We start from the raw sequence: 57,671 nt of genomic DNA, 5'->3' as shown, positions 1-57,671 counted from the left end.
GCACGCACTATTTTTCGTCAGGTTTTGGCTCTGACTTTGGCGCATCATCTTCACCATCGTCTTCTTTTACTGGCGTATTCGCAGTCAGCAGATAAGGTGATTGCTGCCAGCGGCTGCGGCGGCCTTGCAGTAAGGTTCGGGCCAGAATGATCCCCACAGCGAGCGCGACCAGTATCATCAGGCGCAGCAAGTTGGTGGTATTGTCCACTTGCTTGGATTCTGTCGCCAAAACATGGGTATCTAGCGTCATTCGCAAAAATCCACTTGGCCCGCTCTTGCCGGGAATCAGCTCGACAATTTGATGATTGAAATAACTGCCGGGGCGTTTACCATCTAAAGCCAGCCGATCACGGACTTTGACGTTTTCACCGGCAGCGGCCACGAGCGTACCGTCAATCTGATAAACACTGGCGTCCAAGATGCGGCTAGACTGCGTCAACTGCTGAAGTACCGCATCGACTTTTTGGCTATCGATATCATCATCACCGCTGTCCATAATGGGCGATAGGCTGAAAGTGACTTGTTTTGCCAACGTTTTGGCCAGTTCTTCAACTTGTTCCGAACGCGCTAGCTGGTGACTGAGGCTGAAATAGGATGCACCTTGCATAAGCAAAACTAACAATGCCAGACAAATCAGGACAATAGCGGTGCGATGCAGTCGAAATTTTAATTTAGCCTTGGCCATGCAGGTTCCTTGCCGAATTCGGTGACTTTATGTTGCCAGAAGCCAGCGCGATAGGATAGCTTGATGCGTTGTTTTACCCTTCATCTTTCACGATACTATGGGATTGAACGCCCGCCGGCGATAGGTGGGCGGTGTTGGCGCAATTGCTGCCTGACACAAACGCGAAAGCGACAGGGTTTATCTTGCTGAGTCTGGTTTTCTACAGGAGTTTTTCATGTCTAATAGTCTGACCTATTGTGATCTTCCTTCGGAGATCTACCAATGGCCGGGTCTGCCACTTTCACTCAGTGGTGATGAAGTCATGCCGCTGGATTATCGTGCTGGTCACACGGGTTGGCTGTTGTACGGTAGGAAGCTAGATAAAAAGCGTATTACCCATTTTCAACGCCAATTAGGTGCGGCAATGGTGATTGTTTCTGCTTGGTGTGTGGATGATTATCAGGTGATCCGCCTTGCAGGTAGCCTAACACCTCGCATTAAAACGCTGGCGGATGAAAGTGGCCTTGATGTTGCGCCATTGGGTGCCATCCCCCATTTACGTACCCCTGGCTTACTCGTCATGGATATGGATTCAACCGCCATCCAAATCGAATGTATCGATGAAATCGCCAAACTGGCAGGGGTGGGAGAAGAAGTTGCTGCTGTCACTGAACGTGCCATGCAAGGTGAGCTGGATTTCGCCGCTAGTCTGCGCCAGCGAGTCGCGACCCTCAAAGGGGCCGATGCCAATATTCTCAAACAAGTCCGCGACGAGCTGCCTTTAATGCCGGGCCTGACCAGCCTAGTGCGCAAGCTCCAAGCGCTGGATTGGCATGTGGCAATCGCCTCCGGTGGCTTTACCTATTATGCCGAATACCTACGTGACAAATTACGGTTGGTAGAAGTTGCGGCTAATGAGCTTGAGATCAAAGATGGCAAGCTGACAGGCAAAGTACTCGGGCCAATCGTTGATGCGCAATATAAAGCCGACACCCTGCTGAAACTGGCCGAAAAATTGAATATCCCCGTGGCGCAGACCGTCGCAATAGGCGACGGCGCAAATGACCTAAAAATGATGCAAGCCGCAGGGCTAGGTCTGGCATTTCATGCCAAGCCCAAAGTTTACGCTAAAGCGAAAGTGGCGATCAGGCATGGTGACCTAATGAGTGTGCTTTGTATTTTGACAGGGAGTCTTAAGCACGAGGAGCGCTAATCCCTGCGCCCTTGGCGCGACAGCGTTGTTAGCGGCGCTCACTTGCCCGAATCACTGACGAGAGTCAGCTCATCGGGACGCGTTTGCGGGACGTTTTTTATTTGATTGAGGTGAATCGTGGCTAAAGCGCCAAAACGGGCATTTGTCTGTAATGAATGCGGGGCGGATTATCCGCGCTGGCAAGGGCAGTGCAGCGCATGTAATGCTTGGAACACCATTACCGAAATTCGGTTGGCGGCGGCCTCGTCGTCATCCCGTACTGAACGTTTTACCGGCTATGCGGGCGACACAGGGGTCAGTCGAGTCCAAAAACTCTCGGACATTAGCCTCGAAGAAGTGCCGCGCTTCTCAACGGGCTTCCTCGAGTTTGATCGGGTACTGGGCGGTGGTGTCGTGCCGGGCAGCGCCATTCTGATTGGGGGCAATCCGGGCGCGGGGAAAAGTACCCTGCTGCTACAAACCCTCTGCAAACTGTCCGAAAACATGAAAACCCTGTATGTCACCGGCGAAGAGTCGCTGCAACAGGTGGCTATGCGCGCCCATCGCTTGGGGCTACCCACTGCTGGCCTGAATATGCTGTCGGAAACCAGCATCGAACAGATCTGCCTGATTGCTGAGCAAGAACAACCGCGGCTGATGGTGATCGACTCCATTCAGGTCATGCACATGGCCGATATCCAATCATCACCGGGCAGTGTGGCGCAAGTGCGCGAAACCGCGGCTTACCTGACGCGTTTTGCTAAAACACGAGGCGTCGCCATTGTGATGGTCGGCCATGTCACCAAAGATGGCTCGCTGGCGGGGCCAAAAGTATTAGAGCATTGCATCGATTGCTCGGTGATGCTCGATGGTGACGGTGACTCACGATTCCGCACCTTGCGCAGCCATAAAAACCGTTTCGGGGCCGTCAATGAGTTAGGTGTCTTTGCCATGACCGAACAAGGTCTGCGCGAAGTCAGCAATCCATCAGCGATTTTCCTCAGCCGTGGCGATGAAGTCACCGCCGGAAGCTCAGTGATGGTGGTATGGGAAGGCACTCGCCCGCTCTTGGTTGAGATACAAGCGCTGGTGGATCACTCCATGATGTCTAACCCGCGCCGTGTGGCGGTGGGGCTGGAACAAAACCGGTTAGCCATTTTACTGGCGGTTTTGCATCGCCATGGTGGTTTGCAGATGTCGGATCAAGATGTCTTCGTCAATGTGGTCGGCGGTGTGAAAGTGACTGAAACCAGTGCGGATCTGGCCTTGTTGATGTCGCTGGTTTCCAGCCTGCGTGATCGCCCACTGCCACAAGATCTCGTGGTGTTCGGTGAGGTGGGGTTAGCCGGTGAAATCAGGCCGGTGCCCAGTGGTCAGGAACGTATTTCTGAAGCGGCCAAACATGGATTTAAACGCGCCATCGTCCCCCATGCCAATATGCCCAAAAAACCGCTGCCCAATATGCAGGTTTTCGGCGTGAAAAAGCTGGCCGATGCGCTCGCCGTTTTAGAAGATCTGTAACGGCATATTTAGTCGTGTCAATCTCGCAGCATACTGTGTTATTTTTGTTTAGCGCACTAAACAAGGAGGCGGCATGCTGCAGTTTGACTATCTCAAAACCGCAATTAAGCAAAAGGGTTGTACCTTACAGCAGGTCGCTGAAGCCAGCGGCATGACGAAAGGCTATTTAAGCCAGTTGCTCAACGACAAAATTAAAAGCCCCAGTGCGCAAAAGCTTGAAGCTCTGCACCGTTTTCTTGAGCTGGAATTTCCACGCCGCGAGAAAAAAGTCGGCGTAGTGTTTGGTAAATTTTACCCGCTCCACACCGGCCATATCTTTTTAATCCAACGTGCCTGTAGTCAGGTTGACGAGCTGCATGTCATTTTGTGCCACGATGAGCCACGAGATCGCGAGCTATTCGAAAACAGTTCGATGTCACAGCAGCCGACCGTCAGCGACCGCCTACGCTGGTTACTGCAAACCTTTAAGTATCAGAAAAATATCCACATTCATTCCTTTGATGAACATGGGATTGAGCCTTATCCGCACGGTTGGGATGTGTGGAGCCGTGGCGTTAAGAAATTTATGGCGGAAAAGGGCATCATCCCCAGTTTTATTTACTCCAGTGAAAGTCAGGATGCGCCGCGTTACCGTGAGCAGCTCGGCATCGAAACGATTCTGATCGACCCACAGCGCTCATTTATGAATATCAGTGGCCGCCAAATCCGCCGCGACCCTTTCCGCTACTGGGATTATATTCCAACAGAAGTGAAGCCCTTTTTTGTCCGGACGGTGGCGATACTCGGGGGGGAATCCAGCGGTAAATCAACGCTGGTCAATAAGTTAGCCAATATCTTCAATACCACCAGTGCGTGGGAATATGGCCGCGATTATGTTTTCTCTCATCTGGGTGGCGATGAGATGGCACTTCAATATTCAGATTATGACAAGATCGCGCTCGGACAAGCGCAGTACGTAGATTTTGCGGTGAAGTACGCCAATAAAGTGGCGTTTATCGATACCGATTTTGTGACCACGCAGGCGTTCTGCAAAAAATATGAGGGGCGCGAACACCCCTTCGTACAAGCGTTAATTGATGAATATCGCTTTGATCTGGTGATTTTGCTGGAAAACAACACGCCGTGGGTGGCCGATGGTTTACGCAGTCTTGGCAGTGATCGTGACCGTAAATCATTCCAGAACTTATTGGAGCAGATGTTACGCAGCAATAATATTGAATACGTGCATGTTGAGTCAGCCGATTATGACGAACGTTTCTTACGCTGTGTAGAGCTGGTGCAGCAGCTTTTGGCCGCCGACCTGCAACGCCTTGCCCGCCCTTCAGTATTAGTTGAAGCGCGGGAAGAGTCGCGATAGTCAGCAATAACGGTTTTACTCAGTCATCACGGCTTTAGTAAGCAATCACGATTTTGCCCTGCATATGCCCCTCTGCCACTCGTGCATGGGCGGCATGCAGGTTTTCAACGCTCAGGCCGTGCAGGGTTTCGCTTAGCGTGCCTTGCAGTTTGCCCTCATCCACCAACTGGCTCACCTGCTTTAGGATTTCCCCTTGTTGGGCAATATCTGGCGTAGAAAACATGCTACGCGTGAACATAAACTCCCAATGCAAAGCGGCACTTTTCAGTTTTAACTGATTCTGATCCAAAGGTTTTTCATTCTCAACGATGGTGCATATCTGCCCCAGCGGTGCGATCAATTCGCTGATAGCCGGCCAGTGACCGTCTGTATCATTTAGGCAGAGAATGTAATCCACTTTATCGATACCTTCTTTTGCTAACTGTGCTTTCAGGTCGCGGTAATCAACCGTCAGGTCAGCTCCTCGTTCACGGCACCAAGCGGCAGATGCTGGGCGTGATGCGGTCGCAATCACTTTGACTTGGCTGCGTAAGGCGGCCAACGGAATCGCCAGTGATCCCACTCCACCCGCACCACCGATGATAAGCAGACTTTTTTCTGCGCTGGCCTGCTGAATCTTCAAGTGTTCAAACAAGGCTTCCCACGCGGTAATAGCGGTTAAAGGAATAGCGGCAGCCTGCGCCCAATTCATTGAGTGGGGTTTATGGGCTGCAATGCGGGCATCGACTAACTGTTGCTGTGCATTACTGCCAGCGCGAGTGATATCACCCGCGTACCAAACCTCATCACCCGCACGGAAACCGGTGACCTTCTCTCCAACACTGATCACCACCCCTGCGGCGTCCCAACCCAAAACCCGAGGCTGCTGTAGGCCATTCTTTTTTAAGCTGCTGTGTACTTTGGTATCCACCGGATTGATGGAGGCCGCTTTAACTTCAACCAGCAAATCAAATGGGCCGGGTGCGAGTCTATCTAGCGCGATTTCAACAAAGTCGGCAGGTTGTTGCGGGTTCACAGCAATGGCTTTAAAGGTCATTTTTATTGTCCTGTTGAGTGTGTTAAGAGAGTTTAGACCTAACTGATAGCAGTGATAAGATGGACAATCACTAACGCAGTGTTCGTTTGAGATAAACAATCATGTTTAAGCAACTGCAGGATATGGCGCTGTTTGCGCACGTGGCGGAATGCGGCAGTTTTACGCGTGCGGCGGAAAGGGTCGGATTGCCAAAATCGAGTGTTAGTCAGCGCATCAGCCAGTTAGAGCAACGTTTAGGGATTCGGTTGCTTAACCGAACCACTCGCCAGTTGAATCTGACCTTTGCCGGTGAACGGTATTTGTTGCATTGCCAAGAGATGTTGCAAGCGGCAGAGCGTGCGGATCTGGCACTGCAACGCCTGAAGGCGAATCCCAGTGGTCGTTTACGGATTTCGACGCCTGCCGGATTAGGTGCCACTTTGTTGGCGCGGTTGGCGACTGATTTTCAGCAACAATACCCCGATGTGCAGTTGGAAGTCTTGGTGTCAGATACCATGGTGGATTTGGTGGAAGAGGGATTTGATGTGGCCTTGCGAACCGGCAAACCACAGGATTCGTCGCTTATTGGTCGTCGGCTAGGTTACGCCCCTCGCTATCTGCTGGCCTCGCCAGACTATTTGGCGCAGCATCCACCCTTGTTACATCCACAACAATTGGAAGCACACCATTGTATCGCCCATCGTGCTTGGCAGGCGCTAATTTTACGCCGTGAAGATGAGTTTTATCGCTGGCAAGTGCCGGTGCAGCATGTGACGGATAACCTGTTGTATGCTCGAGAATGCGCACTAACAGGGGCGGGAATCACCTTACTGCCGGCATTTCTCAGCCGCGAAGTGGTAGCGAATCGCCAGTTGGTCGAAGTGCTGCCCGAATGGCAGGCTGAAGGGAATGAGCTGTATTTGGTCTACCCTAGCCGCAAACTCAACTCGCCCGCATTGAGTTGTTTCATTGATGTGGTGATTGGGCATCCGGTCTTTGAGGATTACGTGCAAGGGCTGGCAATGTCTTAAGTGCGTGGAGCCGGGATTGCCGACTCCACTTTGGCTTATTGGCCTGAGCAAAACGGTAAAACAGGTTAATCCAGATAGAACACTTCTCGGAGCGTCAGGCTCACTGGGCTGTTATCGGCATGAGTCGGCATGACATCGGCCATATGTTGCCACCAGCGCTGGCAAACGGCAGTGTCAGCCACGGCATTCCAGCGCGCTTCCGATTCAATTTCGACAAAACCAAACAGCAAATGGCGTGTTTCATCGATGAAAATCGAGTAGTGATGAGCACCCTGTGCTTTCAACACGGCTTCTAACTCCGGCCAAATGGGGGTGTGCCGACGCTGATATTCACCATGGGCATCAGGATTGACCTGCATGACAAACGCTTTGCGTATCATGATGTTATTCCCTCAAAGTGCCTGCAAGTAAAGTGCGCGTACTTGTTCACGATCCGCAGCCCTTGGGTTGCAAGGCGCGCAAGGATCGGCGAGTGCTTTATCTAACCAGCCTTCAATATCACTTTCCTCAATACCTAAGGCAGAAAATCCGGCAGGAATACCGACGCGCAACGACAGTTGGCGTATGGCGGCGATAGCCTGATGGCTGGCTTGTTCATCACTCATTGCTTGGGTGTTGACCCCCATTGCCTGCGCGATACGGGCAAAACGGCTGACGGCTTGCGGACGATTATATTCTTCAATCACGGGCAGCAAGATAGCATTGCAGACGCCATGAGGAAGGTTATGTGTCGCGCCCGGCTGATGCGCGAGTGCATGAACCAAGCCTAATCCAGCGCTGTTAAATGCCATCCCTGCCAGATATTGACCACATGCCATCATCTCTCGCGCCTGAAGGTTTTTACCCTCATCGACGGCGACTGGCAGCCATTGGCTAATCAGACGGATAGACTCTAGCGCGCAAGGGTCGGTTAATGTGTGCGCGCCGAGCGAAACATAGGCTTCGATGGCGTGGGTGAGGGCATCCATCCCTGTTGCGGCAGTGACGCTAGCAGGAATGTTAAGCATGACCTCAGGGTCGTCGACGGCAATGTCTGGAATGATATTCGTATCGATAATCACTTCTTTCACTTGCCGCTGACTATCAATGATGACGGCGTTGCTGGTCATTTCCGCTGCCGTGCCGGCTGTGGTATTGATAGCCACCAGTGGGACGCCAGGCTGTTTGACTTTGCCAATACCGGAGTAGGCCGTAGAGGGGCTAGGGTTGGCCGTCAGTATCTTAATGGCCTTAGCTGTATCGATGGGGCTGCCACCGCCAAAGGCGATCAGATAGTCGCACTCATGCTGAGTGAAGGCAGTTAAGCCAGCTTGGACTAAGGATTCTGTTGGATTAGGGAAAACGTCGCCAAACAGCGCATAAGATAACTGGTGCTGGTTCATGGCGGTAAACAAGCTGTCTAGCAAACCGAGTTCGACGAGTTGCCCGTCAGTCACAATCAGCGCCTTTCCCCACTGTTTATCGCGGAGCAATTGCACCATATCGCCAATAGCACCGGTGCCATGCAAACTTATTTTGGGTAGTGCCAACATGAAGCTCATCTTGTATTCCTCAAATAAGGCCTCTGTGATAACCGGCCCCCGTTAACGGAGGCCGGTTTTAAAGGTTAAGCGTCTAGCGCTGCCGCCAGTGGGGTGACATCAAAACGCGCGGCTAGGGCAATGAGTTGCTCACGTGAAATGGTCTGTTTCTTGCCCCCCATGGACAAGACTTTCACCATGATCTCGGCTGACTTCTCGGCGGTATCAATGAGGCCGAAAGCATCATCCAACGTGGGGCCGCTGCCGAAAATACCGTGGAAAGGCCAAAGTACGAGGCTATGGTTGCGCATTTGTTCCGCCGTCTGCGTACCAATCCCATCGGTGCCTGGCACCATCCATGGCACAATGCCAATACCATCAGGGAACACCACTAAGCATTCAGTACTGCCTTCCCATAACAACCGAGTGAAACTGGCATTATCCAGTTTTTGGACATAACTCAGCGCAATCAGATTGGTGGCGTGGCAGTGCATAATGACCCGATTAGTCCCGCCACTGACCTGCATCCGGACGATGTGAGACTGGAAATGCGCCGCTAATTCAGAGGTCGGCAGCCCCCCTTGAGTCAGTCCCCAGTGAATGTGATATGCCATACCATCAGCACTGACTTGCAGTAACACCAGATTTTCGGCTGGGTTTAATTCAACATTGCGGAAAAACTTTCCGGAACCGGTCACTAAAAACCAGCAGTTCGCCAGTTCAAGCGCGGGTTGCGTGAGCTCCACGTGGCGCGGTTGGGGGGAGAAATCACGACGATAAGGCTCAACTTCGGCGTCGAGCAATCGCAAGCTGATATTGCCACCGTTACGTTCATCCCAACCTTTACGCCACATATCACCTGTGGCTTTAATCATTCCCTGAATAAACCAGGAAGACAGAATAGTTTGCATAATAAATCCTTAACGTTGGCTGAGAGTCTGTTGTTCATATTCGCGTACTGCATCGAGCCAGCGGGCATCAACTGGAACATCATTGCGCTGGCAGTAACCTTCCCAAATAGCCTGCCAAGGCAGAGACTTCTGTTCTTCCAGCAGCGCCAGTCGTGCGGTGAAATCTCCGCGTAATTCCAGTTGGCGCAGCATATCGGTAGGTTCGAGTAAGGCGCGTAGTAAGGCTTTTTTCATGTTGCGCGTGCCAATAACCCAAGCAGCAATCCGGTTGATGGAGGCATCAAAGAAATCGAGGCCGATATGGACCCGATCAAACAAATTGTGTCGAATGATCTCACCGGCAATGGCCTGTGTTTCATCATCCAGCAACACCACATGGTCACTGTCCCAACGGACAGGACGGCTGACGTGGAGCAGCAGGCGTGGGACATACAGCATCGCGCTGGATATCTTGTCGGAAATGACTTCAGTGGGATGGAAGTGACCGGCGTCCAAGCACAGTGCAGTTTGGCGGCTGGTGGCATAACCCATATAAAATTCGTTGGAACCGACGGTGTAGCTTTCAGCGCCAATACCAAACAATTTGCTCTCAACAGCATCAATATGGTGAGCGGGGTTTAATGCTTCACTGATGACTTCATCTAACGCAGATAACAAGCGTTGGCGGGGGGCAAGCCGATCAACAGGGGTATCTTTCATGCCATCAGGGATCCAGATGTTCATGACAGAAGGTGTGCCCAACTGTTCGCCAAAATAGGCTGAAACGCGGCGGCTGGCCTGACAATGCTCAATCCAGAACTGGCGGATTTCAGGATTGGCGTGCGACAGGGTAAAGCCATCGGCACTGAGCGGGTGAGAGAAGCAAGAAGGGTTAAAATCCAACCCTAAATGATGCTTCTTCGCCCACTCAACCCAGTGTTTGAAGTGATGCGGCTCGATCTTATTGCGAGCAACAGGCGTGTCGGATTCGAGATAAATAGCATGTAAATTGAGGCGTTTAGGGCCAGGAATTAATGCCAGCGCTTGTTCCAGGTCAGCACGTAACTCACTAGCATTACGCGCTTTACCCGGATAATTTCCTGTTGCTTGAATACCACCGGTTAAAACGCCATCCGGATTCTCAAAACCGGTCACGTCATCGCCTTGCCAGCAATGCATGGAAATGGGCAGCGTATCAAGGCGGGCTAGTGCGGCATCAACATCAACACCGACCGCAGCAAAGCGCTGTTTAGCCAGCATCCAAGCCTGTTCAATAGAATTCGTCATATGCAAAGTTCCTTAGGTAATTGACTCAATGACTGGAATTGCGACCAGTGGGCAGCGAAGTCAGTGTTGTCGTGAGGGGATAGCGCGTGCATTGGGAAGTTTTTTGCTACGATGCGGCGGTAATGTGCGACATCCGCCACCTCGCCTAGCGAGATTAATTGGCTACCAATATTGCCCAGCGTGGAGGCTTCAATAGGCCCCATACTGACGGGTAAGCCACAGGCATCAGCACAGAGCTGATTCAAAAATTGGTTTTGGCATCCGCCACCGACAATATGCAAATGGCTGATGGGGCGCCCGCGAAGTTCTGCCAACTCTTGGGCTACTTGCCGGTACAACATGGCTAGGCTGTCAAAAATGCAGCGAGTCAGTTGAGCGGCCGTGATGGGAACGGGTAACCCGTGTTCGCGGCAGGCATTCTGAATTTCACGGCACATATTGGGCGGATTAATAAAGCGGCTATCATTAGGATTAATCAGCGAGCGACAGGCCGGTTGTTTTGCCGCTTGTTCAATAAGTTCAGGTAAGTCATCAATATGTAACTCGTCTACTGCACGTTGCAGTAACCAGAGGCCCATAATGTTTTTGAGTACGCGATAGCGTGCTTCAGCCCCCCCTTCATTGGTGATATTGCTCGACTGCGCCTGACAGTGGGTGAGTGGCAGACGACTTTCGAACCCCATCAGCGACCAAGTACCGGAACTGAGATAGGCGGCATCTGTATCCATCAGTGGCGCGGCGAGCACTGCACTGGCTGTGTCATGGGTGGCAACAGCAATGACTGGGACTTGCTGGCCGCGATGACTTTGCCAGTAGCCGATGGTGTTGCCAGGCTTGCTGGGTTTGCCAAACCAGTGAGGCGGTATACCGGCATAAGCCAACAAATCGCTATCCCAGTCACCGGTTTCGATGTTCAGAAGTTGGGTGGTGGTGGCATTGGTATATTCCCAGTTAAGCTGTCCGGTCAGGCGATAATGCAAATAGTCTGGGATCAGCAATAGATGGGCGACCTTGGCGAGCAAATGAGGTTGTTGTTCACTGAGTGCGCGTAATTGATACAGCGTGTTGAAGGGGAGAAATTGAATGCCGGTACGGCGATAAATCATATCGCTGCCCAATGTCTGCTGCGCCTGCTCCATCACACCCTGAGTACGGCTATCACGGTATGAAACAGGCAGTCCGACTCTTTCTCCTTGCTTATCGAGCAATACAAAATCAACACCCCAAGTGTCAATTCCAATGCTGTCTAGCCTGATCCCTTCGCTGTCGAGTTGATTTAGGCCACCACGGATAGCTTGTTCAATGGCGTCGATATCCCAGACGTCAGAGCCATCAATAGATTTAATTTGGTTGGTAAAGCGGCAAACCTCCCGCAAGGTCAGTTGTTGCTGACCGGGCAAGTAACTTGCCAGCATCACCCGTCCACTGGAGGCACCAAGGTCGATGGCGACCATGTGCCGTGCAATGGTTGGCTGCGCAACGGTTGACGTTGAAAATGTAGCTGGTATGGACATGATAGGCGACCTGTTGTTTCTCAATGTCCAACAGTGTAGAAATTTGCCTTATCACCGACCTTCTCAACACTGCCAATCGTGATGGCATGTTGGCAAAATGACGAAAGTGAAAGTGAAACAGCTCACAGTTTCGTCTTTACGTGGAACACCTCTCGCCTGTGACCCCGCGCATACTTTTCAACATTGCCGTGCATATCTAAAAAAAACCGCCGCCAAAGTCATTTTTAACGTCAAAAATTGAAGGTTTCCTTTCCTCTGCTGCTTTTACTATCAAGGTCTGAAGCAGGGCGATTTCGCCGTTCCTTTCGAAAGAGGGCAAAAGATGACTGTTTTGCACAGTATTGATTTTTTCGCTTCCAGTTTGGCGCCCATTGCCATTGAAACGCGTGCGCCACAAACGGCTTTCCCAGAACATCATCATGATTTTTATGAAATTGTTATCGTTGAAGAAGGCGCGGGAGTGCACGTTTTTAATGGACAGCCCCATACATTAAGCAGTGGCTGCGTCTGTTTTGTCCGCGATCACGATCGTCATTTGTTCGAATCGACTGATGCACTCTTTCTCACTAACGTATTATTTCGCGCGCCTGATGCCTTTCGTTTTTTATCCGGCGTCGGACATTTTTTGCCCCAAGAGTGTGAGGGTATTTACCCGTCTCATTGGCGGGTTAATGGTCAGACTTTGCAGCAAGTTAGGCACTTAATAGCTTGTTTAGCGCAGGTGCCAAAAAGTGATTTGGTTGAAGATATTGCTCTGCATGAAAGTGTCTTTATGCAACTTTTGGTGAAGCTGTGGCAAGGATGCCGTGCAGAGATCGGCAATGATCAGGAAGGGCGATTATGCCAACTGCTGGACTGGCTACAGAATCATTACAGCGAGGTGATTGAATGGTCGGAATTAGCCGACCGATTTGCATTGCCGTTGCGCACGCTACACCGCCAGTTAAAAAACCAAACTGGGATGACTCCCCAGCGTTATCTGACACGTTTGCGTTTACTGCAAGCCCGCCATCAATTGTGTTACAGCAACAATAACGTGACTGATATTGCATACCAGTGTGGTTTCGGTGACAGCAATCATTTTTCCACCTTGTTTAAGCGAGAATTCTCTCAGTCCCCCCGTGATTTACGTAGCCAGCTTTAGTGACTATGACCGCCTAACAGGCAAGGCGTGAATGGCATCACGGTAAAAATGGGGTATTCCGCCAATAATAAGATGCTCATTAATTAATCGATAACGATAAGGCTGCCGACATGCGAGCACCACTGCTGTTAGAAAGCCGAGACTATTTACCCTCGGAACACATGCCGGTGGCTGTCACCAACCGATACCCGCAGGAAGTTTTCGCAGAGCATACCCATCAATTTTGCGAAATTGTGATTGTTTGGCGGGGCAATGGCCTGCATGTATTGAATGATCACCCTTATCGCATTACCTGTGGTGATGTTTTTTATATTCAAGCGCAAGACCATCATAGCTATGAATCTGTCCATGACTTGGTACTAGACAACATCATTTATTGTCCCGAGCGGCTGCGTCTCAATGCGCAATGGCATAAATTACTGCCTCCTTTTGGCCATGAACAGAACCAAGGTTATTGGCGGCTAACCACCGAAGGGATGGCTCAGGCGCGGCCCATTATTCAGCAATTGGCGCAAGAGTCGCGCAAGACGGATTCATGGTCGATACAATTGACCGAGGCACTGTTACTGCAACTGGCGATCGTATTGAAACGCCATCGCTACCGGGCAGAACAATCGCACCTACTCCCTGATGGTGAGCAACTGGATTTAATTATGTCTGCGTTGCAGCAAAGTTTAGGAGTGCATTTTGATATGGCGGATTTTTGCTTTAAAAACCAGTTGGTTGAACGTTCTCTTAAACAATTATTCCGTCAGCAAACGGGCATGAGTATCAATCATTATCTACGTCAGATTCGATTATGCCATGCGAAGTGTTTATTACGTGGTAGCGAACATCGCATCAGTGATATCGCCGCTCGTTGTGGGTTTGAGGACAGTAATTACTTCTCTGCGGTGTTTACCCGCGAAGCCGGTATGACCCCGCGCGATTACCGTCAGCGCTTTATCCGCACACCGGCTAAGCGTGAGCTTGATAGCGCAGAACAACAGCGTAGTCCCATTATCTAACTCGATGAATGACGATAGTTGTCCTGTGATGATGGGCAGGTTTTGCAACACTGCCCGTGAAAGTATCAGCTTCAAGTCAGCGGGTTACGCTGCCATACCCAATCCGACAATATTGGCAGCCAGAATAATCACTAAACAACCAATACACAGAACGGTTACTGGCTTTTTGGTCGGGCATTTCCACTCTTTGAGTAACAGTCCAACAATCCCGCCACACAATACATAGAAACTCATGTGCAACATCCAGCTCATATAATCATATTGTTGCGGGATCTTGGCGTGGCCCCAAGCATAGAAGAAGAATTGCAGATACCACATCAAACCGGCTAACGCTGAGAACAGAATATTGCTGATCAGTAATGGCTTAGCGACAGCGAAGTCGGCTTTGACGGATAGATTTTTGAGTGTTGCCAAACGAATGAAGCAGTAACTCAAGTTGATGATGGCACCGCCCCCCATAATGATGACGTAGCTTGGCAGTGCCACATATAACGGGTTAATACCTAATGCGCTGGCTGCTTCATGCATCGGTTTCGCGGCATCCATGGCAAATGACATACCGGCAGAGAAAATGCCGCACATGACAGCCAATACGAGCCCTTTCTTTAGATTGAACTCTTCGGCCTGAATACCCATCGCCCGCTCTTTCAGCAGCCCAGCATAGCTAACGATGGCCACACCTATCAGCGCAACAAATACGCCAAGCAGCGTCATTCGCCCCCCAGCAGTCCCCAATAGCATGTCGAAACGCCCTTGGAGAATAGGCGTCATTAGCGTGCCGATAATCAGGGTGATACCGATGGCTATCCCAATCCCCATCGACATTCCAAGGTAGCGCATGGTGAGGCCGTAGTTGATATTACCAACCCCCCACATGGCACCGAACAGAAATACTGGCAATAGCGTGGCAAGACTAAAAGAACCGTAATATTGCCAAAAATCAGGTAATAACAAATAACTGACTGTCCAAGGAAGGATAAGCCAAGAGACTAATCCACCAATGGACCACATGGTTTCCCACGACCATTTCTTCACTTGCTTAAAGGGCGCATAGAAGCACGCCGCACTTGCAGCGCCCACCAGATGCCAAATTATCCCCAATATAATCGCATTGTTCATCTTATTATCCTTCGTTGTGATGATGCGGATAGGCGCCGAACGGGAAGGGCACAAACCGCTGATGACGAAGGAGTCTAAATAGTGTGCAGTTTTGTCACCTTCTGCTGGCTGCCTTAGGACAAGGAAAACTGGCAAAATTCAGTGGGTAAGAATGATAGTGATCACAGAATAGAATTCTGGTTGTGAGTGGCTGGGTAGGCGGGAGGTTTACCGCGGAAATAACAGAGGAACAGGGGGGCAATCTTGGTTGATGGAATGGTTATTCCTAATGAAAACGGCCTGCAATGGCAGGCCGTGAGTTGGGTTAAGTCAGGTTAAGTCATTACTTAACCATTTTCTTATATTTGATGCGATGGGGTTCCAGTGCCTCGGCACCCAGAGTGCGTTTTTTCCACTCTTCGTACTCGGTAAAGTTACCTTCGAAGAATTGCACTTTACCCTCATCTTGATAATCGATGATATGAGTCGCAATTCGGTCAAGGAACCAACGGTCATGGGAAATGACCATTGCGCAACCTGGGAATTCCAGCAAGGCGTTTTCCAGTGCGCGTAGCGTTTCGATATCCAGATCGTTGGTAGGTTCATCGAGCAGCAACATGTTACCGCCAACCTGTAGCAGCTTAGCCAAATGAATACGGCCACGCTCCCCACCAGACAACTCACCGACACGCTTACCTTGATCAATGCCTTTGAAGTTAAAGCGGCCCACGTAGGCGCGGCTTGGGATTTCAAAGTTGCCGATCTTCATGATGTCTTGGCCGCCGGAAACTTCTTCCCACACGGTTTTGCTGTCATCCATGTTGTCACGGAACTGATCAACCGAGGCCAACAGCACGGTATCGCCCAGCGAAATCGAACCAGAGTCTGGCTGTTCTTGGCCGGATAACATGCGGAACAGCGTTGATTTACCGGCACCGTTCGGGCCGATGATCCCAACGATGGCACCTTTTGGCAGCGCAAAAGTCAGATCATCAATCAACAGGCGGTCACCGTAAGATTTACTCAAGTGCTCCACTTCCAGCACTTTGTCCCCTAAACGTGGACCCGGTGGAATGAACAACTCGCTGGTTTCGTTACGTTTTTGATACTCAACGCTGTTAAGTTCTTCAAAGCGGGCCAGACGTGCTTTGCCTTTCGCCTGACGGCCTTTTGGATTCTGACGAACCCACTCCAGCTCTTTCTCAATGGACTTGCGACGGGCGGCTTCGGAAGAGGCTTCCAACGCCAGACGAGCATCTTTCTGCTCCAGCCATGAAGAGTAGTTGCCTTCCCATGGGATACCTTCGCCACGGTCCAACTCCAGAATCCAACCGGCTACGTTATCGAGGAAGTAACGGTCATGGGTAATGGCGACCACGGTGCCTTCATAATCGTGCAGGAAGCGTTCCAGCCATGCCACGGATTCCGCATCCAAGTGGTTGGTTGGTTCGTCCAGCAACAGCATGTCTGGTTTTTCCAGCAGCAGACGGCAAATCGCCACGCGGCGGCGTTCACCACCGGACAGATTCGCAATCTTGGCATCCCACGGCGGCAGGCGCAGAGCATCCGCAGCACGTTCTAACTGGTTATCCAGATTATGGCCATCTTGGGCTTGGATAATGGCTTCTAGCTCACCTTGCTCTTTCGCGAGTTTATCGAAATCTGCATCAGGGTCAGCATACAGCGCATAAACCTCATCCAAACGGGTCAGTGCGCGTTTAACATCGCCAACCGCCTCTTCAACTGATTCCCGCACCGTTTGCTCAAGATTTAGCTTGGGCTCCTGCGGCAAGTAACCAATTTTGATACCAGGTTGTGGGCGCGCTTCACCTTCAATGTCGGTATCAATACCCGCCATAATGCGCAACAAGGTTGATTTACCGGAACCATTCAGACCCAGTACACCAATTTTTGCCCCAGGGAAGAAACTCAGGGAGATGTTTTTCAAAATATGCCGTTTCGGTGGAACAATCTTACCGACACGATGCATGGAATAGACGTATTGAGCCACGTTGCGTCTGCCTCTCTTTTATTAGTGATGTCTGGTGCGGAGTGTAGCCCGTTTTGGTTGGAGTTCCCAGCTTCCCCTTCGTCCTTGCCGCCATAGCGTTGTTAGCTGCACTCAATAACCCGAATCACTGACTAGTGTCAGCTCATCGGGATGATTTCGTTTGCTGCCTAGCTGTGACAGCAATGACTTTGGGGACCCTTCGTGTTTGCCGCCATAGCGTTGTTAGCTGCACTCAATAACCCGAATCACTGACTAGTGTCAGCTCATCGGGATGATTTCGTTTGCTGCCTAGCTGTGACAGCAATGACTTTGGGGACCCTTCGTGTTTGCCGCCACAGCGTTGTTAGCTGCACTCGATAACCCGAATCACTGACTAGTGTCAGCTCATCGGGATGATTTCGTTTGCTGCGGCAAAAAACTAAGGTGCGGTGACTATCATGGCGACACGGCGATTCTCTGCTCGGCCTTTCGCGGTACGGTTATCGGCGACGGGTTCAAGCTTCCCTCTACCCCGCACGTCAATATTTGCTCTGGGAATACCAACGGCTGCCAGCGAATCGGCGACAGCGGCGGCACGCTGATAAGACAATTGTTGATTATAATTATCTTCACCAATGGCATCGGTATGACCATCAACCCGCAAATGAGTAATGTCCACGGCCACTAACGCCTTACCAATATTTTGTACTGTCTGAACACCGGCCGGATTAAGTTGCTTAATATCGCTATCGAATAGCACTTTATTCGCCATGCCAAACTCCCAGCCGTTATCGGTTAACTTAAACCCCTGAGCTTGTAATGCGGCAATCTGCTCAGCCGTCAAACCGGTACGGGGAGCTTGGCACCCTGCCAAAACCAATAAACTGAGAGCGAAAAAACTAAACCAGATACGGCTAATCAAAGGCTGATTTTTCAATCTTTGCATGTCACCTACCCTAAATTTCTGTAAGAGGATCGTCCGATGGTTGAGCAATCATACTCCCTCCGGACTGGAAGTTTTTCTTGGCTTGATACATCGCCTCATCTGCCCGTTGTAACAACGCTTCAGGTGTTTGGGCATGGTCAGGATAAATCGCGATCCCAATACTCAGCGACATCGTAATTTCGCATCCATCCGCTAACATAATGGGTTGGCTCATACTTTCATGAATATCGCTGGCAATGATCGAAACGTCTTTAATGTTATGAATAGGGGCCAGCAACACGGCGAACTCATCACCACCTAGGCGGGCGACTAAATCGCTTTCCCGTAATAAGGCACGAATACGGTCAGCAATGGTGGTCAGCACCACATCTCCCGCCGCATGACCATAGTTATCATTGATTTCTTTGAAGCGATCACCATCAAGGAATAAAACCGCAGCATGTTCACCAGGTTCACAATCGCCCAGCGTGCGACTTAAGCGGCCTTCAAAAAAGGCGCGGTTTGCCAAACCGGTAAGGCTATCGTGTGCCGCTCGATGTGCCAGTGAGTCATTTTCTTGCGTGAGGTGAGCCTGCCAAACTTCCAGCTCCCCTAGCAATTCATTGAAGTCATCGCTTAGCGCATTGAGCTCTGCTGTTTTGGCCGAAGGAACTCGTTGGCCAAAGCTGCGATGGCGGCTAACATTATGAGCGACTTTGGTAATTTGGTTTAGTGAGCCGATAACACCAGATAGCATGCGCCGTGACAACACTAATGCGACCGCTGTCGTGAGCACTAAGCATAAAAGTAGGCCCGCCATTCCTTGCAGTAGAAAACGTAGCAGGTTACTGCCATGACCGGCAATCACGACGGTACCGATTTCATTGCCGTCATGAATAATGGGAAGAACAACGGGGTCAGGTAGTGTACAGCGGGCAACTTGTTGTTCCAAATAGTGCATCGGACTAGTATCAGGCTTTGTCCAACTGGCTAGCTCTCGGCCATTTACATCCAAAATTTTCACATTGTCCACTTCTTCATTAGCAGCAATGAGCGCTAGGGCTTCGTTAGCAGCCATGCTGTCGCCAAACACCACCGCAGCTTCAGTGGTATAGCTAATCGAGCGAGCCACTAAGTGCAGGTTATGATCGACATAAACCCGTAATGCTAACAGTGCTGCCAGTGTCAGGCAGATACCCGCTGTTACCACTGAGACGAGCGCCACAATCAGATGTATTCGTCCCAGAACTCGTCCCAACGTGGGGAGATTAGTGGGGGCATTGTGATGTTTAGCCTGACCAGCAGACTTATTTTTGATTGAACTCATAATGCGTCAGCCTTTTTACGGGCAAGTTGCAACACACTGGGGTGAACACGGACCCCACCGCGTGCTAATGCATCCATATTAACTTTGAAAGAGGCTTGCTTATCTTCCAGCAGTAAACAAAATGCACTGCCCACGGTGCATTCGTCATAATCCTCACTGATGGTTAGCACGGGGTACCCTGTGAGTAAAATGGCCAGTTCTTGGCGTTTTTGTGCCTCAATGCGTCCTAAATAAATCACATCACAATTGGCCGCAATCGAGGCATCTATCTGGGGATAATGCACAGTCTTAATCGGATGGGCGGTTTGCATTAAAGCCGGATTAAATAACATTTCTGCGTAATCCGTTTGAGGGACTACACATAAACGAATCACTGTCGGCGGTACTGGCCAACGCGTATAGCTGATGATACCCAGCACCATTTTGGCCGCGTTATCACTGCGATTTTGTATGCGTTCCTCACCCAGCTTATTTGCCGCCATTAACGGCCATGCGATAAATAGGAGCGAGAGAAGAAAGAAAATAGAGACACAGATCCGCCAGACTCGCCCTAGCGTGATCGGTTTGAGCGGACAATAGCGCTTATCATTACTGACGCCGCTAAATGCGCAAGTTGCAGTGTTCATTTCTGCGCTTCCTGTAGGGCGGCAAGGTTCACGTGTAAATTGCAGTCGATGGAAATTTCAGCCTACATTATCTCTACTATAAACTTTGATTATTGCAATCATAGTCATAATATCGCCAATCTGCGATTAATCTTAAATGCTATTTTATATTCATAAAAAAAGCCCGACTAAATTAGCCGGGCTTGATGGTCGTCGATAAAATTAAGCGGCGTTTGATGTGCCTTTAAAACGCGCAATAATCCATTTTTCGATTTCTACGATGATAAATATCGCGATAGAAACCAGCAATGTCACGCCCCAGTAATAAGCCGGTAATGGCTCAGTACCGAACGCGGTATTCATAAATGGCAGATAAATAATCGCGAGCTGCAACAGGATCAGAACGCCAGAGACTAACCACAACCCTTTGTTGACGAAGATTTCTTTGTTCAACGGGAAGCGGTCCATCACGCGGCAGTTAAACATGTAAATCCACTGTGCGGTCACCAAGGTCTGCATTATTACGGTACGGATAAACTCGGTGCTGTAGCCGCGAGGTTCCATATAGGCTTCCAAGGCAAAAGCACTACAAGCAATCAAGGTACCGACAAATGCGATGCGCCAGATAGCATGGCCGTCTAACACGTGTTTAGACGGGTCACGTGGATTACGACGCATAATGCCACGTTCTGACGGTTCGAAAGCCAAACCAAACGAGAGCGTGGTGGAGGTTGCCATGTTTATCCAGAGGATTTGCAGTGGCGTCAGTGGGATCACCGCACCGACCAAAATCGCAAAGATAATTAATAGCCCTTGCGCCAAGTTGGTTGGCAATACAAACAGAATCGTTTTCTTCAGGTTATCGTAAACACGACGCCCTTCTTCAACGGCATGAGCAATAGTGGCGAAGTTGTCATCAGACAGCACCATATCGGCAGCTTCTTTTGTGACTTCAGTCCCCTTGATACCCATGGCAATACCCACATCGGCTTGTTTCAGTGCCGGTGCATCGTTAACGCCATCGCCTGTCATCCCCACGATTTCGCCTTTCTCTTGCAAGGCTTTAACCAAGCGCAACTTATGCTCAGGGCTGGTACGGGCGAAGATATCATAACGAACTGCGGCTTCTGCCAGTTCCTTATCATCCATGTGCTCTAGCTGACCACCGGTAATGGAGTCTTTCCCATTGCCTATGCCGAGCATCGCACCAATCGCCATCGCGGTTTCCTGATGGTCACCGGTGATCATTTTCACGCGAATACCAGCCTGTTGGCAGGTTGCAATCGCATCAATGGCTTCAGGACGCGGTGGATCCATCATGCCGGCGATACCGACAAAGATCATGCCTTGCTGGATATCGCTGTGGTCCAATTCGCTAAGAGGCTGCTCGGTTGGGCGGTAGGCCGCAGCCAGCATACGCAAACCTTGTTTGCTGTAGCGCGTCATCTCTGCGTCCCAGTAATCGCGGCGGAATGGCACGACGCCATGCTCCGTCAGCTCTTGCTGGCAGAATGTGAACAGCACGTCTGGTGCGCCAGTCAGGAAGATACAGCTTTCAGACTCAACTTGGTGGCTGGTGGCCATGTACTTATAAGCCGAATCGAAAGGAATTTTACCGTGTTGCGTTACCTGACCCAGTTCAATCCCTGATTTAGCCGCCAAGACTTTTAATGCGCCTTCGGTTGGACCACCCACAATCGTCCAATGGCCTTGGTCGTTCTTTTGAATCTGACTGTCATTACACAAGTTGGCCGCAGTGATAAAGGTTTTTAACGGCCCGGCCAGTACAGCTTGTTGATCGCTGCCCTCTGGATAGATATTCCCGACTGGCTCGTAACTTTCACCGGTGACCTTATAGCAGCTGTCAGCCAGAATGACGGCTTTGACGGTCATTTCGTTCATCGTCAGTGTGCCGGTTTTATCGGAACAGACGACGGTCATCGCCCCTAACGTTTCTACTGTCGGTAGCTTACGAATAATCGCGCGGTTGCGCGCCATCGCTTGCACACCAAGGGACAGGATGATCGAAATAATCGCCGGTAAACCTTCCGGTACTGAGGCCACGGCCAAGCTGATTAACGCCAGCAATAACTCATCAACCGGCAGGTCACGCAGGATAAAGGCAAAGACGAACAGGAATGCCATCATCACTAAAATCAGGATGAAAATAGCTTTGCCCAAGCGGTCCATCTGTTGCAACAGGGGGGTACGAACGGCTTCAACCTCTGACATCATCTGGTTGATATGACCCAGCTCGGTATTACCGCCACTGGCGATGACGACGCCTTTCGCCGTACCCGCACTGATGGTGGTGCCAGAGAACAGCAGGTTTTTGCGATCACCAATAACAGATTCGTTCTCAATCACCCCGATTTGCTTCTCAACCACGGTGGATTCACCGGTCAAAATAGCTTCTTCAATCTGGAGATTGTGGGCTTCAAGTAGCCGAAGGTCTGCAGGAATTTTATCCCCTGGTTTCAGCGTAACGATATCACCCGGTACGAGATTCTGTGCGTCAATGGTTTGTGCATTGCCATCACGGATAACCACAGCTTTACTGGATAGCATATTTTGTATGCTTTTCAGCGATCTTTCGGCTTTGTTTTCTTGAACGTAACCAATTAAGGCATTAATGACGGCGACGCAAAGGATAATGATGGTGTCAACGGAATGGCCCATCAAACCTTTGACCAATGCCGCTGCTAACAAAATATAAATCAGGACATCATTAAAATGGCCTAAGAACTGCAGCAGGGGGTGCTTACTTTTTTTGGCGGGGAGTGCATTAGGGCCGTACTGCTTAAGGCGCTCTTCCGCCTCTTTTTGGCTTAACCCTTCTTCGCGGCTATTAAGCTGCTGCAAAGATTCTTCCGTCGTCAGTTGATACCAAGCCTTGCCTTCTGGGGGCGGTGAGGCCGATTTATGGTCAGATGAGTTTTGCATTGAAAGAACCTTCTTAAAAATGAGTAAATCTATAATCTCTACGTTTGCATATATTTACTAAATGATATTACCCTTCACCTTCGACCATGCCAAACGTTAATAACGCCAATGGCTTCGGGTATAAATGAAAGATTTACAACAGCATAGTGATATTAAGCAAGGATAGTAGATTTTTATCATAATAGTGCTTTGATCTGAGATAATAATAAAGAAATATTTGGCAATAAGCTAAATTTAACTTATTGAATACTAGGCGATTCGGCTATTGTTATTTTCGGAAATTTCCTTCCTAAAACTCTGTGTATCGTCTATCCAGCAGAGAATGTTCTACCTCATTAAGTCATTACCTATGAAGATTAATCCTACATATCCATTAGTATGTGTAATCACTGGCTATCAAGTGAAACTCTTAGTTAAGATATCCCATCGCCGGAACTTATAATGACTATGCTAATCAGAAGTTGCGGTAAGTAAAATGCAGTAGCCAACAACCAGTGAGGAAACAGTAAGTATGGAAAAGTGGCGATATCTGGCGATTGGCGTGTGTCTGGTGACAACCTCAGGTGTGGCATTCGCTGACTCCCTTGATGCCCAACGGCAACGCTATCAGCAAGTTAAATTGGCTTGGGACAGCAATCAGATGGATACCGTGGCGCAACTGATGCCCACGTTACGTGACTATCCACTGTATCCGTATCTGGAATACCGCCAGTTAACTCAAGATCTGAGCCAAGTGAGCGCGGCGCAAGTGAATGATTTCCTCAGCCGGAATCCAACATTGCCGCCCGCAAGCTCGCTCTCATCCCGCTTTGTCAATGAGCTGGCGCGTCGTGAAGATTGGCGCGGGCTATTGGCCTTCAGCCCGACAGCGCCGAAACCGGTTGCGGCGCGCTGTAACTATTACTATGCCAAATGGGCGACGGGTGAGCAGCAAGTTGCTTGGGATGGCGCGAGTGAAATTTGGCTTAATGGTCAGGCGCTACCGAGCAGTTGCGACAAATTATTCAGTGTCTGGCAACAAGCCGGACATCAAACGCCATTGGCGACATTAGCGCGCATGAAGTTGGCCCTAAAAGAGGGTAATGCGAGTTTGGTCAGCTATTTACTTAAACAGCTACCCGCCGATTACCAAACGATGGGCACGGCCTTGGCGAAATTGCAAAGCGATCCCGCCAGTGTTGAAAGCTTCGCACGGACTGTTGGGCCGACAGATTTTACGCGTTCAGCCACGATAATCGCTTTTACACGCCTGGCTCGTCAGGATGTGGAAAATGCTCGCGCGATGATCCCGACGTTAGTACGACTGCAAAAAATGAGTGATAGCGAGAAGCTGGAGCTGGAAGAGGCTGTTGCTTGGCGTCTGATGGGAACCGATGCCACTTACGATCAAGCGAAATGGCGGGATCAAGTCACGTTACGCAGTCATTCCACTCCGCTGCTGGAGCGTCGTATCCGTATGTCGCTGGGGAGTGGCGATCGTCAAGGTTTAGCGAACTGGCTGGCGCGTTTACCAGCAGATGCGCAAAACAAAGATGAGTGGCGTTACTGGCGTGCCTCGCTGTTATTGGAGCAGGGCAAAAAAGCCGAAGGCGAAGCTATCTTGCGCAGCTTGATGCAAGAACGTGGTTTTTATCCTATGGTCGCGGCGCAGAAACTGGGCGTGCCTTATCCGATTAAAGTGGAGATTGCGGCTAAACCGGATGCCTCTTTGGCTCAGCGGCCAGAGATCGCTCGTGTTCGCGAGTTGATGTATTGGAATATGGATAACTTGGCTCGAAACGAGTGGAGTTATTTGGTCGCTAGCCGCAGTAAGCCGGAGCAGGAAGCTTTAGCGCGTTACGCCTTTAACCAAAAATGGGCAGATCTGAGTGTTCAGGCCACAATTGTAGCTAAGCTGTGGGATCATCTGGAGGAACGCTTCCCGTTAGCGTGGCCGAAAGAGTTCCGTCAGGCAACAGAAGGTAAAGGGATAACACCAAGCTATGCCATGGCCATTGCTCGCCAAGAGAGTGCCTGGAACCCGAAAGCACAATCGCCTGTTGGGGCGGCAGGGCTGATGCAGGTGATGCCGCGCACCGCCGAGCATACAGTAAAGCTGAATAATATCAGTGGCTATGTTAATAGCAGCCAATTGCTGGATCCTGTGACGAATATTGAGATTGGCACGAGCTATCTGGAAGAGGTCTATCAGCAGTTCGGCCGTAACCGTATCTTATCCAGTGCGGCTTATAATGCGGGTCCTTCACGAGTCAATACGTGGCTAGGGAATAGTGCGGGGCAGGTCGATGCTGTGGCATTTATCGAGAGTATTCCTTTCTCCGAAACCCGTGGTTACGTGAAGAATGTGTTGGCCTATGATGCTTTTTACCGCCACTTTATGAATCGCCCAGCAAAAGTGTTGAGTGATGCTGAGTGGCAACGCCGTTATTAAGTGACGTTTACTGTCATTTCCTGAGTTCATGCCGTGGCAGGTATATGAGTTGTTAACCAGCCACGGCAAGTACTTTGGCTCTATCAGTCATTATGTTATGCTGCTGTACTAGTTAAATAGTATGGCGGCAGACCATGACAAAACAACCATTGACCGACATGCCTGCGTTGGCAAATGAAAACCATATTCCCGACCCCGCGTTATCCCCTGAAGACAATCAGCACTGGCTGAGTTTTGTTGCGTTGCTGCAAAATGCCATTGCGCAAGATCTTCACTTGCCGTTATTGCAACTGATGCTGACGCCCGACGAGCGCACTGCACTGGGGACTCGCGTACGTATTATTGAAGAGCTAATGCGTGGGGAATTAAGTCAACGAGAGCTGAAAAACCAGTTGGGGGCGGGGATCGCGACCATCACTCGGGGTTCCAATAGTTTGAAAACCGCGCCGTTGCCACTTAAGAACTGGCTTGAAGCCCAATTGCTGGCTGATAAAAAGTAATCGATTCTGCGGGTGTTTCAGCCCTCGGCAGAGCGTTGATAAATCTCATTGTGAAAGGGGACGAGTGCCAGCAATAGCGCCTGATGATAAACACTGGTGCGCGTTAACTTCCCGTTAGTGAAAATGCCAATGGCACCGCCCTGATGTTTCACATTCGAAATGCCCGTTAAATCGGCCATTTCGTCGCCTAGCTCACGGCCTTGGCGAATCCCTTGCAATATAATATCGGGCAGCATCAAACTGGCAGAGCGAGACTCGCCTCGTGATTGTAAGTGCTCAATAACCATCCATGCAAAGGTCATATTATCTTCGATACCGGCTTCAACCCCGACCCAAAAATCAGCCTCAGGGCGAATCTGACGGGCATGACTCACTCGTTGTCTGGCACCTGTGCGCGTCTCAATACTGCCGATAGGTTGCAGGGGAACGCCACTGTCGACGTTGATACCTTCAACACGATAACCATTGGGGCCAAAAACATCATCGAACGCGAGGCTAATAGCCTTGATCTTTGCAGGGTTGGTAGTGGCAGCAACAACATGGTACATAATGAGTCTCGATATATTTAAGAGCCTATACTCATTGCATTTGAAGCGGCTGGTTGGTGTCGGCTGACCAGTGACTTTGCCGCGCGAAGGTCTTGAGTAGAGGTTAACGTCATAGGCTTAGCGATTATTTCACGCAGTATAACGGAAAAATGACATGTTACAGGTATATCTCGTGCGTCATGGCGAAACCATTTGGAACGCGGAACGCCGTATTCAAGGCCAATCAGATAGCCCGTTGACCGACATCGGGATACGTCAGGCCTATCTTGTTGCGCAGCGGGTTCGCAGCCAAGGGATCACGCATATTATCGCCAGTGATCTTGGGCGTACACAGCAGACGGCAAAAATCATCGCCGATGCTTGTGGGCTAAAAATGGTGACAGACCCACGCTTGCGCGAGTTGAACATGGGCGTGTTGGAAACTCGTCCGATTGAAAGTCTAACGCCAGAAGAAGAGCAATGGCGCAAGCAGATGGTCAATGGCACAGAAGGTGGTCGTATCCCGGAAGGGGAATCGATGGCTGAGTTAGGTCGGCGGATGCGCGCGGCGCTGGACAGTTGTTTAGAGCTACCGGCGGGGAGTAAGCCGTTGTTAATTAGCCATGGTATGGCGTTGGGATGTCTGCTGAGTACATTACTGGGCTTACCGGCACATGCTGAACGTCGCCTGCGGTTGCGCAACTGCTCGTTGTCGCGTATTGATTATCAGGAAAGCCCTTGGCTAGCATCTGGTTGGGTCATTGAATGTGCTGGCGATACCGCGCATTTGGATATGCCAGCACTTGATGAGTTACAACGCTAACGTCTGATTGGGATGAGATACTCACATTTAAGCGTAGTTGGAGGCTGATCTTTTGGCCTCCCCTGCGGGAAGAATCGCTCGATATCATATCCACGTCTGCGGGTCAGTCCTAGCTGCGGCAAGCAAGTGCCGTAAAGCGTGAGGATGAAATCCTGCAAACCATCCAGCGGCCCGTCATAGTTAAACAGTGCATATTCACCCCCTTGCAAGATAACAGCTTGGCCTTCTTGCACGTTACTCGGCACGTGCTGGGGTTCTATGGCCGTGGTATAGAAAATCTCTTGCTCATCATCCTTCTCCTGATTCGGGCGAGAGTGATGTAGGCCATAGAGCACTGGCGGCAGTTGATCGGCTTCCCCCAAATATTGTCGCCAGAACTGCGAGCGCAATTCAGTTCGGAAATTCGATATCTGCTCAAGGGTGCAAGAATAACTTTGCGTTAAACCGACTAAGTGCTGTTCAGGTAACGTGATAAATTCAGGTTGCGGCAACGTATAGGTACCTAACCGAATCGGTGGGCATATCCCCGCTGAATGCCAATCCTCAGCCCGACGGTATAGCGCAGGTGTTTGCGCAAACTGTTTTTTAAACGCACGGGTAAAGGTTTGTTGCGAATCAAAGCGATATTGCAGGGCAATGTCCAAAATAGGGCGGCTAGTGAGTCGTAACGCCACAGCGGCTTTAGATAGCCTTCTTGCGCGAATATAAGCACCGATAGCATTCCCGGTGACATCCTTGAACATTCGCTGCAAATGCCATTTTGAGTAGCCTGCTTTGGCAGCGACATTGTCCAGTGCTAAAGGCTGGTCTAAATGACTTTCTAGCCAGCTAAGCAAATCACGAATGATACTGGCTTGATCCATAGATCTTCCTCGTAAAGCGGCCTAAATTTAGGGTGTTATTAATATGGAAAAAATAACTCTGGCGCATAGTAGCAACTTTTTATGTTCCCGACTGCTTAAGAATTTACTGGCATTATGTGTTAGATAAGTATCTAAGATTGATAAAGTGAATTTTTACCGAGTACGCTATTTTTGCTACAAAAAATTAACGTTGGATAACGTTATTCAACGGAATGGAGTAAGTGTATGAAAAAAAGTTGGATATTGCTTGGTTGCATGCTTTCTTTGGGCGCAATTAGTGCCCATGCTGAGGAAATTGGTTCAGTTGATACGGTATTTAAGTTGCTGGGACCTGATCATAAAATCGTGGTTGAAGCCTTCGATGACCCTGACGTTAAAAATGTAACTTGTTATATCAGTCGGGCAAAAACGGGGGGGATCAAGGGTGGACTGGGGTTAGCGGAAGATACATCAGATGCAGCCATTTCCTGCCAGCAAGTCGGGCCAATTGAGCTGACAGATAAAATTAAGAATAAAAAATCGGATGGTACTGTTGTCTTTCAGAAACGAACATCATTGGTATTTAAAAAGCTACAAGTGGTCCGTTTCTACGACCAAAAACGTAATGCGCTCATCTATTTGACGTACTCGGATCGTGTGGTTGATGGCTCACCCAAAAATGCCATCAGTGCGGTGCCGATTATGCCTTGGTAACAGGCCTCATTTTGCTGTGTGCAGACAAAAAAAAAGCCAGCGTAAAGCTGGCCTTTTTGTCTCTGAATGCTCGTAGAAGATTATTCTTCTAAATCACCACAGAAACGATAACCTTCGCCATGGATGGTGGCGATGATTTCAGGCGTGTCCGGCGTAGATTCGAAATGTTTACGAATACGACGGATAGTCACGTCCACGGTACGGTCATGAGGTTTCAATTCACGGCCAGTCATTTTCTTCAGCAATTCGCCACGAGACTGAATCTTGCCTGGGTTTTCGCAGAAGTGCAGCATGGCGCGGAACTCACTGCGCGGCAGCTTATAGTGCTCGCCAGCAGGGCTAATCAGCGAGCGGCTGTTGATATCCAGCTCCCAGCCATTAAATTTATAGCTCTCAACCAAGCGGCGCTCTTCACCTACGCTACCCAAGTTCATGGTGCGTGACAGTAAATTGCGTGCCCGAATGGTCAGTTCGCGCGGATTGAATGGTTTGGTGATGTAGTCATCAGCACCAATTTCCAAGCCAAGGATCTTATCGACTTCGTTATCGCGACCTGTCAGGAACATTAGGGCAACACTGGCTTGTTCACGAAGTTCCCGTGCCAGCAGCAGGCCATTTTTGCCTGGCAGGTTGATGTCCATGATAACTAAGTTGATATCATTTTCAGACAGAATGTGGTGCATTTCTGCGCCATCATTGGCTTCATGAACAACATAGCCTTCCGCCTCGAAAATGCTTTTAAGGGTGTTACGAGTAACTATCTCATCTTCTACGATCAGAATGTGCGGGGTCTGCATGTTTGCTACCTAAAATTGCCAACAAAATAGAAATAGGAAGTACAGAAGTCTTTGTTATATTAGGGTTTTTATTGACTTATTACTCGTCATCCCGCTCATCACATGACTAAAGTACGTAAACGCGTTCTTGATGCACTTTCCATCAACGTCAACAACATTACAAGCTTGATCGGGGTGTGACTCCCTACAGCCCCAAAGGTGACAAAAGCGGCGCATATCCTAACGCTATTAACAGCAATATAACAGTGTGAGCCGAATCTACCACCCAACAAAACTACGCTTTGTTGACATATATCAAATTCAATTGTAGCACGTTAACACTTTTGTGAAAAAGACTTACAAGAATACAAGCTTAAGGGATTATGGGTTAAAATATGCGATCGATTCAGTGTTGTTAATATTATAAAATTGTTCATGTGGGTAACAAAAATATAACTTTTCTAATCTCTTGATTTTTATTGTTTAAAATCAATATTCTTACGCCATGATGGCGATGTTCCTGTTTTTCATGTCAGTGTGTTATTTCATGGAAAAACATTAGAAGAATTATCGTCAATGTTAGTTAAATGTAAAATATCTGGCACAGCCAGCACTTTTTGTATCTGTTTTAATCGGTTGTCAGAATAGTGAGCCATAAGATGACTATCTTATTCCTGCTATCGGATTTTTATCGCCACAGTTGTATGACTTGTCTGTCCGAGTATTTTTGTCATTAGGCTAAAAAAATCGTGAAAGTTAATTATGGTGATTAAAAACAAATTTCTAGTTTTATTGGCTGGATCTAGATGGTTTATTTCGAACTGTCGCCAAATAACCCCAGTTGAATTAGTGGATTTGCCCCAAGAGAAGAGCGGCTTTTTTTAGCTGGTTTGATGAAAAAATTTGACTTCGCAGGGCGATTGCTTTAACCAATAGAGGGACAGCTTCATTTATGAGACAGACAGACGACATGCGATACATCAGCCTGATCACAACAATTATTACCACCACCGAAACCACTGGTTACGGGGCGGGCTGACGCGTACAGGAAACAACAAAAAAAAGCCCGCACCTAGACAGTGCGGGCTTTTTTTTTCAATCAAATCTTTGCAAAAAAATTTGCGATAAAAAAAGCGCGAAAGCGGGAGAGAACCAGAAATGCGAGTGCTGAAATTTGGCGGGACATCAGTAGCAAATGCAGAACGCTTTATGCGTGTTGCCGATATCATTGAAAGTAATGCACGTCAGGGACAAGTGGCTACGGTATTATCCGCTCCCGCGAAAATTACCAACCATCTGGTCGCAATGATCGACAAAATGGTCGCTGGGCAAGATATCTCGCCAAATATCAGCGATTCTGAGCGAATTTTTTCTGAGTTGTTACGCGGACTAGCTGATACTCAACCCGGTTTTGACTATGAACGTTTGAAAGCCTTGGTGGCACAGGAATTCGCGCAACTTAAGCACATTCTGCATGGCATTTCCTTGCTGGGGCAGTGCCCAGACAGCATCAATGCGTCGATCATCTGTCGTGGCGAGAAACTCTCTATTGCCATCATGGAGGCTGTATTTCAGGCGAAAGGTTATCAGGTTAGCGTGATTAATCCGGTCGAGAAATTGTTAGCTCAAGGCCACTATCTGGAATCTACCGTCGATATTACTGAATCCACGCGCCGTATTGGTTCCAGCAATATCCCTGCTGACCATATCATCCTGATGGCAGGTTTCACCGCGGGTAATGACAAGGGTGAGTTAGTGGTGTTGGGGCGTAATGGTTCCGACTATTCTGCGGCGGTATTGGCAGCCTGTTTACGTGCTGATTGTTGTGAAATCTGGACGGATGTCGACGGGGTTTATACTTGCGACCCTCGAGTTGTGCCTGATGCGCGCCTACTGAAGTCGATGTCATATCAGGAGGCAATGGAGCTTTCCTACTTCGGCGCTTCGGTTCTACATCCTCGCACTATCGCCCCAATCGCTCAGTTTCAGATCCCTTGCCTAATCAAAAATACCTCTAACCCACAAGCTCCCGGTACGCTGATTGGTGGCGAAAGCACTGACGATGACGGTTTCCCCGTCAAAGGCATTACCAACCTGAATAATATGGCGATGATTAACGTTTCAGGGCCAGGAATGAAAGGGATGGTCGGGATGGCTGCCCGTGTCTTTGCTGTCATGTCCCGCAGCGGGATCTCGGTCGTGCTGATCACTCAGTCTTCCTCTGAATACAGCATCAGCTTCTGTGTGCCACAAGGCGAACTACTTCGCGCGCGCAAAGCATTGGAAGAAGAGTTTTATTTGGAGCTTAAAGATGGCGTGCTGGAGCCGCTGGATGTGATGGAGCATTTGGCCATTATCTCTGTGGTTGGCGATGGTATGCGCACACTGCGTGGGATTTCAGCGCGCTTCTTCTCAGCGCTCGCTCGCGCCAACATCAATATCATTGCGATCGCTCAAGGCTCGTCTGAGCGCTCCATTTCGGTGGTCGTGAGCAATGATGCCGTGACAACCGGTGTCCGTGTCTGCCACCAAATGCTGTTTAACACCGATCAAGTGATAGAAGTGTTTGTCATTGGCGTTGGTGGAGTGGGCGGGGCATTGATTGAACAAATCTATCGCCAGCAACCTTGGTTGAAACAGCGCCATATCGATTTGCGCGTTTGTGGTATCGCCAACTCAAAAGCCATGTTGACCAATGTACATGGCATTGCGCTGGATAACTGGCGTCATGAATTGGCCGAAGTGCAAGAGCCATTTAACTTGAGCCGCCTGATTCGCTTGGTGAAAGAGTACCACTTGCTCAACCCAGTGATCGTTGACTGTACGTCCAGCCAGGCCGTTGCAGATCAATATGCTGATTTCCTTGCAGACGGTTTCCATGTGGTCACGCCAAACAAGAAAGCCAATACCTCATCCATGAATTACTACCGCCAAATGCGTGCGGCAGCGGCAAAATCTTGTCGTAAGTTCTTGTATGACACCAACGTCGGTGCGGGCCTGCCGGTTATCGAAAACCTACAGAATCAGCTCAATGCCGGTGATGAACTGATGCGCTTCTCGGGCATCCTATCTGGCTCGCTCTCCTTTATTTTCGGCAAATTGGATGAAGGCATGACATTGTCCGAAGCCACTTTGCAGGCTAAGGCGATGGGGTATACCGAACCTGATCCACGTGATGACCTTTCTGGCATGGATGTCGCGCGTAAACTGTTGATTTTGGCCCGTGAAGCAGGGTACAAACTTGAACTGGCGGATATCGAGGTCGAGTCAGTATTGCCCGCCAATTTTGATGCATCAGGTGACGTAGACAGTTTCTTGGCCCGCTTGCCATCTTTGGATGCGGAGTTCACTCGTCTGGTGGCGGATGCTGCGGAACAAGGGAAAGTATTGCGTTATGTAGGATCTATTGAGGATGGGCGTTGTAAGGTGCGGATGGATGCGGTTGATGGTAACGATCCGCTGTATAAAGTCAAAAATGGCGAGAACGCACTGGCCTTCTATACCCGCTATTATCAGCCCATTCCGTTGGTATTACGCGGCTATGGTGCAGGTAATGACGTGACTGCTGCTGGGGTGTTTGCTGATCTTTTACGCACATTATCATGGAAGTTGGGAGTTTAAATATGGTTAGAATCTATGCTCCGGCATCGATTGGTAATGTCAGCGTCGGTTTCGATGTGTTGGGTGCTGCGGTTTCACCGGTAGACGGCACCCTGCTTGGCGATTGTGTAAGTGTGACGGCGGCGGATAGTTTTAGCCTGCGCAACGAAGGTCGCTTTGTCAGTAAATTACCTGATGACCCGAAAGAGAATATCGTTTATCAATGTTGGGAACGTTTTTGTCAGGAAATCGGCAAAACCATCCCCGTGGCAATGGTATTGGAAAAAAACATGCCGATTGGTTCAGGGCTGGGATCCAGTGCTTGTTCGGTGGTGGCGGGCTTGATGGCGATGAACGAATTCTGTGGCAAGCCGCTGGATGAAGTGACGTTGCTAGGCCTGATGGGCGAGCTGGAAGGGCGCGTTTCTGGTAGCGTCCATTTTGATAATGTCGCCCCTTGTTATTTGGGCGGTATGCAACTGATTCTTGAGCAAGAAGGTTACATCAGTCAGGAAGTTCCTGGCTTTAACGACTGGCTGTGGGTGATGGCTTATCCGGGCATTAAAGTCTCCACCGCTGAGGCGCGCGCGATTTTACCGGCACAGTATCGCCGCCAAGACTGTATTTCACATGGGCGCAATTTGGCGGGATTCATTCATGCCTGCCACACTCAGCAACCAGATTTAGCCGCCAAGATGATGAAAGATGTGATCGCCGAGCCTTATCGCACACAATTACTGCCGGGTTTTGCTGCTGCTAGACAGGCAGCGCAGGATATCGGTGCATTGGCGTGTGGTATTTCTGGTTCCGGACCGACGCTGTTTGCTGTCTGTAACGACACTGAAACCGCACAGCGTATGGCGAGCTGGCTACAAAATCATTACCTGCAAAACGACGAAGGTTTTGTTCATATTTGCCGTCTGGATACCGCAGGCGCACGACTACTGGGATAACGCATGAAACTGTATAACCTTAAAGATCACAACGAGCAGGTCAGCTTCTCGCAAGCGATCAAACAGGGACTGGGTAAGCAGCAGGGGCTATTTTTCCCGCTAGAGTTGCCTGAATTTGACGTATCTGAAATCGACCAACTGTTGGATCTGGATTTTGTCACCCGCAGCAGCCGCATTTTATCCGCCTTTATTGGCAGTGAAATTGCGCCTGAAGTCTTAACCAAACGTGTTCAGGCCGCTTTTGAGTTTCCAGCGCCGGTAGCACAAGTTGAGAACGATATCGCCTCACTGGAGCTGTTCCACGGCCCTACGTTGGCATTTAAAGACTTTGGTGCGCGCTTTATGGCGCAAATGCTAGCCGAAGTCGCTGGCGACCAACCTGTCACTATCTTAACGGCCACCTCCGGTGACACCGGTGCCGCGGTTGCCCATGCCTTCTATGGCCTAAAAAATGTGCGCGTGGTGATCCTCTATCCGCGCGGCAAAATCAGCCCACTGCAAGAAAAGCTGTTTTGTACCCTGGGTGGAAATATCCATACAGTGGCTATTGATGGCGATTTTGATGCCTGTCAGGCGTTGGTGAAACAAGCCTTTGATGATGAAGAGCTCAAGCAAGCGTTGAGCTTGAACTCGGCTAACTCGATCAATATCAGCCGTTTACTGGCCCAAATTTGCTATTACTTTGAAGCGGTAGCCCAGTTACCACAAGACGCGCGTAATCAACTGGTTATCTCGGTACCCAGTGGTAATTTTGGTGATTTGACTGCGGGGTTGTTGGCAAAATCTTTAGGTTTGCCGGTGAAGCGTTTCATTGCCGCAACCAATGCGAACGATACCGTGCCACGTTTCTTGGTTAACGGTGAATGGAAACCAAAAGCGACCGTTTCGACGTTATCGAATGCCATGGATGTAAGCCAACCGAATAACTGGCCGCGCGTCGAAGAGCTGTATCGCCGCAAAGTTTGGCAATTGAAGGATCTAGGTCACGGCGCGGTGAGCGATGAAGTGACAAAAGAGACGATGCGTGAAATGGCAAAACTGGGTTACATCTCTGAGCCTCATGCGGCCATTGCGTATCGCGTGCTGCGTGATCAGTTGCAAGATGGTGAATTCGGTCTGTTTGTTGGTACTGCGCACCCGGCAAAATTCAAAGAAAGCGTCGAAGAAATTTTGGGGCAAGAATTACCGTTACCAAAACCATTGGCTATCCGGGCGCAATTACCGTTGCTGTCCCACGATTTGCCTGCTGACTTTGCGCAGATGCGGGCATTCTTAATGGCGTTGCCAAAGTAATTGGTCGCTATTGCTAAGTCGTAGAGCGAAGAGAAAGCGGACTATGGGAGTCGGCGACGCATGCCGCTGACGCATTCCTCGGTACGTTAAACTTTTCGCTCATCAAATTTAAAAGGCCACTGGCCTTTTAAATTTGTCATCGGGGTAATCATCTACAATACGAACAGCCACCGACGAAGACAAACTGAGCTACCGCCTAACTCATTCAGAAAATCAGTGTTGTTCGGCTCGCTTGAAGACAAGCTCATTTTTCGCTGACAATCCTGCATCAAACTCATAGCCTTCCAGGTTAAAATCAACCAGTTGTTCTGGCTTGGTGAGCTTATTCTGGATAACAAAGCGGCTCATCAAACCACGGGCTTTCTTGGCGTAGAAACTAATTATTTTGTACTTCCCGTTCTTCTCATCTAAGAACACTGGTTTTATCATTGAGCCGATCAATTTGGCCGGTTTTACCGCTTTAAAGTACTCATCAGACGCCAGATTAATCAGTACGTTATCTCCTTGCTGCGCCAGCGCTTGATTCAGCTTCTCTGTAATCAGATCACCCCAGAATGCATAAAGATCTTTGCCCTGTGAGTTCGCCAGCTTGATCCCCATTTCTAAGCGATAGGGCTGCATCAAATCCAACGGGCGCAACACACCATACAAGCCAGAAAGCATACGTAAATGTTGTTGGGCAAAGTCAAAATCAGCTTTACTGAACGTCTGAGCCTGCATGCCGGTATAAACATCACCTTTGAAGGCCAGAATAGCCTGACGTGCATTATCGGGGGTGAAATCGGGTTGCCATTCGCTAAAGCGAGCCGCATTTAAGCCGGCAAGTTTGTCACTAATCCCCATCAGACTGCTGATTTGTGCGGGCGTAAGATCGCGGCAAATTTCGATAAGTGCTTGTGACTTATCCAACATTTCAGGCTGAGTAAACTTTTTAGTCGCTAACGGACTTTGATAATCAAGGGTTTTGGCTGGGGAGATAATAATAAGCATCACGACATCCTGTTAATCCAGATAGCACACTGTAGCAAAAAGCGCGCGCCAGCAAAAAGAAGATTAGGCGATTGTTAAGATAGGTATCCCTAGCGAATTTGACGTTGTAGGCTAGTTAGCAGGTTGGCAAGTGAATGACGCTGCCAATAATTTTATGGTTAGATGGACATATTAGCGATGATATCGATAAGCTAAATCGTCTCAGCACGACACAAATGGACAGAATTGCTATTAATCAGTCGATATTCAGCTGTTTTGAAAGGCGAAAACGGTTGCTAACCGGAAACAGCAAGGTTGCGCTTTTTTTAATCAGTTTAACTGCCTTGCACCAAGGCTTACGCATGTTATTATCAAGACAAGGCAGGGCTTCGAAAGCGCCTATCTTGCGAAATGCCTAACATTGCAATCGTAGTAATAACCGCTTTCAAAGCAATAAAAGTTGTTCTAAGCAATTTAAACTTTCGATATGCCAAAAGTTCATGCACAAACGACGAGAAACGACAACATGACCGATAAACTTACTTCCCTACGTCAAATCACCACTGTAGTCGCCGATACTGGGGATATCGCGGCAATGAAACTGTATCAGCCGCAAGATGCAACCACTAACCCTTCGCTTATTCTGAATGCTGCTCAAATTCCTGAATATCGCAAATTAATTGATGAAGCTGTCGCTTGGGCTCGTGCTCAAAGCAACGATCACGCACAGCAGATCGTGGATGCCACTGACAAACTGGCCGTCAATATTGGTTTGGAAATTCTGAAACTGATCCCAGGCCGTATTTCTACCGAAGTTGATGCTCGCCTGTCCTATGACACTGCTGCCAGCGTGGCAAAAGCCAAACGCTTGATCAAACTTTATAATGAAGCGGGCATCAGCAATGACCGTATCCTGATCAAACTGGCTTCTACTTGGCAGGGGATCCGTGCCGCAGAGCAACTGGAAAAAGAAGGTATTAACTGCAACCTGACACTGCTGTTCTCCTTCGCTCAAGCGCGTGCTTGTGCTGAAGCTAATGTATTCCTGATTTCACCGTTTGTGGGCCGTATTCTTGATTGGTACAAAGCCAATGGCGACAAAAAAGAGTTCGCGCCAAACGAAGATCCAGGTGTGGTTTCAGTCACCGAAATCTATCAGTACTACAAAAAACACGGTTATAAGACTGTGGTCATGGGCGCAAGCTTCCGTAATCTGGGCGAAATCATTGAGTTGGCCGGTTGTGACCGTCTGACCATCGCACCATCACTGCTGAAAGAGCTGGCAGAAAGCGAAGGTCCAGTTGAGCGTAAACTGTCTTACACTGGTGAAGTTCAAGCTAAACCAGCACCATTGACTGAAGCTGAATTCTACTGGCAGCACAATCAAGACCCTATGGCGATTGATAAACTGGCTGACGGTATTCGTAAGTTTGCCATTGATCAGGGTAAACTTGAGAAGATGATTTCAGAGCTGCTGTAATCTCCGTTGAATACGCGGGATTTGAAGAAAAGGTGGCGAAAGCCGCCTTTTTTATTTCTATTCTTTAATCGCTTATACCTTGCCATAGACCAGTATTTCCCTTGGTTCATCAATTGCAAAGGTTTACCGTCGGGCCACCACTTGAATCACTTTGGGTATGCTATCATTCGACCAGATAAAGGTATTTTGTCGAGGTAGTCGCATGAATATATTACGTATAGGTTTAGTGTCCGTATCTGATCGGGCATCAAGCGGGATTTATCAGGATAAAGGCATCCCAGCGCTGGAAGAGTGGCTGGCAAGTGCACTAAGCACTCCCTTTGAAATTGAAGCGCGTCTTATCCCTGATGAGCAAACGCTGATTGAACAAACATTGTGTGAATTAGTGGATGAAATGGGTTGCCATTTAGTCTTAACCACTGGAGGAACAGGCCCTGCACGGCGTGATGTTACGCCAGATGCGACATTAGCGATTGCCGATCGTCAAATGCCTGGATTCGGCGAACAAATGCGTCAAATCAGCCTACATTATGTTCCTACTGCTATTTTATCCCGCCAAGTAGGGATCATCCGCAAACAAGCATTGATCATCAACTTACCGGGGCAACCTAAATCAATTAAAGAGACGTTAGAAGGCGTGAAAGATGCTCAATCGAACGTGGTTGTTGCAGGTATTTTTGCCAGTGTCCCTTATTGTATCCAATTGCTGGATGGACCTTATATAGAGACCAATGCGGAAGTGGTAGCGGCTTTTCGTCCGAAGAATGCCATTATCGATATAAAAAACTAAATTAAAAGTTTATGCAGCATTAGGTACCATTATACGAGTGTGGGGAATTTTGTACGGTATAGTCATATTTACTTTACGAAAGACTGAAAATATTTTTCTTCCCCAACTCTGGTTTACTACGGTGTCATATGTCTCAAGAACACAACTCATCTCAAAGCGACTCATCCCAACAACATAATCATAATCGTCGTTTGAATAAGCAAGATTATAAAACACTGACGCTGGCGGCATTAGGCGGGGCGTTAGAGTTTTATGACTTTATTATCTTCGTTTTTTTTGCTGCGGTGATTGGCGATCTCTTCTTCCCGGTCGATATGCCTGAATGGCTGCGTCAAGTGCAGACATTTGGTATTTTCGCTGCTGGCTATCTCGCCCGCCCACTGGGTGGCATTATCATGGCCCACTTTGGTGACTTGGTTGGCCGCAAGAAGATGTTTACTCTCAGTATTCTATTAATGGCCATACCTACGTTGGCAATTGGTATGCTGCCTACTTACGCCTCTATCGGTATTGCGGCACCGCTGCTATTGCTCTTTATGCGTGTATTGCAAGGCGCAGCAATTGGTGGTGAAGTCCCTGGCGCATGGGTCTTTGTGGCAGAACATGTGCCGCGTCGACGTATTGGGATTGCCTGTGGCACGTTAACCGCCGGTTTGACTGCGGGGATCTTATTAGGATCACTGGTCGCAACAGCAATGAATACTACCTTGAGTCATCAGGCCATATTAGACGGCGGCTGGCGTGTACCGTTCTTCCTCGGGGGTATCTTCGGTCTGTTCGCGATGTATTTACGTCGTTGGTTACAAGAAACGCCTATTTTCAAAGAAATGCAGGCACGTAAAGCCTTGGCAGATGAGTTACCGTTGAAATCTGTGGTGGTGAATTACAAAAAAGAAGTGGTCGTGTCGATGTTACTCACTTGGCTGCTTTCGGCGGGTATCGTCGTCGTTATCTTGATGACACCGACTTACTTACAAAAGCAGTTTGGCGTGCTGCCGGCATTGGCATTACAGGCGAACAGTTTGGCGATTGTCGCACTGGTGTGTGGCTGTGTGATTGCAGGATTAGTCATTGACCGCGTTGGCGCCAGTAAAACTTTTATTGTCGGTAGCTTGATGCTGGCGCTATCCACATGGTCGTTCTATCACACTAATCTTACAGATCCGACCCAACTGTTTACTCATTATATGATGGCTGGTTTTTGCGTCGGCTTAGTGGGTGCAGTACCTTATGTGATGGTGCGTGCTTTCCCTGCGGAAGTTCGTTTCACAGGGATATCATTCTCCTACAATGTGGCTTATGCCATATTCGGCGGTCTGACACCTATTCTAGTGACGTTATTGATGAAGATTACCCCTATGGCACCAGCATATTATATGTTGCTACTATCGTTGGTTGGGCTGCTGCTGGGCGTTTATCTGCGTAATGACATTAATAGTGAAGTGAAAATTAATCTGACGAAGAAGGTGATGGGGTAGTTATTCCTCGTAACCAGAAGTCAGTCCATCATCAAAAAGCCCATAATGCGAATAAAGGTTATGGGCTTTTGTGTTTGTGACGCCAATCAGAATCCTGATTTGAAGTTAAAGCCGACCTTTTGTTTAACCCGCGCTGAGGGGCTGGAAATTACCTCAGAAAACAATGTAATAGCACCTTTCTCCTTTAGATATTGAGCTAAAGCAATTACAGCAGCCGTTCCCGCTCCTCTAACTGTCCCTTCACGATTTGGGGTTAGCACATAATCCGGCAGTGTCGCTGATGCGACTAGTTCAACTTGATTTCTATTATTAAAACGATCTGCCAGCACAATCGCGATAGTTTTGCCTCGGAATTTGACAACAACATAAATCTCGCCTGGGCGCTTAATGATCAATCTGCGGTGAATAATGCCTGTAACAATATGACCTGCATGAAGGGTTTTACTAAATTCAGCAGCCAAATCAGGATTAGCGTCGAGATCGACAACATGGGAACCTTGATATTGTTCGCCCCATTGAACGATGGTCTCAGCCAGTTCTGCTCGTGAGGCGCGAATCTTTTCTATTTCCTCTGCGGACAGTTTTTCTGCTTCTTCAGGAGTCGGTGTTGCGATTATTTCTATTTCAAAATTTGAGTCATGCTGAGGGACCTGTTCACCATGTTCCATAATCATTGGTATGGTTGGCCTATATACGAATGTTTCCAGTAATAGCTCATAAATACCGAGTGGTAGTTGTTCTACTTGGCTCGGCATGTCATCCGATGCGTAATAAGCAGTATGAGCGAGATAACTTAATTGAGCATAATCGAACGCGGTTTTAATTTGGCCAAGAGAGTTACCCTTGCTTCTATCGACAACCTTTTCTCTTACTGCATTACTGAAACGCTGCTCTAATTCTGCATCTTCTACAACCGCACCTGTGCTCCCTGTTTTTATAATTGAATCAATGATTTTACTAAAGTACTCTGAATTCCAAGTACTCAAGTCATTACCAAATAACAAGGTAAAATCAGTCATGATATCTAGCGTCCAATCAATACAGGGTGGCCGTCCCTGACGATTAGGGCGGGAGCTTATTAATCTGTAAATCGAGGTTTCACAGGTTTTAGCGACAGCCGGTAGACTTAATGATTGGTGATGGTTTGTGCTATCAATATAGCTTAACATCAGATAATTTTCGTAAACACCATCACTGGTATTATTGTTAGCTATTTTGGATATAGTTATTGGCTTTAGTGGACGACTCTCACCTGCAATATGTAATGTTTTTTCTTTTGTATTATTGCTGAAGTAATCAAGTGCATTAAATATAATTCCATCTAACTGCTGACATGTTCCATGGGTAATGTAGTTATAGATATTAAGAAAAGGAGTGAATGAACATATTGCTTTACTGGTTTGAGATAAATCTCTTTTCTCTGAATTTTTCCTTCCGGTATCAGCAGTCAGTATAGCTCTATTTATGATCACAGGTATATTGTAGTAATTGTAATTTTCAATAGTTAGTTCTGGATTGATTTGTTTTTCTTTTAACCATTTAAACGAAATGATAGGTGATATATCGACTAACTGTTTTTTTTCTGTTTGGATATATTGGTATTGAACGAAATCATCACTAAGTTGTATGATAAATGCTAGTTCATTTGCATTTTTTTTGTATTCAAAATTGAACTGATTAAGTTCTTTGTAGTCGGAGAAAATAATTTCATTTTCAGTCACATTGATGCTTGGACCCTTAGATAAATTAATGCTATACCCTTCAATTTTACGAGAATATTTACTATTAAGAATAAGTATTATTTGTCTGTTAACTAAGCGCCCATCATGCCAATATCTGCCAAAGGCATCAGAGAGATTTATTTTGTGTGTGCTTAAAATAGTGCATATTCTATTGCAGTTTAGATTCTTGTTTTCAGATACTTTAATGCTGCTTATTTCACGGTTTATCCCTAATCGTTTTAACTGATTAACATTGGCACTCTCTACTAACGTGAAGAACGGAGGGCTGAAATTATCATTTTTATAGATTTTTGCCATCATCCCTGATGGTATCATTATTGATTGTACACTGTCATTGTCAATTATTTTGGGGTCTGATTCTGATTGGAGTGACTTTTTAAACTCAGCGTATAAATCTATTTTTTGGCCTGAATATAAACAGGTATTTTCACCTTCGAAGTCTTTTTCCGTATAAAAACAGGTGCTGTCATCTGAGTAAACAGATGTGGATACTATTAATATAATACTGATAAATAGTTTGATGGCTATTCTCATTGACATCCCCTTAGCTTCGTTAATTAAAGTATGGGTTCTTGTCGCGGCGAGAGGATTATATAATAAGGCTGTACTTTTACCTTTTCTATTTTACAATCATTCATTGAGATGAAATTATGGTGCGTTTTTTATTACGCAATGTATTAACTCAAGTTGCTTAAATATAATCTAGCTGTAATGAATAAAAACACACCGAATATTATCTAGTTTTTAACATTCAGTGTGTTTTTAATTGAATATTTCTGGTGGTTCTCGACTTAAACTGCCGGTTGTACTTGTAAAGCTTGGCTTGGCTCACCAATAGGTAACACAGTACGACCATATTGTTCGTTCAGCACTTCCGCCATTGCGAGATAAATCGCGCTGGCACCACAAATAATACCTTCAAAACCAGCAAAGACCAGCAGTGAATGATTACCCGTGAAGTTGCCCACAGCCAGCAATGCAAACAGTAGTGTTAGGCTACCGAAAACAAACTGCAAGGCACGGTTAGCTGGTAAAGTACCGAAGAACATAAAGAGCGTGAAAATGCCCCACAGACCTAAATAAACGCCCAGGAACTGAGCATCAGTAGCTTCTGCCAGACCCATCTTAGGCAGCATCAGCAAACCAACGAGGCTCAGCCAGAATGCGCCGTAGGAAGTAAATGCAGTTGCCGCAAAGGTATTACCCTTTTTGTACTCCAATAAGCCGGCCAGAATTTGTGCTAAGCCGCCATAAAAAATCCCCATACTCAGAATCACAGAAGTTAAGGGAAAGAAGCCTGCGTTATGCAGGTTAAGCAAGACGGTAGTCATCCCAAAGCCCATAAGGCCTAATGGGCCAGGATTCGCCAACTTGGTGGTGTTCATAAGTCCTCTGTCACTAACAGAATGCTAAAAAATGGATATACCTTTCCAGCTCGACACTGCCAATGGTGAGTAGACAACCCACCGACAGCCCTAAGCATTTTGGGTATCATTATCCGAAAATGTATACAGCGCCGGAATGACCAAAAAGTCGTCAATTATCCAAGTGCGCGCGGCATCATAATGATCCCCGCGATTGGAAACAATGATCTTGAAGGTAATAAAAAGTAATTTTTTTTCATCTCCCCCCTTGATGCAGCGTTTCGTGGCCCCATCTTATTCCCAACCGCAGGGCTAATCGGGGATCAGCGCGGACGTGCACTTACTCAGTTTTGAGCATGAAAACATTGATTAAGAAAATATGGGCAGTTGAAAAGAAGTAATCCGCCCACATATAGATTAGTAACTTGACCGAATATGACTTTTTAGTGGAGGCGTTTTAGATGGGTAAAATTATTGGTATCGACTTGGGTACTACCAACTCTTGTGTAGCTATTATGGATGGCGTAAAAGCGCGTGTGCTGGAGAACAGCGAAGGTGATCGCACTACACCTTCTATCATCGCTTATACCCAAGATGGTGAAATTCTGGTTGGTCAACCTGCTAAGCGTCAGGCTATTACTAACCCACAAAATACATTGTTTGCTATCAAGCGTTTGATTGGCCGTCGTTTCCAAGATGAAGAAGCGCAGCGTGATAAAGATATCATGCCGTACAAAATCGTAGCAGCTGACAATGGCGACGCTTGGGTTGAAGTAAAAGGCCAGAAAGTGGCACCACCGCAGATTTCTGCTGAAGTACTGAAAAAAATGAAGAAAACGGCTGAAGATTTCTTGGGTGAACCTGTCACCGAAGCCGTTATTACTGTTCCTGCTTACTTTAACGATGCTCAGCGTCAGGCAACCAAAGATGCTGGCCGTATCGCAGGCTTAGAAGTAAAACGTATCATCAACGAACCAACCGCTGCAGCATTGGCCTATGGTTTGGATAAAGAAGTCGGCAACCGTACTATCGCGGTTTATGACCTCGGTGGTGGTACTTTCGATATCTCTATTATCGAAATCGATGATGTAGACGGTGAAAAAACTTTCGAAGTTCTGGCGACCAACGGTGATACACACTTGGGTGGTGAAGACTTCGATAGCCGCTTGATCAACTACCTGGTTGATGAGTTCAAGAAAGACCAGGGTATGGATCTGCGTACCGATCCGCTGGCCATGCAGCGCCTGAAAGAAGCCGCTGAGAAAGCAAAAATTGAGCTGTCTTCAGCTCAGCAGACTGACGTCAACCTGCCGTATATTACGGCTGATGGCAGCGGTCCAAAACATATGAACATCAAAGTGACTCGTGCGAAATTGGAGTCACTGGTTGAAGATTTGGTTAACCGTTCTATTGAACCACTGAAAGTTGCATTGCAAGACGCTGGGCTGTCTGTTTCCGATATCCAAGACGTTATCTTGGTGGGTGGTCAGACCCGTATGCCAATGGTTCAAAAGAAAGTTGCTGACTTCTTTGGCAAAGAACCACGTAAAGACGTTAACCCAGATGAAGCTGTAGCGATTGGTGCGGCAGTGCAGGGTGGTGTTCTGTCTGGTGAAGTGAAAGACGTCCTGTTGCTGGACGTGACCCCACTGTCACTAGGTATTGAAACCATGGGTGGTGTGATGACTCCGCTTATCACCAAAAACACCACTATCCCAACTAAGCACAGCCAAGTGTTCTCTACTGCAGAAGACAACCAATCTGCGGTAACCATCCATGTGCTGCAGGGTGAGCGTAAACGTGCACAGGATAACAAGTCTCTGGGTCAGTTCAATCTGGATGGGATTCAGGCGGCACCTCGTGGTACGGCACAAATCGAAGTGACCTTCGATATCGATGCTGATGGTATTTTGCATGTGTCTGCTAAAGACAAAACTACTGGCCGTGAACAGAAGATTACCATCAAGGCATCTTCTGGTTTGAACGAGGAAGAAATCCAAAAAATGGTACGCGATGCTGAAGCTAACGCTGAAGCTGACCGTAAGTTTGAAGAGTTGGTTCAGACTCGTAACCAAGCTGACCACCTGATTCATGGTACACGTAAGCAGTTGGAAGAAGCCGGTGACAAACTGCCAGCAGAAGACAAAACAGCTATCGAAGAGGCTATGAAAGCGTTAGAAGCAGCGCTGAAAGGCGAAGATAAAGCTGAAATCGAAGCGAAAACTCAGGCTCTGGTGCAGGTTTCTGGCAAATTGCTGGAAATGGCACAGCAGCAGCAAGCAGCCGCAGGCGGTGAAGCTGGTGATACCAGTGCTAAGAAAGAAGACGACGTTGTAGACGCCGAATTCGAAGAAGTAAAAGACAAAAAATAATCGCCCTTAAGCGGGCACAGCAGTGGTAGGCCTTACTGTTGCTGGAAACCAGCACGGGCGTCGAGGAAACTCTACGCCCGTGCACGCATGTTAAGGGTAGGAAAAAAAGAGAATGGCGAAGCGAGATTATTACGAGGTTTTGGGCGTTAAAAAGGACGCCGATGAACGTGAGATCAAAAAGGCCTATAAACGCCTGGCAGTAAAGTATCATCCGGACCGTAATCAGGACGAGAACGATACCGGTGAGAACTTCAAGGAAGTTAAAGAAGCCTACGAAATTCTGACTGACCCACAAAAACGTGCCGCATACGATCAGTATGGCCATGCTGCCTTCGAACAAGGTGGTATGGGGGGCGGTGGTTTCGGTGGCGGTGGTGCTGATTTTAGCGATATCTTTGGCGACGTTTTCGGGGATATTTTTGGTGGTGGACGCCGTCAGCGTGCATCTCGTGGTTCGGATCTACGTTACAACATGGATCTGACTTTGGAAGAAGCCGTACGCGGTGTCACCAAAGAAATCCGCATCCCTACACTGAACGAGTGTGATGTTTGTCATGGCAGCGGTGCAAAACCAGGTAGTTCGCCAGTCACATGTTCTACTTGTCGTGGTGCCGGTCAGGTACATATGCGCCAAGGGTTCTTTACCGTTCAGCAGGCATGTCCTACTTGCCATGGTAGCGGTCAGATCATTAAAGACCCGTGTAACAAGTGCCATGGGCATGGCCGAGTTGAGAAGTCAAAAACACTGTCGGTTAAGATCCCAGCAGGCGTTGATACCGGTGACCGCATTCGCTTATCGGGCGAAGGTGAAGCCGGTGAGCACGGTGCACCAGCAGGCGATTTATACGTTCAAGTACAAGTCAAAGCGCACCCAATATTCGAGCGTGAAGGCAATAACTTGTATTGTGAAGTGCCAATTAACTTCGCAATGGCAGCCTTGGGTGGCGAGATTGAAGTACCAACACTGGATGGCCGCGTTAAGCTGAAAGTACCAGCAGAAACTCAAACGGGTAAATTATTCCGTATGCGCGGTAAAGGTGTTAAATCCGTACGTGGCGGGAGTCAAGGTGACTTGCTTTGTCGCGTTGTCGTGGAAACACCTGTTCATCTGAGTGAAAAGCAGAAACAATTGCTACGTGAACTTGAAGAAAGTTTTGTGGGTGCTGCGGGTGAGAAAAATAGCCCCCGCTCTAAAAGCTTTCTAGATGGTGTGAAAAAATTCTTCGACGATTTGACTCGTTAGAATTAATCCGCCAACGAATAGCTTAATCAAAATACGGATTAGGCCAGTAAAAATACGATGCCGGTCAATTTAGGATTAGTCCATAGATCCTAGGTTGATCGGCATTGTGCTTTATAGTCGATATTGACTATTTACGCTAAGGATAAAATGAATTCAAAAACGTTGCTTGTCATGATCTCTTGCCACTGTGTACGACAGTAGCTCATGCAATGCAATGGCATTAGTGACAAATCATATTTGATGATAAATGACTCTGTGAAAAGGGTGAATAGGAAATATTTGGCAACTTCATTTCATTCTTAATAGAGTAATTTTATTGAATAATAACGTTAGATTAGATCTAATTTTCATACCATTTATTTGTAATTAATTGATTTCATCTGGTTAAATATCACTTGGTTTTCATATAATACAGTTTTGTGATTATATCGTTATTTATTTTTCAATTAATTGATGTAGTAATAATTTTATTCATTATTATTTATAGGTGACAAGGTGAGTGTTTATGAGCTTGCTAATTATCTGATTTGTTGTTAATTGATTTTGTGAAATATTTTATCAGTTAAATCATCAGCTTGAGTTACTATCTTTTGTTTTTTTAATTACAATTAAAATACTGATGCATTAATGTAAATAAAAACACACAATCAATTAATCATTATAATTAATATTAATTTGAGTTGTTTTTTATTCGAGTAATAATTATGTGCCGAACATATCTTTTCCTGTACTTACGTTAACAGGGAAGTCCTATGTTTGCATTATCGATTATCACGCTTATTTAATATTCAAGTTGAGGTATTATTATAATGGTAATTAATAAGAATTTTGCGCATGAAAATGAAACAGCAGCATTGTACTTAATGGACTTAATCATGGGTTACAGTTATCAGGCGTCACTTCGTGCTGTGGCGGTTCTAGGTGTGGCTGATCATCTTCTAAGTGGGCCAAAAACAGCGAAGGAACTTGCAAAGGAATTGGGTGTAGAGGCACTCCCGCTACATCGGATAATGCGGCTCCTAACTACTAGGGATGTCTTCAAGGAAATTGAGGGGCAGCAATTTGCTCTCACTCCTGCGGCCGAATGTCTGTGTAAGTCCTCTCCCTATTCGTTGCGTGCAGCCGCAATGATGTTAACTGATGAAACATTTTGGCGCCCTACGGGCATTATTACTGAAAGTGTTCGTGGTCACTCTGCCTTTAAGAAAATCTTTAACACATCGTTCTTCGAGTATTGGTCACGGCCCGAGAATCACACCGACGAAAATGATTTCCACGCCGGCATGTCGTCAATGTCAGAAGTGGAAAATCCTTGTTTGGTGCGTAGTTACGATTTCCCAAAAAATGCGACAGTGGTTGATGTGGCTGGGGGAATGGGAGGATTGCTGCTTAGAGTGTTACAGGCGAATCCAACACTCCATGGTATTTTATTTGATAGGGATCCTGTTTTGGCCAGAGCTCGTCTTGGTGAACTTGGGGATGATTCGCGCTGGGAACTTCAGCCGGGTAGTTTCTTCGAGTCATGCCCACCGGCTGACATTTATATGCTGAAATATATTGTTCATGATTGGCCAGATGAGAAAGCAACAGAAATACTTCGTTGTTGCCGTAAGGCTATGCGGCCTAATGGCAAAGTGTTGATCATGGACACTCTTATTCAAGAAGATAACAAACCTCATTTCGGTAAAAGTATGGATATTCTGATGTTAGCGAGCTTTGATGGTGGGAGGGAACGCACAGAAGATGAGTTGAAAGGGCTGCTTGCAGATGCTGACTTAAAAATAAACCGCATCATCGATACCGGCACTTACTTAACGATTGTCGAAGCAGTAGCTCGTTAATGATAGGGAGATGACCACGTAGAATGTTGCTAGTTTCATTAAGCCCATAACAGTGATGTATGGGCTTTTTTTCCTATATCAAATTAGTTTTCCTTCGGCTCCAAGAGCTATCCTATGAGTTACAACCTTGCATTCCACAAGACGAGCTGACTTTTCCCTATAAATGTGATCAATAGAATCTATTGCTCGGTTATTCCGAGTGTTTGTTGCTATAAAAACGACTTTTTACGAGTTAATAATTAGCCTAGAATTTATAAATTATTTGCCAGCTTTTCTGGCTTTTTTTCTGTCCGATGTAAGGAGTATTCATTGTGACAAATATGATTCGTCAATTTTTGCGCCAAGAGGCCGCGGGGGGGCTGATTTTAATCTTTGCCGCTGTCGTCGCCTTAATAATGGCTAACACTCAGTTGCAAGGGATTTATCAATCATTTCTTGATGTACCCGTATCCGTCAAGATCGCATCGTTGGATATCAGTAAACCACTGTTGTTGTGGATTAATGATGGCTTAATGGCGGTGTTCTTTCTGGTTGTAGGACTAGAAGTTAAGCGCGAACTGATGGAAGGTTCTTTGGCGGGGCGCGATAAAGCTGTCTTCCCTGCGATTGCTGCGTTAGGCGGCATGTTGGCACCAGCCTTGATTTATTTAATGTTTAATGGGGCCGATGAAGTGACTCGCCAAGGTTGGGCAATTCCAGCGGCAACGGATATTGCTTTTGCTCTTGGGGTGATGGCGCTGCTGGGGAATAGAGTCCCAACGAGCCTGAAAGTCTTTTTACTGGCACTGGCGATTATTGATGATCTCGGCGTCATCATTATTATTGCGCTGTTCTACACCCATGAAGTTTCAGTACAGGCTTTGGGGATCGCAGCGGCGGCTATTGCACTGTTGGGGTATATGAACTGGCGTGGTGTTGGGAAAACATCAGCCTATTTGCTAGTAGGGTTAGTGCTGTGGGTGTGCATTCTTAAATCTGGTGTACATGCGACCTTAGCGGGTGTGATTGTTGGCTTTATGATACCGCTGCATACCAAAGATAAGCGTTCACCTTCAGAATCTCTGGAACATGGCTTGCATCCGTGGGTCGCCTATTTGATTCTGCCCATTTTTGCATTTGCTAACGCCGGTGTATCGCTGCAAGGCGTCTCTTTCTCTGGTTTGACGTCGTTGCTACCGTTGGGGATTGCGAGCGCTCTGTTTGTGGGCAAACCACTGGGCATTTTCGTCTTTAGTTGGTTAGCGGTTAAGTTAGGGATTGCTAAACTGCCTGATGCGATAAACTTTAAGCAGATCTTTGCGGTATCAGTACTCTGTGGTATCGGCTTTACTATGTCGATATTTATTGCCTCACTCGCCTTTGGTGACGCAGATATTGCTCTGACAAAGTATTCGAAATTGGGCATATTGCTAGGTTCGACTGCAGCGGCGGTCGTCGGTTACAGTTTATTGCGTTTGGCCTTACCCACAAACAAAAAGCTGTCTGACTAGCTTAGTATTTTGACGTTGCCGGTGTCAGGCAAAGGCACCGGCAGTTTTACTTGATGGAATTCCTGGCTCACAGTTTGTGAAGCCTAAAACAAGGAATGTTTTATCGTGCATTTGGCCCTATATCTGGCTTCGCGATATGTTAAGGAGATAACGACATGCGAGTATCACACATCAATTTTAACCATCTTTACTATTTCTGGCAGGTCTGCAAAGAAGGATCTGTTGTGGGTGCCGCAGGCGCATTATTCCTAACGCCACAAACCATTACCGGTCAAATAAAGGCATTGGAAGAGAGGTTGGGCGGTAAACTGTTTAAGCGGCAAGGGCGTGGGTTAGTGCCTTCTGAACTGGGGCAGTTGGTTTTTCGTTATGCCGATAAAATGTTCATGCTGAGCCATGAAATGCTCGATATTGTTAACTATCGCAAAGAATCTAACCTACTTTTCGATGTGGGTGTCGCTGATGCATTATCCAAGCGTTTGGTGAGTCAGGTGCTAGAAACCGCGGTAGTTGATAATGAAAAGATTCATTTACGCTGTTTTGAATCGACTCACGAATTACTTCTTGAGCAATTGAGCCAGCATAAGCTGGATATGATTGTGTCGGATTGTCCTGTTGATTCCAGTCAACAAGAAGGGTTGTTCTCAGTAAAACTCGGCGAATGTAGCGTAAGTTTTTATTGTCGCCAGCCTGTCCCTGATTTGCCTTTCCCTGCGTGCTTGCAGCAAAAGCGCTTGCTGGTTCCAGGGCGTCGTTCAATGCTTGGGCGAAAATTATTGAATTGGATTAATAGCAAAGGGCTACAAGTAGAGATTTTGGGGGAGTTCGATGATGCCGCGCTGATGAACGCTTTCGCTATCTACAATGATGCCATTTTTGTCGCGCCAACAATTTATGCTGCTGATACCTATGCCAAAGATGAGCGAATTGTAGAAATTGGCCGTTTAGACAATGTGCAAGAAGAGTATTACGTGATTTTTGCAGAACGAATGATCCAGCATCCAGCCGTTCAACGGGTATGCAATAAAGATTTCTCAGCACTTTTTAGTGGCTAAACGCTTGCTTGGGTAGTGTACGATGAAGATATAAGCAATTTTTCGCGAGGATTATTGCTCTATTGAAGGCTCTACTGACGTACGGTTCTACTGACGATAGTGCAGCGCATTCCTTGTGATGACACCTAATGACAGGCATAAAAAAACCGGCCTAGGCCGGTCTTTTTACAAGCAATCAATGTAAAGCAATTACTGCATTGCGTTGATTTGCGCGACTAAGTTTGACTTATGACGTGCTGCTTTGTTTTTGTGGATCAGACCTTTACAGGACTGACGATCCACGATTGGTTGCATTTCATTAAATGCTTTTTGCGCTGCGTCTTTATCGCCAGCTGCAATTGCCGCATACACCTTCTTAATGAAGGTACGCACCATTGAGCGACGGCTAGCGTTATGCTTGCGGCGTTTCTCAGACTGTACGGCGCGTTTCTTAGCTGATTTGATATTAGCCAAGGTCCAACTCCCAAATATATTCTATTGAGGACAATTCAAAGGCCGAGGAATATGCCCTTTTAGCCTTCGTTTGTCAATGGATTTGTGCAAATAAGCGCCGTTTGTACGGGCGGCACTTGCTACGTTGTGATGGAGCGGGATTTTACCAGCTTCGCGCTGTGGAATACAGTCTTTCGAAAGAAAATTCCACAGTTCACTGCCTCGAAGGGATTCGACGGTGGTTCTTGTAAAAATCTCAGCCTGCTTCTGTATTCAACGGCGAACGTATTCTACAGGATAAAGTCAGTAAAAGGGATTTTACCTGCATATAATTGGCAAAATGGTATGACTTTCGACTAAAGGTGCCAATCGCGGGTTAACCTTAACCGCTGTACAAGGTATAATCCGGCGATTTCCACTGTTTTGAGCCAGCTATGGAGCTAATTCGCGGTATACATAATATCCGGGCACGCCACCATGGTTGCGTGTTAACTATCGGTAACTTTGATGGTGTCCATCGCGGGCATCAAGCCTTATTGGAGCAGCTAAAGCGCGAAGGTCAGCGTTTAGGGCTACCTGTTATGGTCATGATATTTGAACCGCAACCACTGGAATTGTTTGCAGCGGACAAAGCACCAGCACGACTGACGCGTTTGCGTGATAAGGCCCGATATCTGGCCGAAGCGGGTGTTGACTATTTATTGTGCGTTAAATTTGATCCGCGTTTTGCAGCGAATACTGCGCAAGCATTTGTTGCTCAGTTGCTGGTCGAGAAGTTGGGTGTTAAGTTTTTAACTGTTGGTGATGATTTCCGTTTTGGTGCAGAACGCCAAGGGGATTTTCATCTGCTACAGCAGGCCGGTGCTGAGTTTGGTTTTGATGTCATCAGTACTGACAGTTTCTGTGACGGCGGGTTGCGCATTAGCAGCACGGCGATTCGCCAGGCACTTCAGGACGATGACCTCATGTTGGCTGAGGCACTGTTAGGCCACCCGTACAGTATTTCTGGCCGTGTGGTACACGGTGATGAGTTGGGGCGAACGATTGGTTTCCCTACAGCAAACTTGCCGTTAAAACGTTTAGTTGCTCCGGTAAAAGGAGTGTATGCAGTTGATGTTTATGGCTTAGGTCCAGAGCCATTACCCGGTGTTGCCAATATTGGCACTCGGCCTACAGTTGCCGGTGTTCGCCAGCAACTCGAGGTTCATCTGCTAGATGTGACAATGGATCTTTATGGGCGTCATATCGATGTGGTGCTCCGCGCAAAACTGCGCAATGAACAGCGTTTTGCTTCGCTCGATGCCCTGAAGCAGCAAATCGCCAATGATGTGGTGACGGCCCGAACATTTTTTGGGCTAAAGACACCGGTTTAATATTTCTAGCCGAAACGGAACCGAGAATCTAATGAGTGACTACAAGAATACCCTGAATTTACCTGAAACAGGGTTCCCGATGCGCGGCGATCTGGCTAAGCGTGAACCTGACATGCTGAAACGTTGGTATGAGCAGGATCTGTACGGGATTGTTCGTACGGCCAAGAAAGGTAAAAAGACCTTTATTCTGCATGATGGCCCTCCTTATGCGAACGGCAGCATTCACATTGGTCACTCTGTTAACAAAATTCTCAAAGATATTATTATTAAGTCGAAAGGAATGGCTGGCTACGACTCACCTTATATTCCAGGTTGGGACTGCCATGGTTTGCCTATCGAGTTAAAAGTTGAGCAGTTAATTGGTAAGCCGGGTGAGAAAGTCAGCGCTGCTGAATTCCGTACAGCCTGCCGTAAATATGCCGCTGAGCAAGTTGAAGGCCAGAAGGCGGACTTTATCCGTTTGGGCGTTTTAGGCGATTGGGACCATCCTTATCTGACGATGGATTTCAAAACTGAAGCCAATATCATTCGTGCGTTAAGCAAAATCATTGATAACGGCCACCTGCACAAAGGCGCGAAGCCAGTGCATTGGTGTACCGATTGCGGTTCGTCATTGGCTGAAGCTGAAGTTGAATATTACGACAAAACCTCACCTTCTATTGATGTGCGTTTTAACGCCGTTGATACCGCCGCAGTGAGCGCAAAATTTGGTACCACTCAAGCCAATGGCCCGATATCTCTGGTTATCTGGACGACTACTCCGTGGACGTTGCCCGCTAACCGCGCCATCTCACTGAATGCTGAATATATCTATCAGTTGGTGCAGGTTGAAGGCGAATGTCTGATTCTGGCGGAAGATCTGGTTGAGAGCGTCATGAAACGCGCCGGTATCGCTGAATGGACCGTTTTAGGTAGCTGTAAAGGCGCTGATCTTGAATTACTGCGTTTTTCTCATCCGTTTATGGGCTTCGATGTCCCCGCAATTTTAGGCGACCACGTCACATTGGATGCGGGTACAGGTGCCGTCCATACTGCACCAGGCCACGGCCCTGATGACTTTGTTATCGGTCAAAAATACGGTTTGGAAGTTGCCAATCCAGTGGGGCCAAATGGTTGCTATTTGGCGGGCACTTACCCAACACTTGATGGCCTATTTGTCTTTAAAGCTAATGATGTGATCGTTGAACTGCTGCGTGAAAAAGGCGCTTTACTGAAAGTGGAGAAACTGGTGCACAGCTACCCATGCTGCTGGCGCCACAAAACGCCAATTATTTTCCGCGCCACGCCACAATGGTTCATCAGCATGGACCAGAAAGGCTTGCGTAAGCAGTCACTGGAAGAAATTAAAGGTGTTCAGTGGATCCCTGATTGGGGCCAAGCACGTATTGAAACGATGGTCGCTAATCGTCCAGATTGGTGCATTTCGCGTCAGCGTACTTGGGGCGTACCGATGTCTCTGTTTGTGCACAAAGAGACTGAAATGCTGCACCCACGTAGTACTGAATTGATGGAAGCAGTCGCCAAACGTGTTGAGCAAGACGGCATCCAAGCGTGGTGGGATCTTGATCCTGCTGAGATCTTAGGGGCTGATGCAGCCGATTACATTAAGGTACCAGATACCTTAGACGTGTGGTTTGACTCTGGTTCAACCCATTCTTCTGTGGTTGATGTGCGCCCTGAGTTTAATGGTCATAGCCCAGATATGTATTTGGAAGGTTCTGACCAGCACCGCGGCTGGTTTATGTCATCACTGATGATTGCGACTGCGATGAAGGGCAAAGCGCCTTATCGTCAAGTGTTGACTCATGGGTTCACCGTTGATGGTCAAGGGCGCAAAATGTCCAAATCCATCGGGAACACCATTAGCCCGCAAGATGTCATGAACAAGTTGGGTGGTGACATCCTGCGTCTGTGGGTCGCTTCGACCGATTACACCGGCGAAATTGCTGTTTCTGATGAAATACTAAAACGTTCTGCTGACTCTTATCGCCGTATTCGTAATACAGCACGCTTCTTGCTGGCTAACCTGAATGGCTTTGATCCTGCCGTACATCAGGTGAAACCAGAAGATATGGTTGTGGTGGATCGCTGGGCGGTAGGCCGTGCTCAAGCGGCACAAGCTGAGATCATGCAAGCATATGAAAATTACGATTTCCATTTGGTTGTGCAACGTTTGATGCAGTTCTGCTCGGTTGAGATGGGTTCTTTCTATCTGGATATCATCAAAGACCGCCAGTACACCGCGAAAAGTGATAGCGTTGCCCGTCGTAGCTGCCAAACTGCGTTATTCCATATTGCTGAAGCCTTGGTTCGCTGGATGGCTCCTATCATGTCCTTCACGGCCGACGAAATTTGGAATCAACTGCCGGGTGAGCGGCCGCAGTATGTTTTCACTGAAGAATGGTATGACGGCTTGTTCGGGTTGGCGAGCACTGAGGGCATGAACGATACTTTCTGGGCCGAGCTGCTGAAAGTCCGTGGTGAAGTCAACAAAGTATTAGAGCAGGCTCGTAGCGATAAGCGTATCGGTGGTTCGTTAGAAGCCGCAGTGACTTTGTACGCCGAACCTGAATTAGCGGCACGTTTGAACAGCTTGCAAGATGAGCTGCGCTTTGTGTTGCTGACTTCTGGTGCGACTGTCGCAGATTATGCTCAAGCAGGTGATGATGCCGTGCAAAGTGAGCTGATCACCGGTCTGAAAATTACCTTTAACAAGGCTGACGGTGAGAAGTGTCCACGTTGCTGGCATTACACCCAAGATGTCGGTTTGGTGGCGGAACATGCTGAACTGTGTGGTCGCTGTGTTACTAACGTCGCCGGTAACGGTGAAGAGCGTAAGTTTGCCTAATGAGTAAGCCTATTTGTTCGACCGGATTGCGTTGGCTATGGCTAGCGGTACTGGTGGTGATTTTGGATCTTGGCAGCAAACAGTGGGTTATGACCCACTTTGCGTTGTATGAATCCATGCCACTGATTCCTTTTTTCAATCTGACCTATGCGCAAAACTATGGTGCGGCATTTAGCTTCCTTGCGGATAAAAGCGGTTGGCAGCGCTGGTTCTTTGCTGGGATTGCCATCGGTATTTCAGTTGTATTGATGGTGATGATGTACCGCTCCACGGCTAAACAACGCCTGATAAACTGTGCTTATGCATTAATTATTGGTGGTGCTCTCGGGAATTTGTTTGACCGTTTAGTACATGGCGCAGTGAACGATTTCATCGATTTCTACGTCAATAATTGGCACTTCCCGACGTTCAATCTGGCCGATGTCGCGATTTGTATCGGTGCTGCGTTGGTGATATTTGAAGGCTTCTTGAGCCCAGCTGATAAAACGGCGATTGATAAAGAAGGTGAGTGATATGTCTGAAGGTGTGCAAAGTATTCAAGTACAAGACAACAGTGCGGTATTGGTGCACTTCACTCTGAAGCTGGAAGATGGCTCAACGGCGGAATCAACCCATATTAACGGGAAACCTGCACTATTTCGGCTAGGCGATAACAGCCTATCCGATGCATTGGAGCAGCAGCTAATTGGCTTGAAAGTGGGTGATAAGCATACTTTTACCTTGCAACCTGAAGATGCGTTTGGCATAGAAAGTCCTGACCTGATTCAGTATTTCACTCAGCGTGATTTTGCGTTAACAGGGGTGCCGGATGCCGGCACCATCATGCTCTTTACCGCGCGCGATGGCAGTGAAATGCCGGGTGTGGTGCGTGAGGTTGCAGAAGAGTCTATTACTGTTGATTTTAATCACCCGTTGGCAGGACATATCGTCAGCTTTGAAATTGAAGTGCTGGAGATTGACCCCCAACAGGAGGCTGCCCATGCAGATATTGCTGGCTAATCCACGAGGCTTTTGCGCCGGAGTTGATCGGGCTATCAGTATTGTTGAACGCGCGATTGAAATGTACGGCGCGCCCATTTATGTGCGGCATGAAGTGGTACACAACCGTTATGTGGTTGATAGTCTGCGTGAACGTGGGGCTATTTTCATCGAAGAAATCTCTGAAGTGCCTGATGGTTCGATTCTGATTTTTTCTGCCCACGGGGTTTCACAGGCAGTTCGTGCGGAAGCCCGTGAACGTGAGTTAACGATGTTGTTTGATGCAACCTGTCCGTTGGTGACTAAAGTGCATATGGAAGTTGCACGCGCCAGCCGTAAAGGTAAAGAAGCTATCCTGATTGGTCATGCGGGTCATCCGGAAGTCGAAGGCACGATGGGGCAATACAGCAACCCGAAAGGGGGGATGTATCTGGTTGAGTCACCCGAGGATGTTTGGGCTCTGAATGTCAAAGACGAAGATAATCTGTGTTTCATGACACAAACGACTTTGTCCGTTGATGATACATCTGCCGTTATTGATGCGCTGCATAAACGTTTTCCGAAGATTGTTGGTCCACGCAAAGATGATATCTGCTATGCCACAACCAATCGGCAAGAAGCGGTACGTAATCTAGCCAATGATACCGATGTGGTACTCGTTGTTGGCTCGAAAAACTCTTCTAACTCTAACCGGTTGGCTGAGTTGGCTCAGCGAATGGGGAAATCA

General features: G+C 47.9%; 47 protein-coding genes, 1 pseudogene and 1 other annotated feature (1 of these 49 cut by a window edge). Of the genes and pseudogenes, 28 read left to right on the top strand and 20 right to left on the bottom strand.

Annotation, left to right across the window (positions count from 1 at the left end; all coding sequences use genetic code 11):
* Positions 1-7: 7 nt before the first annotated feature.
* The gene (locus DA391_RS19195) at positions 8-685 is read right to left on the bottom strand and encodes a YtjB family periplasmic protein (RefSeq protein WP_050080785.1); all 678 of its coding nucleotides are present in this window, start codon (positions 683-685) and stop codon (positions 8-10) included.
* 214 nt (positions 686-899) lie between these two features.
* Between DA391_RS19195 and serB the strand changes: the two genes are divergently transcribed.
* The 3 genes from serB to nadR all read left to right on the top strand — a co-directional run bounded on the left by serB (position 900) and on the right by nadR (position 4,734).
* Complete coding sequence (serB, locus tag DA391_RS19190) at positions 900-1,877, top strand: phosphoserine phosphatase (RefSeq protein ID WP_019211171.1); 978 nt, start codon at positions 900-902, stop codon at positions 1,875-1,877.
* A gap of 117 nt (positions 1,878-1,994) precedes the next feature.
* Entirely contained in the window at positions 1,995-3,377 is a 1,383-nt protein-coding gene (radA, locus tag DA391_RS19185; protein ID WP_050080142.1) for a DNA repair protein RadA, read from the top strand.
* Between the two features lie 73 nt (positions 3,378-3,450).
* Entirely contained in the window at positions 3,451-4,734 is a 1,284-nt protein-coding gene (nadR, locus tag DA391_RS19180; protein WP_050285820.1) for a multifunctional transcriptional regulator/nicotinamide-nucleotide adenylyltransferase/ribosylnicotinamide kinase NadR, read from the top strand.
* 34 nt (positions 4,735-4,768) lie between these two features.
* On the opposite strand, the gene DA391_RS19175 is transcribed toward nadR, so the two are convergent.
* Positions 4,769-5,770: a zinc-binding alcohol dehydrogenase family protein gene (locus DA391_RS19175; protein WP_108088076.1), complete on the bottom strand. Its 1,002-nt coding sequence runs from the start codon at positions 5,768-5,770 to the stop codon at positions 4,769-4,771.
* 101 nt (positions 5,771-5,871) lie between these two features.
* Between DA391_RS19175 and DA391_RS19170 the strand changes: the two genes are divergently transcribed.
* Entirely contained in the window at positions 5,872-6,780 is a 909-nt protein-coding gene (locus tag DA391_RS19170; protein ID WP_050285822.1) for a LysR family transcriptional regulator, read from the top strand.
* A gap of 65 nt (positions 6,781-6,845) precedes the next feature.
* Here the strand turns inward: DA391_RS19170 and rhaM are convergent, their stop codons facing one another.
* The 5 genes from rhaM to rhaB form a co-directional block, all read right to left on the bottom strand.
* Positions 6,846-7,160 carry an L-rhamnose mutarotase gene (gene rhaM, locus DA391_RS19165; RefSeq protein ID WP_050080146.1) on the bottom strand — a complete coding sequence of 105 codons (315 nt, stop codon included), beginning with the start codon at positions 7,158-7,160 and terminating at the stop codon, positions 6,846-6,848.
* A gap of 12 nt (positions 7,161-7,172) precedes the next feature.
* On the bottom strand, positions 7,173-8,321 hold the full coding sequence (gene fucO, locus DA391_RS19160) for a lactaldehyde reductase (RefSeq protein WP_050080147.1): 1,149 nt from the start codon (positions 8,319-8,321) through the stop codon (positions 7,173-7,175).
* 65 nt (positions 8,322-8,386) lie between these two features.
* Positions 8,387-9,211 (bottom strand): rhamnulose-1-phosphate aldolase, encoded by an 825-nt coding sequence (gene rhaD, locus DA391_RS19155; protein ID WP_050080148.1) that lies wholly within the window; start codon positions 9,209-9,211, stop codon positions 8,387-8,389.
* Between the two features lie 9 nt (positions 9,212-9,220).
* Positions 9,221-10,477 carry an L-rhamnose isomerase gene (locus DA391_RS19150; protein ID WP_050080149.1) on the bottom strand — a complete coding sequence of 419 codons (1,257 nt, stop codon included), beginning with the start codon at positions 10,475-10,477 and terminating at the stop codon, positions 9,221-9,223.
* A complete protein-coding gene (gene rhaB, locus DA391_RS19145) occupies positions 10,474-11,931 on the bottom strand; it encodes a rhamnulokinase (RefSeq protein WP_050872607.1) in 1,458 nt (485 codons plus the stop codon). The genes DA391_RS19150 and rhaB overlap by 4 nt, the downstream gene beginning before the upstream one ends.
* A gap of 382 nt (positions 11,932-12,313) precedes the next feature.
* Between rhaB and rhaS the strand changes: the two genes are divergently transcribed.
* Positions 12,314-13,135, top strand: a complete 822-nt coding sequence (gene rhaS / locus DA391_RS19135) for an HTH-type transcriptional activator RhaS (protein WP_050080150.1) — start codon at positions 12,314-12,316, stop codon at positions 13,133-13,135.
* A gap of 110 nt (positions 13,136-13,245) precedes the next feature.
* Positions 13,246-14,142: an HTH-type transcriptional activator RhaR gene (rhaR, locus tag DA391_RS19130; RefSeq protein ID WP_050080151.1), complete on the top strand. Its 897-nt coding sequence runs from the start codon at positions 13,246-13,248 to the stop codon at positions 14,140-14,142.
* Positions 14,143-14,226: 84 nt separating this feature from the next.
* On the opposite strand, the gene rhaT is transcribed toward rhaR, so the two are convergent.
* The 6 genes from rhaT to DA391_RS19100 form a co-directional block, all read right to left on the bottom strand.
* Positions 14,227-15,261, bottom strand: coding sequence for an L-rhamnose/proton symporter RhaT (gene rhaT, locus DA391_RS19125; RefSeq protein WP_050080152.1), 1,035 nt, complete (start codon positions 15,259-15,261; stop codon positions 14,227-14,229).
* Between the two features lie 322 nt (positions 15,262-15,583).
* Positions 15,584-17,251 carry an energy-dependent translational throttle protein EttA gene (ettA, locus tag DA391_RS19120; protein WP_042806636.1) on the bottom strand — a complete coding sequence of 556 codons (1,668 nt, stop codon included), beginning with the start codon at positions 17,249-17,251 and terminating at the stop codon, positions 15,584-15,586.
* A 418-nt stretch (positions 17,252-17,669) separates the two neighbouring features.
* Positions 17,670-18,176, bottom strand: coding sequence for an OmpA family protein (locus DA391_RS19115; RefSeq protein WP_050872475.1), 507 nt, complete (start codon positions 18,174-18,176; stop codon positions 17,670-17,672).
* A gap of 10 nt (positions 18,177-18,186) precedes the next feature.
* Positions 18,187-19,482, bottom strand: a complete 1,296-nt coding sequence (locus tag DA391_RS19110; RefSeq protein ID WP_050080155.1) for a diguanylate cyclase domain-containing protein — start codon at positions 19,480-19,482, stop codon at positions 18,187-18,189.
* The gene (locus DA391_RS19105) at positions 19,479-20,108 is read right to left on the bottom strand and encodes a YfiR family protein (protein ID WP_049604858.1); all 630 of its coding nucleotides are present in this window, start codon (positions 20,106-20,108) and stop codon (positions 19,479-19,481) included. The genes DA391_RS19110 and DA391_RS19105 overlap by 4 nt, the downstream gene beginning before the upstream one ends.
* Positions 20,109-20,309: 201 nt before the next feature.
* A complete protein-coding gene (locus DA391_RS19100) occupies positions 20,310-23,030 on the bottom strand; it encodes a cation-transporting P-type ATPase (RefSeq protein WP_050080157.1) in 2,721 nt (906 codons plus the stop codon).
* A 511-nt stretch (positions 23,031-23,541) separates the two neighbouring features.
* On the opposite strand from DA391_RS19100, the gene sltY reads away from it, so the two are divergent.
* Both sltY and trpR read left to right on the top strand, forming a co-directional pair.
* Complete coding sequence (gene sltY, locus DA391_RS19095; RefSeq protein WP_050080158.1) at positions 23,542-25,461, top strand: murein transglycosylase; 1,920 nt, start codon at positions 23,542-23,544, stop codon at positions 25,459-25,461.
* A gap of 134 nt (positions 25,462-25,595) precedes the next feature.
* Complete coding sequence (gene trpR, locus DA391_RS19090) at positions 25,596-25,961, top strand: trp operon repressor (RefSeq protein WP_050080159.1); 366 nt, start codon at positions 25,596-25,598, stop codon at positions 25,959-25,961.
* 17 nt (positions 25,962-25,978) lie between these two features.
* Here the strand turns inward: trpR and yjjX are convergent, their stop codons facing one another.
* Positions 25,979-26,509 (bottom strand): inosine/xanthosine triphosphatase, encoded by a 531-nt coding sequence (gene yjjX, locus DA391_RS19085; RefSeq protein WP_050080160.1) that lies wholly within the window; start codon positions 26,507-26,509, stop codon positions 25,979-25,981.
* A gap of 154 nt (positions 26,510-26,663) precedes the next feature.
* Here yjjX and gpmB point away from each other — a divergent pair, with 154 nt between their 5' ends.
* Positions 26,664-27,311 (top strand): 2,3-diphosphoglycerate-dependent phosphoglycerate mutase GpmB, encoded by a 648-nt coding sequence (gene gpmB / locus DA391_RS19080; RefSeq protein ID WP_108088075.1) that lies wholly within the window; start codon positions 26,664-26,666, stop codon positions 27,309-27,311.
* Here the strand turns inward: gpmB and robA are convergent.
* A complete protein-coding gene (robA, locus tag DA391_RS19075) occupies positions 27,308-28,174 on the bottom strand; it encodes an MDR efflux pump AcrAB transcriptional activator RobA (protein WP_050080162.1) in 867 nt (288 codons plus the stop codon). The two genes, gpmB and robA, sit on opposite strands and share 4 nt — an antisense overlap.
* Positions 28,175-28,399: 225 nt before the next feature.
* Here robA and creA point away from each other — a divergent pair, with 225 nt between their 5' ends.
* Positions 28,400-28,867: a protein CreA gene (creA, locus tag DA391_RS19065; RefSeq protein WP_050080163.1), complete on the top strand. Its 468-nt coding sequence runs from the start codon at positions 28,400-28,402 to the stop codon at positions 28,865-28,867.
* An 80-nt stretch (positions 28,868-28,947) separates the two neighbouring features.
* Here creA and arcA read toward each other — a convergent pair whose 3' ends face one another.
* Positions 28,948-29,664, bottom strand: coding sequence for a two-component system response regulator ArcA (gene arcA / locus DA391_RS19060; RefSeq protein ID WP_004706052.1), 717 nt, complete (start codon positions 29,662-29,664; stop codon positions 28,948-28,950).
* 102 nt (positions 29,665-29,766) lie between these two features.
* Between arcA and yjjY the strand changes: the two are divergent.
* The 5 genes and pseudogenes from yjjY to thrC all read left to right on the top strand — a co-directional run.
* Positions 29,767-29,841, top strand: a pseudogene (gene yjjY / locus DA391_RS24545) (protein YjjY); the annotation flags it as partial.
* 754 nt (positions 29,842-30,595) lie between these two features.
* Complete coding sequence (gene thrL, locus DA391_RS19055) at positions 30,596-30,682, top strand: thr operon leader peptide (RefSeq protein ID WP_071822419.1); 87 nt, start codon at positions 30,596-30,598, stop codon at positions 30,680-30,682.
* Positions 30,621-30,739, top strand: a sequence feature (Thr leader region). Its footprint overlaps the gene before it by 62 nt.
* A gap of 62 nt (positions 30,740-30,801) precedes the next feature.
* Positions 30,802-33,264, top strand: a complete 2,463-nt coding sequence (thrA, locus tag DA391_RS19050; protein ID WP_108088074.1) for a bifunctional aspartate kinase/homoserine dehydrogenase I — start codon at positions 30,802-30,804, stop codon at positions 33,262-33,264.
* Positions 33,265-33,266: 2 nt separating this feature from the next.
* On the top strand, positions 33,267-34,196 hold the full coding sequence (gene thrB / locus DA391_RS19045) for a homoserine kinase (protein WP_049604852.1): 930 nt from the start codon (positions 33,267-33,269) through the stop codon (positions 34,194-34,196).
* A 3-nt stretch (positions 34,197-34,199) separates the two neighbouring features.
* Positions 34,200-35,489: a threonine synthase gene (gene thrC / locus DA391_RS19040; RefSeq protein WP_019211149.1), complete on the top strand. Its 1,290-nt coding sequence runs from the start codon at positions 34,200-34,202 to the stop codon at positions 35,487-35,489.
* 213 nt (positions 35,490-35,702) lie between these two features.
* Here the strand turns inward: thrC and yaaA are convergent, their stop codons facing one another.
* Entirely contained in the window at positions 35,703-36,479 is a 777-nt protein-coding gene (yaaA, locus tag DA391_RS19035) for a peroxide stress protein YaaA (protein WP_050285831.1), read from the bottom strand.
* 505 nt (positions 36,480-36,984) lie between these two features.
* Here yaaA and tal point away from each other — a divergent pair.
* From tal to DA391_RS19015, 3 genes are all read left to right on the top strand, one after another.
* Positions 36,985-37,938, top strand: coding sequence for a transaldolase (tal, locus tag DA391_RS19025; protein WP_108088073.1), 954 nt, complete (start codon positions 36,985-36,987; stop codon positions 37,936-37,938).
* Between the two features lie 202 nt (positions 37,939-38,140).
* Positions 38,141-38,728, top strand: a complete 588-nt coding sequence (gene mog / locus DA391_RS19020) for a molybdopterin adenylyltransferase (RefSeq protein ID WP_108088072.1) — start codon at positions 38,141-38,143, stop codon at positions 38,726-38,728.
* Positions 38,729-38,856: 128 nt separating this feature from the next.
* On the top strand, positions 38,857-40,206 hold the full coding sequence (locus DA391_RS19015; protein ID WP_050080169.1) for an MFS transporter: 1,350 nt from the start codon (positions 38,857-38,859) through the stop codon (positions 40,204-40,206).
* Positions 40,207-40,292: 86 nt separating this feature from the next.
* Here the strand turns inward: DA391_RS19015 and DA391_RS19010 are convergent, their stop codons facing one another.
* Both DA391_RS19010 and satP read right to left on the bottom strand, forming a co-directional pair.
* Positions 40,293-42,482 carry a GNAT family N-acetyltransferase gene (locus tag DA391_RS19010; RefSeq protein ID WP_240624758.1) on the bottom strand — a complete coding sequence of 730 codons (2,190 nt, stop codon included), beginning with the start codon at positions 42,480-42,482 and terminating at the stop codon, positions 40,293-40,295.
* Positions 42,483-42,739: 257 nt separating this feature from the next.
* Complete coding sequence (gene satP, locus DA391_RS19005; RefSeq protein ID WP_050080171.1) at positions 42,740-43,333, bottom strand: acetate uptake transporter; 594 nt, start codon at positions 43,331-43,333, stop codon at positions 42,740-42,742.
* A 440-nt stretch (positions 43,334-43,773) separates the two neighbouring features.
* Here satP and dnaK point away from each other — a divergent pair, with 440 nt between their 5' ends.
* The 5 genes from dnaK to nhaR all read left to right on the top strand — a co-directional run bounded on the left by dnaK (position 43,774) and on the right by nhaR (position 51,313).
* Complete coding sequence (dnaK, locus tag DA391_RS19000; protein ID WP_019211141.1) at positions 43,774-45,684, top strand: molecular chaperone DnaK; 1,911 nt, start codon at positions 43,774-43,776, stop codon at positions 45,682-45,684.
* A gap of 112 nt (positions 45,685-45,796) precedes the next feature.
* Positions 45,797-46,927, top strand: coding sequence for a molecular chaperone DnaJ (gene dnaJ, locus DA391_RS18995; RefSeq protein ID WP_019211140.1), 1,131 nt, complete (start codon positions 45,797-45,799; stop codon positions 46,925-46,927).
* 809 nt (positions 46,928-47,736) lie between these two features.
* Positions 47,737-48,768 (top strand): methyltransferase, encoded by a 1,032-nt coding sequence (locus tag DA391_RS18990; protein ID WP_050080172.1) that lies wholly within the window; start codon positions 47,737-47,739, stop codon positions 48,766-48,768.
* A 311-nt stretch (positions 48,769-49,079) separates the two neighbouring features.
* Positions 49,080-50,258: a Na+/H+ antiporter NhaA gene (gene nhaA, locus DA391_RS18985; RefSeq protein ID WP_050872479.1), complete on the top strand. Its 1,179-nt coding sequence runs from the start codon at positions 49,080-49,082 to the stop codon at positions 50,256-50,258.
* 155 nt (positions 50,259-50,413) lie between these two features.
* Positions 50,414-51,313, top strand: a complete 900-nt coding sequence (gene nhaR, locus DA391_RS18980) for a transcriptional activator NhaR (RefSeq protein WP_049604846.1) — start codon at positions 50,414-50,416, stop codon at positions 51,311-51,313.
* Between the two features lie 189 nt (positions 51,314-51,502).
* On the opposite strand, the gene rpsT is transcribed toward nhaR, so the two are convergent.
* The gene (rpsT, locus tag DA391_RS18975) at positions 51,503-51,766 is read right to left on the bottom strand and encodes a 30S ribosomal protein S20 (protein WP_002220715.1); all 264 of its coding nucleotides are present in this window, start codon (positions 51,764-51,766) and stop codon (positions 51,503-51,505) included.
* A 413-nt stretch (positions 51,767-52,179) separates the two neighbouring features.
* Between rpsT and ribF the strand changes: the two genes are divergently transcribed.
* The 5 genes in view from ribF to ispH are tightly spaced (at most 31 nt apart) and all read left to right on the top strand, a layout consistent with a single transcriptional unit that may run on beyond the window.
* The gene (ribF, locus tag DA391_RS18960; protein WP_050080174.1) at positions 52,180-53,118 is read left to right on the top strand and encodes a bifunctional riboflavin kinase/FAD synthetase; all 939 of its coding nucleotides are present in this window, start codon (positions 52,180-52,182) and stop codon (positions 53,116-53,118) included.
* A gap of 31 nt (positions 53,119-53,149) precedes the next feature.
* A complete protein-coding gene (ileS, locus tag DA391_RS18955; RefSeq protein WP_108088070.1) occupies positions 53,150-55,966 on the top strand; it encodes an isoleucine--tRNA ligase in 2,817 nt (938 codons plus the stop codon).
* A complete protein-coding gene (lspA, locus tag DA391_RS18950) occupies positions 55,966-56,478 on the top strand; it encodes a signal peptidase II (protein WP_019211134.1) in 513 nt (170 codons plus the stop codon). Before ileS ends, lspA begins: the two co-directional genes overlap by 1 nt.
* Before the next feature lies 1 nt (position 56,479).
* On the top strand, positions 56,480-56,965 hold the full coding sequence (gene fkpB, locus DA391_RS18945; protein WP_050080176.1) for an FKBP-type peptidyl-prolyl cis-trans isomerase: 486 nt from the start codon (positions 56,480-56,482) through the stop codon (positions 56,963-56,965).
* On the top strand, positions 56,946-57,671 hold the 5' portion of the coding sequence (gene ispH / locus DA391_RS18940; protein WP_050080178.1) for a 4-hydroxy-3-methylbut-2-enyl diphosphate reductase. Its footprint extends 228 nt past the window's final position; only the first 726 of its 954 coding nucleotides appear in the window; its start codon is at positions 56,946-56,948; its stop codon lies beyond the right edge, outside the window. Before fkpB ends, ispH begins: the two co-directional genes overlap by 20 nt.

It is taken from the genome of Yersinia massiliensis (assembly GCF_003048255.1).
Taxonomy (GTDB): Bacteria; Pseudomonadota; Gammaproteobacteria; order Enterobacterales; family Enterobacteriaceae; genus Yersinia; species Yersinia massiliensis_A.
Note: the sequence above shows the minus strand (reverse complement) of the source record. Positions and strands in the feature narration are given on the sequence as shown.

Excerpts from the sequence above, each read along its gene's own strand:
- ribF (WP_050080174.1), top strand. The coding sequence starts at position 52,180 with ATGGAGCTAATTCGCGGTATACATAATATCCGGGCACGCCACCATGGT.
- DA391_RS19150 (WP_050080149.1), bottom strand. The coding sequence starts at position 10,477 with ATGACGAATTCTATTGAACAGGCTTGGATGCTGGCTAAACAGCGCTTT.
- nadR (WP_050285820.1), top strand. The coding sequence starts at position 3,451 with ATGCTGCAGTTTGACTATCTCAAAACCGCAATTAAGCAAAAGGGTTGT.
- DA391_RS19105 (WP_049604858.1), bottom strand. The coding sequence starts at position 20,108 with ATGAACACTGCAACTTGCGCATTTAGCGGCGTCAGTAATGATAAGCGC.
- serB (WP_019211171.1), top strand. The coding sequence starts at position 900 with ATGTCTAATAGTCTGACCTATTGTGATCTTCCTTCGGAGATCTACCAA.
- DA391_RS19170 (WP_050285822.1), top strand. The coding sequence starts at position 5,872 with ATGTTTAAGCAACTGCAGGATATGGCGCTGTTTGCGCACGTGGCGGAA.
- sltY (WP_050080158.1), top strand. The coding sequence starts at position 23,542 with ATGGAAAAGTGGCGATATCTGGCGATTGGCGTGTGTCTGGTGACAACC.
- ileS (WP_108088070.1), top strand. The coding sequence starts at position 53,150 with ATGAGTGACTACAAGAATACCCTGAATTTACCTGAAACAGGGTTCCCG.
- DA391_RS19175 (WP_108088076.1), bottom strand. The coding sequence starts at position 5,770 with ATGACCTTTAAAGCCATTGCTGTGAACCCGCAACAACCTGCCGACTTT.
- arcA (WP_004706052.1), bottom strand. The coding sequence starts at position 29,664 with ATGCAGACCCCGCACATTCTGATCGTAGAAGATGAGATAGTTACTCGT.
- DA391_RS19100 (WP_050080157.1), bottom strand. The coding sequence starts at position 23,030 with ATGCAAAACTCATCTGACCATAAATCGGCCTCACCGCCCCCAGAAGGC.
- rhaM (WP_050080146.1), bottom strand. The coding sequence starts at position 7,160 with ATGATACGCAAAGCGTTTGTCATGCAGGTCAATCCTGATGCCCATGGT.
- tal (WP_108088073.1), top strand. The coding sequence starts at position 36,985 with ATGACCGATAAACTTACTTCCCTACGTCAAATCACCACTGTAGTCGCC.
- thrB (WP_049604852.1), top strand. The coding sequence starts at position 33,267 with ATGGTTAGAATCTATGCTCCGGCATCGATTGGTAATGTCAGCGTCGGT.
- rhaS (WP_050080150.1), top strand. The coding sequence starts at position 12,314 with ATGACTGTTTTGCACAGTATTGATTTTTTCGCTTCCAGTTTGGCGCCC.
- DA391_RS19015 (WP_050080169.1), top strand. The coding sequence starts at position 38,857 with ATGTCTCAAGAACACAACTCATCTCAAAGCGACTCATCCCAACAACAT.
- DA391_RS19115 (WP_050872475.1), bottom strand. The coding sequence starts at position 18,176 with ATGCAAAGATTGAAAAATCAGCCTTTGATTAGCCGTATCTGGTTTAGT.
- nhaR (WP_049604846.1), top strand. The coding sequence starts at position 50,414 with ATGCGAGTATCACACATCAATTTTAACCATCTTTACTATTTCTGGCAG.
- thrL (WP_071822419.1), top strand. The coding sequence starts at position 30,596 with ATGAGACAGACAGACGACATGCGATACATCAGCCTGATCACAACAATT.
- DA391_RS18990 (WP_050080172.1), top strand. The coding sequence starts at position 47,737 with ATGGTAATTAATAAGAATTTTGCGCATGAAAATGAAACAGCAGCATTG.
- gpmB (WP_108088075.1), top strand. The coding sequence starts at position 26,664 with ATGTTACAGGTATATCTCGTGCGTCATGGCGAAACCATTTGGAACGCG.
- rhaT (WP_050080152.1), bottom strand. The coding sequence starts at position 15,261 with ATGAACAATGCGATTATATTGGGGATAATTTGGCATCTGGTGGGCGCT.
- dnaJ (WP_019211140.1), top strand. The coding sequence starts at position 45,797 with ATGGCGAAGCGAGATTATTACGAGGTTTTGGGCGTTAAAAAGGACGCC.
- fucO (WP_050080147.1), bottom strand. The coding sequence starts at position 8,321 with ATGAGCTTCATGTTGGCACTACCCAAAATAAGTTTGCATGGCACCGGT.
- yjjX (WP_050080160.1), bottom strand. The coding sequence starts at position 26,509 with ATGTACCATGTTGTTGCTGCCACTACCAACCCTGCAAAGATCAAGGCT.
- DA391_RS19010 (WP_240624758.1), bottom strand. The coding sequence starts at position 42,482 with ATGAGAATAGCCATCAAACTATTTATCAGTATTATATTAATAGTATCC.
- yaaA (WP_050285831.1), bottom strand. The coding sequence starts at position 36,479 with ATGCTTATTATTATCTCCCCAGCCAAAACCCTTGATTATCAAAGTCCG.
- DA391_RS19110 (WP_050080155.1), bottom strand. The coding sequence starts at position 19,482 with ATGAGTTCAATCAAAAATAAGTCTGCTGGTCAGGCTAAACATCACAAT.
- dnaK (WP_019211141.1), top strand. The coding sequence starts at position 43,774 with ATGGGTAAAATTATTGGTATCGACTTGGGTACTACCAACTCTTGTGTA.
- satP (WP_050080171.1), bottom strand. The coding sequence starts at position 43,333 with ATGAACACCACCAAGTTGGCGAATCCTGGCCCATTAGGCCTTATGGGC.
- lspA (WP_019211134.1), top strand. The coding sequence starts at position 55,966 with ATGAGTAAGCCTATTTGTTCGACCGGATTGCGTTGGCTATGGCTAGCG.
- rhaD (WP_050080148.1), bottom strand. The coding sequence starts at position 9,211 with ATGCAAACTATTCTGTCTTCCTGGTTTATTCAGGGAATGATTAAAGCC.
- thrA (WP_108088074.1), top strand. The coding sequence starts at position 30,802 with ATGCGAGTGCTGAAATTTGGCGGGACATCAGTAGCAAATGCAGAACGC.
- fkpB (WP_050080176.1), top strand. The coding sequence starts at position 56,480 with ATGTCTGAAGGTGTGCAAAGTATTCAAGTACAAGACAACAGTGCGGTA.
- DA391_RS19195 (WP_050080785.1), bottom strand. The coding sequence starts at position 685 with ATGGCCAAGGCTAAATTAAAATTTCGACTGCATCGCACCGCTATTGTC.
- trpR (WP_050080159.1), top strand. The coding sequence starts at position 25,596 with ATGACAAAACAACCATTGACCGACATGCCTGCGTTGGCAAATGAAAAC.
- creA (WP_050080163.1), top strand. The coding sequence starts at position 28,400 with ATGAAAAAAAGTTGGATATTGCTTGGTTGCATGCTTTCTTTGGGCGCA.
- robA (WP_050080162.1), bottom strand. The coding sequence starts at position 28,174 with ATGGATCAAGCCAGTATCATTCGTGATTTGCTTAGCTGGCTAGAAAGT.
- rhaR (WP_050080151.1), top strand. The coding sequence starts at position 13,246 with ATGCGAGCACCACTGCTGTTAGAAAGCCGAGACTATTTACCCTCGGAA.
- mog (WP_108088072.1), top strand. The coding sequence starts at position 38,141 with ATGAATATATTACGTATAGGTTTAGTGTCCGTATCTGATCGGGCATCA.
- rhaB (WP_050872607.1), bottom strand. The coding sequence starts at position 11,931 with ATGGTCGCCATCGACCTTGGTGCCTCCAGTGGACGGGTGATGCTGGCA.
- thrC (WP_019211149.1), top strand. The coding sequence starts at position 34,200 with ATGAAACTGTATAACCTTAAAGATCACAACGAGCAGGTCAGCTTCTCG.